Annotated in this window: 56 protein-coding genes, 1 tRNA gene and 2 rRNA genes (2 of these 59 only partly in view); 33 read left to right on the top strand and 26 right to left on the bottom strand. The window is 65.2% G+C overall.

Features of this window, described 5'->3' with window-relative positions:
• From ACP156_RS24470 to ACP156_RS24460, 3 genes are all read right to left on the bottom strand, one after another.
• On the bottom strand, positions 1-1254 hold the 5' portion of the coding sequence (locus tag ACP156_RS24470) for a hypothetical protein (protein ID WP_425053974.1). 477 nt of this gene lie to the left of the window's left edge; only the first 1254 of its 1731 coding nucleotides appear in the window; the start codon lies at positions 1252-1254; its stop codon lies off the left edge, out of view.
• Positions 1255-1440: 186 nt separating this feature from the next.
• On the bottom strand, positions 1441-1893 hold the full coding sequence (locus tag ACP156_RS24465) for a GtrA family protein (RefSeq protein ID WP_425053973.1): 453 nt from the start codon (positions 1891-1893) through the stop codon (positions 1441-1443).
• Positions 1894-1994: 101 nt separating this feature from the next.
• The gene (locus tag ACP156_RS24460; protein WP_425053972.1) at positions 1995-4292 is read right to left on the bottom strand and encodes a DNA topoisomerase IV subunit A; all 2298 of its coding nucleotides are present in this window, start codon (positions 4290-4292) and stop codon (positions 1995-1997) included.
• Between the two features lie 220 nt (positions 4293-4512).
• On the opposite strand from ACP156_RS24460, the gene ACP156_RS24455 reads away from it, so the two are divergent.
• The 7 genes from ACP156_RS24455 (at position 4513) to ACP156_RS24425 (ending at position 9882) form a co-directional block, all read left to right on the top strand.
• Complete coding sequence (locus ACP156_RS24455) at positions 4513-5346, top strand: SH3 domain-containing protein (RefSeq protein ID WP_425053971.1); 834 nt, start codon at positions 4513-4515, stop codon at positions 5344-5346.
• 160 nt (positions 5347-5506) lie between these two features.
• Complete coding sequence (locus tag ACP156_RS24450) at positions 5507-6283, top strand: SH3 domain-containing protein (protein WP_425053970.1); 777 nt, start codon at positions 5507-5509, stop codon at positions 6281-6283.
• Between the two features lie 59 nt (positions 6284-6342).
• The gene (locus tag ACP156_RS24445; RefSeq protein ID WP_425053969.1) at positions 6343-7176 is read left to right on the top strand and encodes an SDR family NAD(P)-dependent oxidoreductase; all 834 of its coding nucleotides are present in this window, start codon (positions 6343-6345) and stop codon (positions 7174-7176) included.
• A gap of 81 nt (positions 7177-7257) precedes the next feature.
• Positions 7258-7467: a twin transmembrane helix small protein gene (locus ACP156_RS24440; protein ID WP_425053968.1), complete on the top strand. Its 210-nt coding sequence runs from the start codon at positions 7258-7260 to the stop codon at positions 7465-7467.
• Positions 7467-8039 (top strand): cob(I)yrinic acid a,c-diamide adenosyltransferase, encoded by a 573-nt coding sequence (locus ACP156_RS24435; RefSeq protein ID WP_425053967.1) that lies wholly within the window; start codon positions 7467-7469, stop codon positions 8037-8039. Before ACP156_RS24440 ends, ACP156_RS24435 begins: the two co-directional genes overlap by 1 nt.
• Before the next feature lie 155 nt (positions 8040-8194).
• Entirely contained in the window at positions 8195-8956 is a 762-nt protein-coding gene (locus ACP156_RS24430; protein ID WP_425053966.1) for an electron transfer flavoprotein subunit beta/FixA family protein, read from the top strand.
• On the top strand, positions 8956-9882 hold the full coding sequence (locus ACP156_RS24425; RefSeq protein ID WP_425053965.1) for an electron transfer flavoprotein subunit alpha/FixB family protein: 927 nt from the start codon (positions 8956-8958) through the stop codon (positions 9880-9882). The genes ACP156_RS24430 and ACP156_RS24425 overlap by 1 nt, the downstream gene beginning before the upstream one ends.
• A gap of 415 nt (positions 9883-10297) precedes the next feature.
• Here the strand turns inward: ACP156_RS24425 and idi are convergent, their stop codons facing one another.
• Positions 10298-10825, bottom strand: coding sequence for an isopentenyl-diphosphate Delta-isomerase (gene idi / locus ACP156_RS24420; RefSeq protein ID WP_425053964.1), 528 nt, complete (start codon positions 10823-10825; stop codon positions 10298-10300).
• Between the two features lie 168 nt (positions 10826-10993).
• Between idi and ACP156_RS24415 the strand changes: the two genes are divergently transcribed.
• On the top strand, positions 10994-11452 hold the full coding sequence (locus tag ACP156_RS24415; protein WP_425053963.1) for a c-type cytochrome: 459 nt from the start codon (positions 10994-10996) through the stop codon (positions 11450-11452).
• Positions 11453-11464: 12 nt separating this feature from the next.
• Here ACP156_RS24415 and ACP156_RS24410 read toward each other — a convergent pair whose 3' ends face one another.
• Entirely contained in the window at positions 11465-12307 is an 843-nt protein-coding gene (locus ACP156_RS24410) for a DUF6473 family protein (protein ID WP_425053962.1), read from the bottom strand.
• Positions 12308-12483: 176 nt separating this feature from the next.
• Between ACP156_RS24410 and ACP156_RS24405 the strand changes: the two genes are divergently transcribed.
• Complete coding sequence (locus tag ACP156_RS24405; protein ID WP_425053961.1) at positions 12484-13359, top strand: 3-hydroxybutyryl-CoA dehydrogenase; 876 nt, start codon at positions 12484-12486, stop codon at positions 13357-13359.
• Positions 13360-13484: 125 nt separating this feature from the next.
• Here ACP156_RS24405 and ACP156_RS24400 read toward each other — a convergent pair whose 3' ends face one another.
• Entirely contained in the window at positions 13485-13808 is a 324-nt protein-coding gene (locus tag ACP156_RS24400) for a 2Fe-2S iron-sulfur cluster-binding protein (protein ID WP_425053960.1), read from the bottom strand.
• An 11-nt stretch (positions 13809-13819) separates the two neighbouring features.
• Positions 13820-14995, bottom strand: a complete 1176-nt coding sequence (locus ACP156_RS24395; protein ID WP_425053959.1) for a cytochrome P450 — start codon at positions 14993-14995, stop codon at positions 13820-13822.
• A 113-nt stretch (positions 14996-15108) separates the two neighbouring features.
• Between ACP156_RS24395 and ACP156_RS24390 the strand changes: the two genes are divergently transcribed.
• Positions 15109-16011, top strand: coding sequence for a LysR family transcriptional regulator (locus tag ACP156_RS24390; RefSeq protein ID WP_425053958.1), 903 nt, complete (start codon positions 15109-15111; stop codon positions 16009-16011).
• A gap of 84 nt (positions 16012-16095) precedes the next feature.
• Here ACP156_RS24390 and ACP156_RS24385 read toward each other — a convergent pair whose 3' ends face one another.
• The 7 genes from ACP156_RS24385 to ACP156_RS24355 all read right to left on the bottom strand — a co-directional run bounded on the left by ACP156_RS24385 (position 16096) and on the right by ACP156_RS24355 (position 21638).
• The gene (locus tag ACP156_RS24385) at positions 16096-17034 is read right to left on the bottom strand and encodes a lysophospholipid acyltransferase family protein (RefSeq protein ID WP_425053957.1); all 939 of its coding nucleotides are present in this window, start codon (positions 17032-17034) and stop codon (positions 16096-16098) included.
• A 27-nt stretch (positions 17035-17061) separates the two neighbouring features.
• On the bottom strand, positions 17062-17340 hold the full coding sequence (locus ACP156_RS24380; protein ID WP_425053956.1) for an HPr family phosphocarrier protein: 279 nt from the start codon (positions 17338-17340) through the stop codon (positions 17062-17064).
• Between the two features lie 16 nt (positions 17341-17356).
• Positions 17357-17743 carry a PTS sugar transporter subunit IIA gene (locus ACP156_RS24375; protein WP_425053955.1) on the bottom strand — a complete coding sequence of 129 codons (387 nt, stop codon included), beginning with the start codon at positions 17741-17743 and terminating at the stop codon, positions 17357-17359.
• A 7-nt stretch (positions 17744-17750) separates the two neighbouring features.
• Positions 17751-18662, bottom strand: a complete 912-nt coding sequence (rapZ, locus tag ACP156_RS24370) for an RNase adapter RapZ (RefSeq protein ID WP_425053954.1) — start codon at positions 18660-18662, stop codon at positions 17751-17753.
• 6 nt (positions 18663-18668) lie between these two features.
• Positions 18669-19082 (bottom strand): HPr kinase/phosphorylase, encoded by a 414-nt coding sequence (locus tag ACP156_RS24365; RefSeq protein ID WP_425053953.1) that lies wholly within the window; start codon positions 19080-19082, stop codon positions 18669-18671.
• A 112-nt stretch (positions 19083-19194) separates the two neighbouring features.
• Complete coding sequence (locus tag ACP156_RS24360) at positions 19195-20934, bottom strand: sensor histidine kinase (RefSeq protein WP_425053952.1); 1740 nt, start codon at positions 20932-20934, stop codon at positions 19195-19197.
• Between the two features lie 2 nt (positions 20935-20936).
• Complete coding sequence (locus ACP156_RS24355) at positions 20937-21638, bottom strand: response regulator transcription factor (RefSeq protein WP_425053951.1); 702 nt, start codon at positions 21636-21638, stop codon at positions 20937-20939.
• Positions 21639-22012: 374 nt separating this feature from the next.
• Here ACP156_RS24355 and ACP156_RS24350 point away from each other — a divergent pair, with 374 nt between their 5' ends.
• The 3 genes from ACP156_RS24350 (at position 22013) to ACP156_RS24340 (ending at position 24968) form a co-directional block, all read left to right on the top strand.
• Positions 22013-23611: a phosphoenolpyruvate carboxykinase gene (locus tag ACP156_RS24350; protein ID WP_425053950.1), complete on the top strand. Its 1599-nt coding sequence runs from the start codon at positions 22013-22015 to the stop codon at positions 23609-23611.
• Between the two features lie 39 nt (positions 23612-23650).
• The gene (locus tag ACP156_RS24345; protein ID WP_425053949.1) at positions 23651-24217 is read left to right on the top strand and encodes a DUF3859 domain-containing protein; all 567 of its coding nucleotides are present in this window, start codon (positions 23651-23653) and stop codon (positions 24215-24217) included.
• Between the two features lie 67 nt (positions 24218-24284).
• Positions 24285-24968, top strand: a complete 684-nt coding sequence (locus ACP156_RS24340; protein WP_425053948.1) for an RraA family protein — start codon at positions 24285-24287, stop codon at positions 24966-24968.
• 60 nt (positions 24969-25028) lie between these two features.
• Here the strand turns inward: ACP156_RS24340 and ACP156_RS24335 are convergent, their stop codons facing one another.
• The gene (locus tag ACP156_RS24335) at positions 25029-26243 is read right to left on the bottom strand and encodes an FAD-dependent monooxygenase (protein WP_425053947.1); all 1215 of its coding nucleotides are present in this window, start codon (positions 26241-26243) and stop codon (positions 25029-25031) included.
• A 199-nt stretch (positions 26244-26442) separates the two neighbouring features.
• On the opposite strand from ACP156_RS24335, the gene ACP156_RS24330 reads away from it, so the two are divergent.
• The 5 genes from ACP156_RS24330 (at position 26443) to ACP156_RS24310 (ending at position 34198) form a co-directional block, all read left to right on the top strand.
• Positions 26443-27771, top strand: a complete 1329-nt coding sequence (locus ACP156_RS24330; protein WP_425053946.1) for an amidase — start codon at positions 26443-26445, stop codon at positions 27769-27771.
• 139 nt (positions 27772-27910) lie between these two features.
• Positions 27911-29095: an aminotransferase class I/II-fold pyridoxal phosphate-dependent enzyme gene (locus ACP156_RS24325; protein WP_425053987.1), complete on the top strand. Its 1185-nt coding sequence runs from the start codon at positions 27911-27913 to the stop codon at positions 29093-29095.
• 14 nt (positions 29096-29109) lie between these two features.
• Complete coding sequence (locus ACP156_RS24320; RefSeq protein WP_425053945.1) at positions 29110-32295, top strand: DNA translocase FtsK 4TM domain-containing protein; 3186 nt, start codon at positions 29110-29112, stop codon at positions 32293-32295.
• A 160-nt stretch (positions 32296-32455) separates the two neighbouring features.
• On the top strand, positions 32456-33493 hold the full coding sequence (locus ACP156_RS24315; RefSeq protein ID WP_425053944.1) for an SH3 domain-containing protein: 1038 nt from the start codon (positions 32456-32458) through the stop codon (positions 33491-33493).
• Positions 33494-33595: 102 nt separating this feature from the next.
• Positions 33596-34198: a LolA family protein gene (locus ACP156_RS24310; RefSeq protein ID WP_425053943.1), complete on the top strand. Its 603-nt coding sequence runs from the start codon at positions 33596-33598 to the stop codon at positions 34196-34198.
• 69 nt (positions 34199-34267) lie between these two features.
• On the opposite strand, the gene ACP156_RS24305 is transcribed toward ACP156_RS24310, so the two are convergent.
• The gene (locus ACP156_RS24305; protein ID WP_425053942.1) at positions 34268-34846 is read right to left on the bottom strand and encodes a lytic transglycosylase; all 579 of its coding nucleotides are present in this window, start codon (positions 34844-34846) and stop codon (positions 34268-34270) included.
• A 230-nt stretch (positions 34847-35076) separates the two neighbouring features.
• Between ACP156_RS24305 and hspQ the strand changes: the two genes are divergently transcribed.
• The gene (hspQ, locus tag ACP156_RS24300; protein ID WP_425053941.1) at positions 35077-35403 is read left to right on the top strand and encodes a heat shock protein HspQ; all 327 of its coding nucleotides are present in this window, start codon (positions 35077-35079) and stop codon (positions 35401-35403) included.
• Between the two features lie 19 nt (positions 35404-35422).
• Here hspQ and ACP156_RS24295 read toward each other — a convergent pair whose 3' ends face one another.
• Together ACP156_RS24295 and ACP156_RS24290 are read right to left on the bottom strand one after the other, a co-directional pair.
• On the bottom strand, positions 35423-36082 hold the full coding sequence (locus ACP156_RS24295) for a pseudouridine synthase (RefSeq protein ID WP_425053940.1): 660 nt from the start codon (positions 36080-36082) through the stop codon (positions 35423-35425).
• A 51-nt stretch (positions 36083-36133) separates the two neighbouring features.
• Positions 36134-36598: a GAF domain-containing protein gene (locus tag ACP156_RS24290; protein WP_425053939.1), complete on the bottom strand. Its 465-nt coding sequence runs from the start codon at positions 36596-36598 to the stop codon at positions 36134-36136.
• 139 nt (positions 36599-36737) lie between these two features.
• On the opposite strand from ACP156_RS24290, the gene ACP156_RS24285 reads away from it, so the two are divergent.
• The 8 genes from ACP156_RS24285 (at position 36738) to ACP156_RS24250 (ending at position 43585) form a co-directional block, all read left to right on the top strand.
• Complete coding sequence (locus tag ACP156_RS24285) at positions 36738-37082, top strand: STAS domain-containing protein (RefSeq protein WP_425053986.1); 345 nt, start codon at positions 36738-36740, stop codon at positions 37080-37082.
• A 10-nt stretch (positions 37083-37092) separates the two neighbouring features.
• Positions 37093-37548 (top strand): ATP-binding protein, encoded by a 456-nt coding sequence (locus ACP156_RS24280; RefSeq protein ID WP_425053938.1) that lies wholly within the window; start codon positions 37093-37095, stop codon positions 37546-37548.
• 310 nt (positions 37549-37858) lie between these two features.
• Positions 37859-39454, top strand: coding sequence for a gamma-glutamyltransferase family protein (locus ACP156_RS24275; RefSeq protein ID WP_425053937.1), 1596 nt, complete (start codon positions 37859-37861; stop codon positions 39452-39454).
• 13 nt (positions 39455-39467) lie between these two features.
• Positions 39468-39863 (top strand): rhodanese-like domain-containing protein, encoded by a 396-nt coding sequence (locus ACP156_RS24270; RefSeq protein ID WP_425053936.1) that lies wholly within the window; start codon positions 39468-39470, stop codon positions 39861-39863.
• A 119-nt stretch (positions 39864-39982) separates the two neighbouring features.
• Complete coding sequence (locus ACP156_RS24265; protein ID WP_425053935.1) at positions 39983-41014, top strand: LacI family DNA-binding transcriptional regulator; 1032 nt, start codon at positions 39983-39985, stop codon at positions 41012-41014.
• 108 nt (positions 41015-41122) lie between these two features.
• The gene (locus ACP156_RS24260) at positions 41123-41842 is read left to right on the top strand and encodes a glycosyltransferase family 2 protein (RefSeq protein WP_425053934.1); all 720 of its coding nucleotides are present in this window, start codon (positions 41123-41125) and stop codon (positions 41840-41842) included.
• On the top strand, positions 41839-42153 hold the full coding sequence (locus ACP156_RS24255) for a lipid-A-disaccharide synthase N-terminal domain-containing protein (protein WP_425053933.1): 315 nt from the start codon (positions 41839-41841) through the stop codon (positions 42151-42153). Before ACP156_RS24260 ends, ACP156_RS24255 begins: the two co-directional genes overlap by 4 nt.
• Positions 42146-43585 carry an ArnT family glycosyltransferase gene (locus ACP156_RS24250; RefSeq protein WP_425053932.1) on the top strand — a complete coding sequence of 480 codons (1440 nt, stop codon included), beginning with the start codon at positions 42146-42148 and terminating at the stop codon, positions 43583-43585. The genes ACP156_RS24255 and ACP156_RS24250 overlap by 8 nt, the downstream gene beginning before the upstream one ends.
• 12 nt (positions 43586-43597) lie before the next feature.
• On the opposite strand, the gene ACP156_RS24245 is transcribed toward ACP156_RS24250, so the two are convergent.
• The 4 genes from ACP156_RS24245 to ACP156_RS24230 form a co-directional block, all read right to left on the bottom strand.
• A complete protein-coding gene (locus ACP156_RS24245; protein WP_425053931.1) occupies positions 43598-43996 on the bottom strand; it encodes a DUF3775 domain-containing protein in 399 nt (132 codons plus the stop codon).
• Positions 43997-44110: 114 nt separating this feature from the next.
• Positions 44111-45067, bottom strand: a complete 957-nt coding sequence (gene speB, locus ACP156_RS24240) for an agmatinase (protein WP_425053930.1) — start codon at positions 45065-45067, stop codon at positions 44111-44113.
• 411 nt (positions 45068-45478) lie between these two features.
• Positions 45479-45928, bottom strand: a complete 450-nt coding sequence (locus tag ACP156_RS24235; protein WP_425053929.1) for an NUDIX domain-containing protein — start codon at positions 45926-45928, stop codon at positions 45479-45481.
• Between the two features lie 7 nt (positions 45929-45935).
• Positions 45936-46991: a class I SAM-dependent methyltransferase gene (locus tag ACP156_RS24230; protein WP_425053928.1), complete on the bottom strand. Its 1056-nt coding sequence runs from the start codon at positions 46989-46991 to the stop codon at positions 45936-45938.
• Between the two features lie 159 nt (positions 46992-47150).
• On the opposite strand from ACP156_RS24230, the gene ACP156_RS24225 reads away from it, so the two are divergent.
• The 5 genes from ACP156_RS24225 to rfbA all read left to right on the top strand — a co-directional run bounded on the left by ACP156_RS24225 (position 47151) and on the right by rfbA (position 51863).
• Positions 47151-48404, top strand: a complete 1254-nt coding sequence (locus ACP156_RS24225; RefSeq protein WP_425053927.1) for a DNA polymerase IV — start codon at positions 47151-47153, stop codon at positions 48402-48404.
• Positions 48405-48518: 114 nt separating this feature from the next.
• Complete coding sequence (rfbC, locus tag ACP156_RS24220) at positions 48519-49094, top strand: dTDP-4-dehydrorhamnose 3,5-epimerase (protein WP_425053926.1); 576 nt, start codon at positions 48519-48521, stop codon at positions 49092-49094.
• Positions 49091-50146 carry a dTDP-glucose 4,6-dehydratase gene (gene rfbB, locus ACP156_RS24215; protein ID WP_425053925.1) on the top strand — a complete coding sequence of 352 codons (1056 nt, stop codon included), beginning with the start codon at positions 49091-49093 and terminating at the stop codon, positions 50144-50146. Before rfbC ends, rfbB begins: the two co-directional genes overlap by 4 nt.
• Positions 50143-50988 (top strand): dTDP-4-dehydrorhamnose reductase, encoded by an 846-nt coding sequence (rfbD, locus tag ACP156_RS24210; RefSeq protein ID WP_425053924.1) that lies wholly within the window; start codon positions 50143-50145, stop codon positions 50986-50988. Before rfbB ends, rfbD begins: the two co-directional genes overlap by 4 nt.
• On the top strand, positions 50985-51863 hold the full coding sequence (gene rfbA / locus ACP156_RS24205) for a glucose-1-phosphate thymidylyltransferase RfbA (protein ID WP_425053923.1): 879 nt from the start codon (positions 50985-50987) through the stop codon (positions 51861-51863). The genes rfbD and rfbA overlap by 4 nt, the downstream gene beginning before the upstream one ends.
• A gap of 105 nt (positions 51864-51968) precedes the next feature.
• On the opposite strand, the gene ACP156_RS24200 is transcribed toward rfbA, so the two are convergent.
• Together ACP156_RS24200 and ACP156_RS24195 are read right to left on the bottom strand one after the other, a co-directional pair.
• A tRNA-Met gene (locus ACP156_RS24200) sits at positions 51969-52045 on the bottom strand.
• 82 nt (positions 52046-52127) lie between these two features.
• Positions 52128-52700 (bottom strand): dTDP-4-dehydrorhamnose 3,5-epimerase family protein, encoded by a 573-nt coding sequence (locus ACP156_RS24195; protein WP_425053922.1) that lies wholly within the window; start codon positions 52698-52700, stop codon positions 52128-52130.
• Positions 52701-52748: 48 nt separating this feature from the next.
• On the opposite strand from ACP156_RS24195, the gene ACP156_RS24190 reads away from it, so the two are divergent.
• On the top strand, positions 52749-53993 hold the full coding sequence (locus ACP156_RS24190; protein ID WP_425053921.1) for a glycosyltransferase family 2 protein: 1245 nt from the start codon (positions 52749-52751) through the stop codon (positions 53991-53993).
• A gap of 139 nt (positions 53994-54132) precedes the next feature.
• On the opposite strand, the gene rrf is transcribed toward ACP156_RS24190, so the two are convergent.
• Positions 54133-54247, bottom strand: a 5S ribosomal RNA gene (gene rrf, locus ACP156_RS24185).
• A 120-nt stretch (positions 54248-54367) separates the two neighbouring features.
• Positions 54368-55651 (bottom strand): 23S ribosomal RNA (locus ACP156_RS24180) (it continues 1535 nt past the right edge of the window).

Raw genomic sequence — 55651 nt, 5'->3', positions numbered from 1 at the left:
GCCGATCTCGCCGTCCTGCGTGACGTAGACCGTCGACAGGCCCGGCCAGATCTTCGAGTAGATCACGCCGTGTTCAAGGAAGCCGTAGTGCGAGCCATAGTTCTGGTCGCGCAGCGCGCCGCTGCGGAACGCGCCGTGCTGGCGCTTGAACCCGGCTGTGAAGGCCGCGGTGACCTTGTCGGTCAGGTAGGGCGGCACCATGCCCAGCGACACAAGCGGCGCTTCCGTGGCGAAACCGTCCGGTCCCGGCATCCCGTAGGGCCGCATGTAGTGCGGCGGGCGCGGCGACCAGTCCAGACGCGGGTGGTCGGTGCCACGCGCAAAACCAAGGTCGAAGCGGTCCAGTTCGAAGGCGACGAAATAGTTGATCGCCCGGCTCTCGACACCGTCCAGCCAGTTCGCGCCGGGCACGTCGAACACCTCGGGCGCGATATAGCCCGGCGACAGCGCCGAGACATAGACGCCGGCCTGCCCCTGCACCGGGTACCACGAACCCGCGGCCATGCCGGACTCGGCGCCCTCAAGCTTGATGGTGTGATAGGCCGCCATCAAAGGGCGCGCGTCCTCGGGGTAGCGCACGTTGGCGGGGATCGGACCGGCGACCGGAGTCTCGCTTTTGCCGGTGCCAAGACCTTCGTCCAGCAGCGCGTACTTGTCCTTGTTGAAGGTCGCCTTGACCCACGTCACCAGCGCATCGCCGCCCCAGACGTGATCGCGCAGGAACTGCGAGGTCGCCTCGAGGCTGGAATAAGAGCCGCTGGTCTTCACGCGCAGGTACAGACGGTCGCCGCAAACCGGCGAGTACGGCAGGTTGGCGCGGCTTGCATCGCCCAGCATCGACGGGTTGCCCGCCCAAGGGGTGCAGCGGAAGGTTTTCACACCCTCGGTGATCAGCAGCGCCGGACCTTCGGGACCGTCTTCCAGCAACACGGCGCGGTCGTTCGGTGCCGGGTTCTCCAGGTGGAACCACGTGCGGCGGGTGTCGCCGATGCCCAGCAGGAACCAGCTGTTGATGTTCGGGTTCAGCGAGACAAGCGTCACCGGAGTGCCGTCGTCCGGCAGGGTCACGGTCTGCTCGAACCGGTAGGGCTGAATCTCGATGATATTCTTCGCTGTCTCGGCATCGTAGGCGGCGCGCAGCTGCGCCAGCCGATCCTCGATGTCCAGCGCATGCGCAGCCGACCCCGCAAGCACCGTCGCCATCGCGGGGCCCACAAGCCGGAAAAGGGCGCGGTCAAAAATGCGTTTCTTCAAGTCTCTATGCTCCTCGTTCCCGCGACTCACCCTTCCCATGGGGCCGCCGTTCCGGGGGGTGTGGCAGGTGGTAGGAAATTTTCCGCTTACGGGGAAGTCGGGTAAAGCGGACCCAGTTTAATTGTGATCGGCCAGCATGGCTTCGCCCGAAGGATTGGCAGCAGGCGTTGCGATTTGGCCACGCGCTCATCGTGCCTGCTCCGCCGCCACGGTGCCGGCTTGGGCGGGCGGCGCCGCGACAGATTCGAAGACGAACCGCTTGTCGAGCTGGAACTTGACGACATAGCCGATCGCAAGCCCGAACACCGCACCCAGCTCGCGCATCAGGTCGGTCTGCCAGATCATCCAGAACACGGTTTCCATGCCCCAGAAGATCGCCGTCGTGAATACGCCGGTCAGCGTGTAGCGGCTGAACCGCTTGCCGTGCGCCCGCGCGCCGGTCGAGGCGTCGAGGAAGATCCAGCGCTTGTCCAACAGGTACTTGACCACCAGCCCGACACCGGTGCCGACGGCGATGGCCACCAGCAAAGCCGCGCCGTCTTCACGGAACGACAACACGACGCGCTGCGCGCCAAGATTGGCGAGCGTCGCGATCACCGCGAACAACGCGTAGCGGAAGACCAGTGTGCGCAGTTTCACGTCGAATCCGGGCCTTTCTGACGTCCGTCGTCATACCCCGCACGGCGCGGGCCATTCATCGGCCCGGAGTGTCCGGGCCGAAGACGGCAAAAGCGCGGCGCTCAGGTGAAGGTATTGTCCCTCGGGAAGCCGCGCGGCGCCATACGGCCCGATCCGGCCCGCTTGCCCAGCCACTCGGTCAGGTCGCTCTCCGTCCGCGTCCGTCCCGCCGGGTCGAGCCAGCTAAGGCCCTCGGCCAGCGTGAAGGTCGTCAGGTCGGACAGTCCGCCGTCCTTGTACTTCTGCAGGCGAACACCTTTGCCGCGACCCATCTCGGGCAGTTCGTCCAGCGGGAAGACCAGCACCTTGCGGTTCTCGCCCACGCAGGCCACGTGATCGCCCGTCACCTTGCGGCAGATCTTGGCCTTCACGTCGCCCCGGACGTTCAGCACCTGCTTACCCGAACGGGTCTGCGCCACGACTTCGGACTGCGGCACGATGAAACCGTCGCCGGCGCTCGACGCGACCAGCAGCTTGCTTTCGGGGTTCAGGATGAACAGTTCGACGATCTCTGCCTCGTTCGGCAGGTCGACCATCAGGCGCACGGGTTCACCCATGCCGCGACCGCCGGGCAGGTTCGAGACGGACAGCGTATAGAACCGCCCGTTCGAGCCAAACACCAGCAGGCGGTCGGTGGTCTCGGCATGGAATATATGCCGTCCCTCGTCGCCGTCCTTGTATTTCAGCTCCTGATCCAGCGCGATGTGGCCCTTCATCGCCCGGATCCAACCCATCTTCGAGCAGACCACGGTCACCGGCTCGCGCTCGATCATCGCTTCCAGCGGGACCTCTTCGACCTCGGTGGCCTCGGCGAACTGGGTCCGCCGCGCGCCGCCCTCGGCCTTGGCGCCGAACTGGGCTTTGGTCTCGCGGATCTGGTCGGAAATGCGCGACCACTGGACGTCATCGCTTTCCAGCAGGTCCTCTAGCCCGGCGCGCTCTTCCATCAGCGCGTCGCGCTCGCGCCGCAGTTCCATCTCTTCCAGACGCCGCAACGACCGCAGGCGCATGTTCAGGATGGCGTCGGTCTGGACCTCGGACAACTCGCCCTCGCCCGGCGGCGGCGAGACATAGTCCGCCTCGGACATCGCCTTGACGAAATCGCGCGACCAGTCCTCGCGCATCAGCGCGGCCTTGGGGTCGTCGTCGTAGCGGATGATGTCGATGACGCGGTCGAGGTTCAGGAAAGCGGTGATGAAGCCTTCCAGCACTTCCAACCGGTGATCGATCTTCGCCAGCCGGTGCCGCGAGCGGCGCAGCAGAACCTCGCGACGGTGGTCGAGGAAGGCGCGCAGCACTTCCTTCAGCGAGCAGACCTTCGGCGTGCGGCCGTCGATCAGGACGTTCATGTTCAGGCTGAACCGGACCTCGAGATCGCAGTTGCGGTACAGCATGTTCATCAGCACGTCCGGGTCGACGTTCTTTGATTTCGGTTCCAGCACGACGCGCACGTCCTCGGCGCTTTCGTCACGGACGTCGCCAAGGATCGGGATCTTCTTGGTCTGGATGACCTCGGCGATCCGCTCGATCAGTTTGGACTTCTGCACCTGGTAGGGAATCTCGGTGACGACGATCTGCCACTGGCCGCGGCCCAGATCCTCGACGTGATGCTTCGCCCGCAAGCGGAACGCGCCGCGCCCGGTGCGGTAGGTCTGCATCATGCTTTCCACCGGCTCGACGATCACGCCGCCGGTCGGGAAATCGGGGCCCTTCACGTAATTCAGTAGCGTGTCGTCCCGCGCGTCCGGCGTCTTGATCAGGTGCAGACAGGCGTTGCACAGCTCGTCGATGTTGTGCGGCGGGATGTTTGTCGCCATGCCCACCGCGATGCCGCTTGCGCCGTTCGCCAGCAGGTTCGGGAAGGACGCCGGCAGAACCTCGGGCTCTTGAAGCGTGCCGTCATAATTGTCGCGGAAATCGACGGCGTCCTCGTTCAGCCCTTCCATCAGCGCTTCGGCGGCGGCCGTCAGCCGTGCCTCGGTATAACGCGAGGCCGCCGGGTTATCGCCGTCGATGTTGCCGAAGTTGCCCTGCCCGTCCACCAGCGGATAGCGAACGTTGAAGTCCTGCGCCAGACGGGCCATCGCGTCGTAGATCGCCGCGTCGCCGTGCGGGTGATAGTTGCCCATCACGTCGCCCGAGATCTTCGACGACTTGCGGAAGCGCCCATCCGGAGACAAGCGCAACTCGCGCATCGCGTACATGATGCGGCGGTGGACCGGCTTCAGACCGTCACGCGCGTCGGGCAGCGCCCGGTGCATGATGGTCGACAGCGCATAGGTCAGGTACCGCTCGCCGATCGCGCGGCGCAGGGGCTCGGCAAGGGCCGGGATATTGGGGTCGTCGGACTGATCGCTCATAGATGATGTGATACGCCTCGCGCCTCAGGGGAACAAGGCGGGATCGCCCCAAGGCCGCTGCGTGAACCGGCCGATGATGGCATCCGTGCATCATTCCGCCCCACAGCCGCGCGCCCGGGCACATTTTGCTTAGGCACGCGGCGTCCGGCTTGGTACCCGTGTGGCACGGCGAAAAGAACGCGACCAAACAAACAAGCGTCACATCGCGGGAACGGGCAGTATGAAAAGACTTCTATCGACGACGCTTGGCGTCGTGATCGTCGGCGCGATGCTATTCTTCGGAGAAGACGCGCCCGAGACCGACGCCACCACCACGGCGAACGCGCCGGAACCGGCGGACGTGCGGCCCGACCGGCTGCATACGGCGGCCGAGCTTTCGGCCCTGCTGGCCGAGATCAAGGCGCAACCGGAACCCGAGGGGCCGCGCATCCGCACGCCGCACCCGGACAGCGCCGAGCCCGTTGCCGAGGCGGTGCCGGAACCCGTCCACCCCGCCAGCCCCGACGAGATCCCGATGGCGATCGAGTCCCTGCCGCTGGGCGATATCCCCGCGGAACGCCTGCCGGTGATGGAAGCGACCTATACCACCGCGCCGAATACCAGCGTAGAGGACGCCGCGCCCGACCGTGCCACGGCCCCGACGCTCGACGTGTCCCGGGTGCCGGTACCGCGACCGGCCCCGCGCCCCACCGGCTTTGTACCGGTCGAGCCTGTCGCCACCGCGCTGGCCGGGCCCGAGGTACTTCCTCCGTCGCTTGTGGCCGCGACGCAGACGCCCCCCGCCCCCGTCACCACAACCGACGCGGAACTGGTGGCGCTGGCGCTGGCCGAAGCGCTGGACGGCGCGCGGCCAGAGCTGATGTACGTCACCGAAGACGGCGCGATCCTGCGCAGCGCGCCGCACGAGGCCGCCGAGCGCATCCTGCAACTTTATCGCGGCGACGAGACCGAGGTTCTGTTCGACATGGGCGACGGCTGGCTGCGCGTGCGCGAGATCAGCACAGGCGAGACGGGGTTCGTCCCGGCCCGCGTGCTTTCGGGCAGCCAGCAGTGACATAACCGTCAGGTCACGGGAATTCTTCGAACTGGCACATCCCTACTCGAGACAAGATGCCAGCGCGGCGTCGATGCAAATAGTGAACCTGAATAAATTTTGGAGATGCACTTCCGTGGTGTTAAGATTTCTTAACAGATAATTCACGGACCTCTTCAAAATGCGATTTCTCAACGTAATTTTGGCAATACTCGCCTTCCTCTACATCGTTGGGAAGTTGGGTCAAGGACCCGAAGCCCCATCAGAGATTTCCCACAGCAGTGGCAACTATCCCGCCGAGACCGCGCCATTTCCCATCCCCCCTGACGAAGACAAACTCGCGTCGGTCACGGGAGCGGGCAGCACGGTTTCAACCAACCCCTCCCTAGTGCCGCCCACGGGCCTTGCGGAACCGAAGCTCGACGAGTCGCCCGTCGTGACGCCAGACGTGCCGTCAAGACCGCCTTCCACGCTTAGGCTTGCACGGTTCGTCACGGGGTCCGTGGTCAACGTCCGGCAGGGACCTTCCGTCAGCACGGCAAAGATCGGAGCCCTCGTATTTGGCACAAAGACATATGTGGTCGGGAATGCGGACGGAGGCTGGGTCGAGATCGAGTTCGATGCACCCCCTTGGCGAGGCTGGATGTCGGGCACCTACCTTTCCGCTGCGTTGCCCGGAACAACGGCTACCACACCGGCTGCACCGCCAAAAAGATCCGTCGCACCTCCGAGTTCTGCGGAAGTGTCGCGTGCCAAGGCCGAGATCATTCGGCAGTCGATCAACTCGTACAGCGGCTCTTGCCCCTGTCCGTACAATACAGATCGAGCTGGACGGCGTTGTGGGGGCAGAAGCGCCTGGTCGAGACCCGGTGGCTACGCCCCGATGTGCTACGAATCCGATGTCAGCCCCGCGCGTCTCGCAACCTATTTCGCCCGTCAGCGTGGTGCGACAAACTAACGGTCCCATACTCTCACGTTGGACTTGACCATTGGTGCCGATGCAGCTGACTTGTGCGCATGGCGCAGAAATCCGTTCTTATCACCGGCTGCTCGTCCGGCATCGGCTATGACGCCGCGCATACGCTGAAGGCGCGGGGATGGCGCGTGTTCGCGTCGTGCCGCAAGCAGGACGACTGCGACCGGCTGATCGCCGAGGGGCTGGAAAGCCCGCGCATCGACTATGACGACGAGGTCTCGATCGACACCGGGCTGGACGCGGTTCTTGCCGCCACGGGCGGCACGCTGGACGCGGTGTTCAACAATGGCGCTTACGGTATTCCGGGGCTTGTCGAGGATCTGCCGACCGAAGCCCTGCGCGCCATTTTGCAGACCAACCTGATCGGATACCACCACCTGACCCGCCGCCTGATCCCGGTGATGCGGGCGCAGGGCGGCGGACGGATTGTGAACTGTTCGTCGGTCATGGGCTACACCAGCTATCCGTGGCGCGGTGCCTATGTCGCGACCAAGTGGGCGCTGGAGGGGCTGACCGACACGCTGCGGCTGGAGCTGCATGGCGAGCCGATCCACGTCGTGCTGATCGAGCCGGGGCTGATCACTACGAAGTTCGGGGCCAACGGCCGCATCCAGTTCGAGAAGTGGATCGACTGGCGGAACTCGATCCACCGGGACCGCTACGAGAAGGACCTGATGCGCAAGTGGCGCGGCGACAACCCGCAGGCGGGGCTGGAGGTGCCGGCAAGCCACGTGACGGCCAAGCTGATTCACGCGCTGGAAAGCCGCCGCCCGCACCCGCGCTACAAGATCACCAAGCTTGCGCATTTCGCGAAGTTCCTGACCCGCATCCTTCCCACCCGGGCCAGCGACTGGGTGGTGCGCCGCGCCTCCTGAGCCCCCGCGCCAATTTGCCGGTTTTGTTTCTTGGCCCGGACAGGCTACATCGCGGGCCAGACCTGACCGAAAGGACGCCAAATGTGGCAGGACCCGCTTTTCATCCTGGTCGCCATCTCGGTGCTGGTGGTGCTTGTGATCCTGATGATCGGCATCGGCAGCTTCGGCAAAGGCGGCGAGTTTCACCGCAAACACGCCAACCGGCTGATGCGCTATCGCGTCGCGGCGCAGGCCATCGCGGTGGTGGTCATTCTGATCTTCGTGGCCTTCCGCCGCATGGGAGGCAACTGATGGTCGTACTGTCCAAGATCTACACCCGCACCGGCGACGCCGGCGACACCGCGCTTGGCAACGGCGAACGCGTCGCGAAACACAGCCCGCGCGTCACCGCCTACGGCACGGTAGACGAGCTGAACGCGACGCTCGGCATGGCGCGGCTATACGCCCCCGAAGACACCGACGCTCAACTGGCCCGCATCCAGAACGACCTGTTCGACCTTGGCGCGGACCTGTGCCGCCCCGACATGGAGAAGGACGCCGAGGCCGAATACACGCCTCTGCGCGTCACCGACGGACAGGTCACCCGGCTGGAAGCGGAAATCGACGCGATGAACGCCCGGCTGGAGCCGCTGCGCAGTTTCGTCCTGCCCGGCGGCACTGCGCTGTCGGCGCATCTGCACCTGTGCCGCACCGTCGCGCGCCGCGCCGAACGGCATACGGTCGACCTTGCCACCGGCGAGAAGGTGAACCCGGCGGCGGTGAAATATCTCAACCGCCTGTCCGACTGGTTCTTCGTCGCCGCCCGGATCGCCAACGACGACGGCCGCGCGGACGTTCTGTGGAAGCCCGGCGAAAACCGCTGATTAGCGCTACCATCCCAAATGGCGGGAAACGCGGCGTTGAATGGCGTAAACGCGTCGATTTTGCCCTGTTCTCCGCGCGCCTTACCGGCTAACACTCACCGGGAATTCGCTCCCCCGGCCGACGCAAGGGGCGCAACCAACCTAGGGAGACACGCATGAAGGTCCTCGTACCGGTCAAGCGGGTTATCGACTACAACGTGAAGGTCCGCGTGAAGGCGGATGGCACGGGCGTCGATCTCGCCAACGTCAAGATGTCCATGAACCCGTTCGACGAGATTGCCGTCGAAGAGGCGATCCGCCTGAAAGAGAAGGGCGCCGCCGAAGAAGTGGTGGCCGTCTCGATCGGCGTGAAGCAGGCGCAGGAAACGCTGCGCACCGCGCTGGCGATGGGCGCCGACCGGGCGATCCTCGTGGTCGCCGCCGACGACGTGCACCAGGACATCGAGCCGCTGGCCGTCGCGAAGATCCTGAAGGGCATCGTCGACGAAGAGCAGCCGGGCCTCGTGCTCTGCGGCAAGCAGGCGATCGACAACGACATGAACGCCACCGGCCAGATGCTGTCGGCGCTGCTGGGCTGGTCGCAGGCCACCTTCGCGTCCGAAGTGAACATCGACGGCGACCACGCCAACGTGACCCGCGAGGTCGACGGCGGCCTGCAGACGATCAAGGTGAAGATGCCCGCCATCGTCACGGTCGACCTGCGCCTGAACGAGCCGCGCTATGCCTCGCTGCCGAACATCATGAAAGCGAAGAAGAAGCCGCTGGATGAGAAGACCCCCGCCGACTACGGCGTGGACGTCTCGCCGCGCCTCGAGATCGTGAAGACCGAAGAGCCGCCGGCGCGTAAAGCGGGCGAGATGGTCGGCTCGGTGGACGAGCTGATCGCGAAACTGAAAGACGAAGCGGGGGTCCTGTAATGGCTGTTCTTCTTTTGGGTGAAGTGAACGGCGGCGAGCTGTCGCTGGACGCCACCGCGAAGGCCGTGACCGCCGCGAAGGCGCTGGGTGACGTGACCGTGCTGTGCGCCGGTGCGTCCGCCGCCGCCGCCGGTGAAGCCGCCGCGAAGATCGACGGCGTGGCGAAGGTGCTGGTTGCCGAAGACGCCTCGCTGGGTCATCGCCTTGCGGAAACCACCGCCGCGCTGATCGTGTCGCTGGCGGGCGACTACGACCACATCGTCGCGCCGGCCACCACCGACGCGAAGAACGTGATGCCGCGCGTCGCGGCGCTCTTGGACGTGATGATCCTGTCGGACGTCTCGGGTGTCGTGGACGCCGATACCTTCGAGCGCCCGATCTACGCGGGCAACGCTGTGCAGACGGTGAAGTCGTCCGACCCGAAAAAGGTGATCACCATCCGGACCTCGACCTTCGACGCCGCCGGCGAACAGGGCGCGGCTCCGGTCGAGACCGTGGGCGCCGCCGAGAACCCCGGCCTGTCGGAATGGGTCGAGGACAAGGTGGCCGAAAGCGACCGCCCCGAACTGACCTCGGCCGGCATCGTCGTGTCGGGCGGCCGTGGCGTCGGCTCGGAAGAGGACTTCAAGATCATCGAGGCGCTGGCGGACAAGCTGGGCGCGGCTGTCGGCGCGTCCCGCGCTGCGGTCGACTCGGGCTACGCCCCGAACGACTGGCAGGTGGGTCAGACCGGCAAGGTCGTCGCCCCCGAGCTATACATCGCGGTCGGCATCTCCGGCGCGATCCAGCACCTTGCGGGGATGAAGGACTCGAAGGTCATCGTCGCGATCAACAAGGACGAGGAGGCGCCGATCTTCCAGGTCGCGGATTACGGACTGGTCGCGGACCTGTTCACCGCCGTGCCGGAACTGACCGAGAAGCTTTGATCGGGATGGGGGCGTCAGACCCATCACATGGATAGGCCCGCCCCTGTGGCGGGCCTTTTCTTTTGGGGGAAGGTGGATGAAATCCCGGGCAAATGCTTCGCTGGTGTGGGGGAGATGGGGTGGAACCCCATCCTACGCCGGATGCATTGCACCCCGTCGAACGGAGACGCGACGCCCACTTTGATTGTTTGGGATTGGGGAAGCTGGGTGAAATCCCGGGCAATTGCTTCGCTGGTGTTGGGAGATGGGGTGGAACCCCATCCTACGAGGGATGGATTGCACCCCATCGAAAGGAGACGCGACGCCCACGTAGGATGGGGTTACACCCCATCCCACAAAAGGCGGTTTCGCACCCCACCGCACGGACACCCAAAGGCCACGTACGATGGGGTTACACCCCATCCCCCAAAAGCCATCACCCCAAAGACTCGCCGAAAATCCGTTCGGCGTGGTCGTGAAGGTAGATCCGCAGCCACGGCGTGAAACGGTCCGGCTCTGCGTCGATCTCGCCGCGAAGCGCATCCAGCGTCGTCCAGCGCACCTCTGCCACCTCTTCCGGGTTCGGCACCACCCGCAGGTCGGCCCCGGCGGCGCAGACGAACACCTGCACCACTTCGTCCTCGACCATGCCGTTGCCCACATCGGCGCGATAGCGCACCTCGCCCCGGTGGACCGGCGCCAACCCCTCGATGCCAAGCTCCTGCCGCAGGCGCCGCACCGCGCAGTCGGCGTCGTCCTCGCCCCATAACGGGTGGGTGCAGCAGGTGTTCGCCCAAAGCCCCGGCGTGTGGTACTTCGCCAGCGCCCGCCGTTGCAGCAGGACACGGTCGCCATCCAGCACGAAGACGGACACCGCCTTGTGCCGCAGCCCCTCGCGGTGCGCCGCCAGCTTGTCCACCGCCACCAATTCGCCGTTCACCCAGGCCGGGATCATGTCCTGCATCGGGGCGCCAGATACGCCATGCCGCGCCGCACCGCCAGCCGCCCCGGTCACTTCGCCGCACGGGACGCCCTTGATCTTGCAGCGGATACGCGGAATCGTCCGCTTCGCGCGACAGCCAAGTTCACGGGCCCGAACGGGCCCCCGAAGGATGCGAAAAGCGAGGACATCATGAAACGCCTAGCCAATTCCCTTCTGGCCGCCAGCCTTCTGGCCGCCCCCGCCACCGCGCAGGATTTGTCGGACGAGGCCGCCTATGCCGCCGACAGCTTCGGCCAGTGCGCCACCTGCCATGTCATCGCCGACGACTCGGGCGAGGTCATGTACGGCAAGCGCGGCAAGGTCGGACCCAACCTGCATTGCGTCATCGGCCGCACCGCCGGTACCTACGACGGCTTCCGCTATGGCAAGTCGATGGAGGAAGCTGGCGAGGCCGGGCTGGTCTGGGACGCCGAGAACCTCGTCACCTATCTGCAGGACCCCAAGGCCTATCTTGCCGAATTCCTCGACGACCCGCGCGCGCGATCGAAAATGACCTTCAAGGTGCGGGCCGACAAGGGCGAGGGTAAATCCGAGGAAGAGGTCGCCGCCGCCTTCGCAGCGCTGCTGGCGGAAACCTGCGCCAACTGACGGCACACCCCGTCACAGCATCGACTGCAGCACCGGCGCCAACGCTCTGGCGGCGCGCCGGTGCACCACCGGGCCCAGCATTTCCTCGGCCGCGGCGCGTTCCCCCTCCGAGAAATGCATCTCGTCCATGCCACTGCGCCGTTCCGGTGCCGAGGCCACGACCTCGACCACCTTCGTGACCTTTCCCTCCAGCGACATCAGCATCGGACGGTCGATAAACAGCGGATCGCCGCAGGCCAGTTCGTGCTGCCCGAAGTTGCGGTCGTCCTCTTCCAGCGGCGGATGATCCGACAGCCACAACAGGACCACCGGCCGTTCGATCTGAGACAGCAGCATCCGCATCCGCGCCAGCCACGCCTCTTTCAGCTCGCTCCGCAGCATCGCGAACTTCTCAGGAGAAATGTCCTTCAGCGATTGCAGCATGTGCCGGGTAAAGCTGAATTCGGTGAAATCCACCTCTGGATAGATCTTGTGCAACAGCGACGACGCCCGCAGGAACCGGTCGTTGCGGCGCGGATGCACGGCATAAAACCGGTTCGACATGTTCTGCGCGCCCATAACCTGCATCACCGCGACCCGCGCCTTGTTGCAGATCTCCAGCAGCGTCTTGTCGTTGAAATAGGCGTCGATCCCGGCGTTGATGCAGCCAAGGTTCACGCCCCTGATCCCGGCCTCCACCTCGACCAGCGCCGGGAACGGCGTGTCGATGAATTTGCCGTAGGTTTCCGTTCCGCCGAGATAGGCGACGAAATCGCCCTCCAGCCGCCGGCGCGGCCCGCGGAACAGCTGTTTCGAGGCGCCGTACCGGCACGGGAAATAGTCGAGAGCCGGTCGTTCGAGATTCGCGTAGTTCATTCCACCCACACTTCTGAAAGTGATCCACCCGCGACCGGATTCGCACAAACTCGTTGCCAACCGCCTAAACCGTGCATTTGTCTCGAATTGCCGCTGCGCGCTGCCGGGCTTTCACCCTTGCACCGCCGCGAAGGCGGCGCATATGGTCCCGGCGACAACCCGAAGGAGCGGCGAGCATGGAAATCAAGCGGATCGGCGTGATCGGCGCAGGCCAGATGGGCAACGGCATCGCCCACGTAATGGCGCTCGCGGGCTATGAGGTCGTGTTGAACGACATCAGCGAAGAGGCGCTTTCCGCCGCCGTGTCGCTGGTGTCGAAGAACCTCGACCGGCAAGTCTCCAAGGACCGCATCAGCGAAGACGAGAAACAGGCGGCGATGAACCGCATCTCGACCACGCTGAAGCTGCCCGAACTCGGCGCCACCGACCTTGTGATCGAGGCCGCGACCGAGCGCGAGACGGTCAAGCAGGCGATCTTCGAAGACCTCGTGCCGCATCTTCAGCCGCATACGATCCTGACCTCGAACACCTCGTCGATCTCGATCACCCGGCTCGCCAGCCGCACCGACCGGCCCGAAAAGTTCATGGGCTTCCACTTCATGAACCCGGTCCCGGTGATGCAACTGGTCGAACTGATCCGCGGCATCGCCACCAACGAGGAAACCTACAAGGCCTGCCTTGGCGTGGTCGAGAGCCTTGGTAAATCCGCCGCCTCCGCCGAGGACTTCCCCGCCTTCATCGTGAACCGCATCCTGATCCCGATGATCAACGAAGCGGTCTATACCCTTTACGAGGGCGTCGGCTCGGTGAAGTCGATCGATACCTCGATGAAGCTGGGCGCCAACCACCCGATGGGCCCGCTGGAATTGGCCGATTTCATCGGTCTCGACACCTGCCTCGCGATCATGAACGTGTTGCACGACGGGCTGGCGGACACCAAGTACCGCCCCTGCCCCCTGCTGGTGAAATATGTCGAGGCCGGCTGGCTTGGCCGCAAGACGCAGCGCGGCTTCTACGACTACCGCGGCGAAACGCCGGTCCCCACGCGCTGACACGCAAAAGCCCCGACCGAAGGCGGCCGGGGCTTCTTCTCTTTCAAAATACCTCGGGCCCAAATACCTCGGGCCCAAATACCTCGGGGAGGCCGCAGGCCGGGGGCAGAGCCCCCTGCGCCCGGTCAGACCTGCGCTTCGGGCAGATGCACCACCATGCCGTTCAGCGCCGGCTTGACCGCGATCTGGCAGCACAGGCGGCTGGACGGCTTCACCTCGCAGGCGGCGAAATCCAGCATCTCGGCCTCTTCCTCGCCCGCGCCGCCCACCTCGGGCAGGAACGCGTCGTCGACATAGCCGTGGCACGTGGCGCAGGCGAGCGAGCCGCCGCATTCGCCCCGGATACCCTCGACGTCGTTGTCCCGCGCGATCTGCATCAGTGTCGCGCCCTCGGCGGCCTGCACCGTGGTGCGCTTGCCGCAGGCTTCCACGAAAGTCACTTCGATCATCGTACCCTCCCTCAGTTCAGCCGCACCGGCAGGTTCAGCGGCCCGCGGAACCCGAAGCCCTTCCAGACCACGTCCTGCGGCGTCACCAGTTCCATGTTCGGGAACCGTTCGAAGATCAGCGGCAGCATGATCTTGCCCAGCATCATCCGCGCCAGGTGTGTCCCAAGGCAGTGATGCGGCCCGCTGCCGAAGCTCTGGTGCGGCGTGCGCTTGCGGAACACATCGAACCGTTCGCCGTTCTCGAACAGCGTCTCGTCGCGGTTGGCGCTGGCCTGTACGGTCATCACCACGTCGCCCTTCGGAATGTCGAAGCCGCGGATCTGCGTGTCTTCCATCACAAGGCGCGAACTGACCTGGATCGGCGCGACCCAGCGGACGCCTTCCTCGAACGCCAGCCCCCAGTCGCCGCTTTCCTTCAGCGCCTCAAGCTGGTCCGGGTTGGTCAGCAGGCCGTACAGGATCGTCAGCAGCGCATCGCGCGGCTCGTTGATCCCGCCGCCGATGGCGATCTTGATGTTGGCCACCACCTGGCTCATGTCGATCGGGTTCTCGGCGTTCAGCATCACCGACAGCGCCGACTGGTCCGGCTCGCCGCGCGCGATGGGCGCCTGCCGGTTGATCTCGGCAACGATCTGATCATGAGCAAGATCGGACCGCTCGAACAGTTTCGGATCCCAGCCGAAATTGCCGGCGCCGTCGATCAGCGCCTGGCTCCAGAACTGCATGTCGTCGTCCGACGCGCCCGGGATGCCAAGGATCACGGCAAGGATGCGCGCCGACAACGGACCGGCCAGCGCCGGGAACAGGTCGACAACCTCGTCGCGCGGCAGACGGTCAAGGTACTCGTTGGCCAGCTTTTCGTAGGCCGGCCCCCAAAGTCCCTTCAGGTTCTTCGGGCTGAACGTCGGCGTCATCGCCATCCGCTCGGCTTTGTGGTCCGCGCCATCCTTCCGCATCAGCGTATGGGCGTGGAACGCGCGCTCCATCGGGGTGTTCGGGTCGTTCGAGCTGAATAGATCCGGGTTGTCCTTCACCGCCCGCGCATCCTCGGCACGGGTCAGCAGGGTGCGTCCGACCGACTCCACCCGCAACACGGGGGTCTCGGCGCGCATCTTCCGGTAAACCGGGTACGGATTCTCCGTCAGCTCGGAAATGGTGATGGTGTCGTCATATGGCGCAAGTGCCATGGCTGCCCTCCTCCTTGGCGCTCTGGCTGTGTCGGACGAAATAGCTTTGGAACGGACCACATGACAATCCGATGTATTTGATTTATGACATCGGAAAAATTGATGTTAACGTCATGTCAGACCCTTACACGATCGACTTCGCCGCACTTCGGACGCTGCGGCTGGTTCACGAGAAAGGCAGTTTCACCGCTGCCGCCGAAGTGCTGGGCACCAACCAGTCCGCCGTCAGCTACACAATCGACAAGCTGCGCCGCGCTCTGGGGGATCCGCTTTTCGTGCGGCAGGGCGGTGGCATCGCGGCCACCGATCGCTGCACCGCGATCATTGGCTCGACCGTCCGCCTGCTCGACGAGTTCGAGACACTGGCCGCGCCGCCCGAGTTCGACCCGGCCCGCGCCCGGCAGACCGTCACCATCGCCTGCAACTACTACGAACGCGTCCTGATCGCGCCCTTCGTCCTGCGCCGTCTGCGCACCGAAGCGCCGGGCATCCGGGTCGAACTGATCAACTCGTCGGCGCAGGGGCGGTTGCAACTGAAACGCGCCGAGGCGGATATCCTGATCGGCCCCCTTCGCCCCGAGGAAGAAGGCTTCTACTGCCGTAACCTGCTGGACGATCGCTACGCCTGCATCGCCGACCCGGCGAACCCGCTGGCCGACGCCCCGCTGACGCTGGATGCCTATGCCAATGCCCGGCACGCGGTGGTCACCTACGGCGGCACGTGGAAATCGGGCTACCTGCAAGAACTCGAAGCGCAGCGGATCGACCTGAACCCCGTCCTGCGCCTGCCCAGCCCGGCAGGGATCGAGACAATCGTCGCGGGGACCGACATCGTATCGACGATCCCCCGCAGGCTCGCGGCGACCATGGGGGCCTCTGTCCGCATCCTCGACTGCCCCTGCCCCGCTCCGTTCGAGATCGACCTCGTCTGGACCACCCGCACCCACGCCTCTCCGATGCATGTCTGGCTGCGAGACCTCATCGCGCGCGAGGTGCGGCGCATCCATCCGGACTGACGCCGGGCTTCTTTGGTCTGAAAATATCCCGGGGGAGTCGCGCGGCACGCGCGGCGGGGGCAGAGCCCCCCGCGACCGCTGCCCTCAGGCGCGGCCCTTCAGGGACAGCACGTGGTCGCGAAGCCAGGCCATGTAGGCGCGCGGGTCCTTCATCGGCTCGTCCCACTCGTCCGGCGTGATCGGCCGCCCGATCACCGGCGCCTGCGGTTTCTTGCAGGCAGCGACAATCTCGTGCAGCAGCAGGCCCTGCCGCATCGCCGGAGACACCTGGTTGGCGATCTGGTAGGCGCGCGAGTTCGAGCCGGGGAAGTAGATCGGAAGTATGGTCGCGCCAGAGCGGCGGATCATCTTCGCGGTGAAGACGTTCCACTCGGACTCGACAGCCGGGCCGAACATCGTCTCGGAATGCGCCACGACGCCCGACGGGAACAGCGCGATCGCGCCTCCGTCGTTCAGATGGTCCATCGCAGCCGCGCGCATCTCGATGCCCTTGCGCTGCGCCTCGTCCTCGTGCGGGAACGGCACCGAGATCAGGAAGCTCGCCGCCATTTCGTCGATGCCGGTCAGGAAGGCGCGCACCAGCACCTTGTAGTCCTGCCGCTTGCGGCTGAGCAGATGCGCGATCACCATGCCGTCCACCAGCCCGTGCGGGTGGTTCGCCACCACGACCAGCGGACCCGTGGCCGGGATACGGTCGATCTGTTCCTGCGGGGTGTCCAGCCGGATCCGCATCACGTCCAGGGCGACGCCCCAGAAGTCGCGCCGGTCATGCGGCCCGCGACGCTGGAATTCGCGCAGCATGCGGATGATGGTGATCTTGCCGGTAAACCACTCCAGCGCGCGGATCGTGAAGCCCTTCAGCGGGCTGTCGAACGTGTTCGCATAGGTCAGGCGGCGGCGGTCATAGGCCTGTCCCGCCGGAACGCCGGTCGGCTGGCTGCCAGACGACTCTGCGCCGCGCGCGGCGATCCTGTCACGCCGCGCCTGCATCAACTGCTGCCTCTGGGGAGTGGTGTCTGACAAGCCAAACTCTCTCCTCGCGGGACCGGGCTACATCTCTTCGCCGAACCGGTCGGCCACAAGCGCCTCCAGCGCGTCGGCAAGCTTGTCAGCCTCCGGTCCGCTGGTTTCGACCTCAATAGAGGTTCCTTTGGAAGCTGCCAACATCAAAAGGCCCATGATGCTGTCGCCCGTGGCGCTCTGACCGTCCTTGGCGACGGTCGCCGTGGCGTCATGTTCCTCGACCACCTCGACCAGCTTGGCCGAGGCCCGGGCATGCAGGCCCTTTTCGTTGACGATCAACAGGGTACGTTTGACGGCATTGCTCATGACGGGAAAGGCTATGTCACGCTACGTCGTAGCTGTCGATATATTTCCGACCCGCCTGCAAGGCGCCGCTCACCGCGTCGCCCAGCGCCATGTGCCGGGACTTCGCCAGTTTGATCAGCATGGGCAGGTTGGCGCCGTAGATGATCTTGCGATCCTGCGGCGTGCAGGCCCGCAGGCTGAGGTTGCTGGGCGAGCCGCCGAACATGTCGGTGACGACCACGACCCCGTCGCCCGCATCCACGCTGTCGGCGGCGGCGCAGATTTCGGTCTGCTTCACACCCCGGTCGTGATCCGGCTCGATAGAGATCGCACGAATCCCGTTCTGCCGTCCGACCACATGCTCGACGGCGCTTAGGTATTCCCGGGCTAGGCCGCCATGGGCGACGATGACGATGCCGATCAAGGTACGCTTACCCCACGGATGACGGGGGCGCCGCACGCGCCGTCCGCTCCAGTTCCCTGTGCCTTTTAGAAACCTGCCACCCCTGCATTGCAAGGGTATTTGCCAGCTTTTCCGCAAGGGTAACCGACCTGTGTTGCCCTCCGGTACAGCCAAAACCGATGGACAGGTGCGACTTGCCCTCGTCACGGTACGCGGGCAGCAACATTTCAATCAATCCGGTCACACGTTCAAGAAATTCGGGGAACAGCGGGTCCCCCTCGACATAGGTCGCGACGGCGTCGTCGCGGCCATCCATCGCACGCAGCGACGGCTCCCAGTGCGGGTTGCGCAGGAAGCGGCAGTCGAACACCGTATCGACGCCGCGCGGCAGCCCGCGCTTGTAGGAGAAACTTTGGACCGAGACGGCCAGCCGGGCATTCGGGTCGGTGTCGAACTGCGCCTGAAGTTCGTCACGCAGATCGTGGACCGTCAGTTCCGAAGTGTCGATCAGCGTGTCGGCCTGCGCCAGCAGCGGCTGCAACAGCGCCGCCTCGCGCTCGATCCCCAGAAGCGGCGCTTCGGCGGGGGCCAGCGGATGGCGGCGGCGGGTCTCGGAATAGCGGCGCAGCAGCACCTCTGTGCTGCAATCCAGGTACAGCAGTTCGACGGTCGGCCCGGTGTCGGACCCGCGCTGCCGCACAAGATCAAGGATCGTCTCGACGCTGAAATCGCGGTTGCGGACATCGAGGCCCAGCGCCATCGGCCGCCCCAAAGGCGGGCCGTCCAGCAGCCGCGGCAGCAGCCGCAGCGGCATGTTGTCGATCACCTCGTAGCCGATATCCTCTAGCACGTTGATCGCCGTAGATCGGCCAGCCCCGGACGGACCGGTGACAAGCACCAGCCGCATCGTCTGCGAAGCGTCTGCACGGTCGAGGGACATCAAAACTCACATCTCGGCGGGTCCAGATTCAAGATACTGCAAGATCGCTGCGGCGAAATGAAGGCTCTCCACCTTGTGAAGGAGCGGTACCGTTGCGTCGCAGGCGCTCCAATGGCGCGGCTCGGGCATGCGCGCGGTCTCGGTACTGTCCATGTCGACGGCAAGCACGATCCGACAGGGCGGTGCAGGGTCGGCGTTGAGAATGCCGATGCCCCGCGCTTCGATCCCGCCGCGGATCGTGTCGGGGGCCGAGGCCTCCAGCCAGCCGCCCCGGTCCGTCAGGACGGTCCGGTCGTCCGACACCAGCCCGGCGCCGTAGGCCATGAGTTGCAGCGCAAGACCCGACTTGCCCGACCCGGACGCGCCAAGGATCAGAACACCGCGCCCACCCAGCGCGACGCAACTGGCGTGGACGATCACAGCGGGCGCAGGCAGCTTCTTCCGGTCGAAGCTGCCTTGCGAAATCTGTTGGAAGGTTCCGCGACCTCGGGAAAGTCCGCAACGCCCTGCCTTTCGCGACAGGCCCTCACGATCAGACGGGCAGGCCGACCACGAAACGGGCGCCCAGCGGGTCCGAGGTCACGTCGGCGTCGGTTGGGCGGATGTTCTCTGCCCAGATCACGCCGGAATGCGCCTCGACGATCTGCTTGGAAATCGCCAGCCCGAGGCCGGAGTTATTGCCGAACTGGCCGGCGGGCCGTTCCGAGTAGAAGCGGTTGAAGATCTTCGTCAGCGCCTCTTCCGGGATGCCCGGGCCGGTATCCTCGACCACGACCAGCACGCGGTTGTCGCGGCGGCGCACCCAGACGCGGATCGCGTCGCCGTCCTCGCAGAACGACACGGCGTTCGAGATCAGGTTGACGAACACCTGCGCCAGCCGCGCCTCGAGACCCTGGATCTCGATCGAGTCGGCCGGCATGTCGGTGATGAACTCGATCCCCTTCTCGCGCGCCTCGTTGCCAAGGTAGTCGGAGAGGTTCCGCAGCATCGCCAGCAGGTCGAAGGATTCCTCGTCCTCTTTCACCAGTTCGCTGTCCAGCCGAGACGCGTTCGAGATGTCGCTGACCAGACGGTCCAGCCGGCGGACGTCGTGTTCGATCACCTCAAGCAGCCGTTCGCGCTGATCATCGCGCTTGGCGACGCGCAGGGTGCCGATGGCGGACCGCAGCGAGGCAAGCGGGTTCTTGATCTCGTGCGCGACGTCCGCCGCGAACTGTTCGTTCGCGTCGATCCGTTCGTACAGCGCGCTGACCATACCGCGCAGCGCCGCCGACAGCCGCCCGATCTCATCCGGGCGGCCCGACAGGTCGGGGATGCGGATGCGCGCGGGGCTGCGGCGCTTGGAATTCTTGTCGCGCCCGATTTCCGCCGCGGCGGCAAGATCGGACAGCGGGTTGGCGATGGTCGAGGCCAGCACAAGGCTCAGGCCGATCGACACGAGGATGGCGATGACGAACATCTGCAGCACGCGCTCGCGCTCTGCCAGAACCAGTTGGTCGATCTCGCCCGCGGCGCTGGTCAGAGCCACGGCGCCGACCGCCACGCCGTTCTGCATCACCGGGGTCGCGACAGAGAAGATCGTACCGCCGTCGCGATAGACCTGGCTGGAAACCTGCGTCTCGCCGCCAGCGGCGTCGGCGGCCATCGTGCGCAACGCTTCCTGGATGTCGGCGGCGGAAACGCCGTCGTCCTGCGCGTTGAACAGGCCCGACAAAACATCCCACGCACGGTTCAGGGAATCCGAAAGGACCGTCGATTCCTCGCGGTCCAGCGCGGGCATTCCGTCCAGTTGCGGCCGGTCCACGCCGCCGGATTCCTGCAACAGGCTGCCATCGGGATCGAAGACGTAAACCTCGATCCCCGGCTGCAGTCGCAACCCGTCCAGCAGCGGGCCCAGCGCCGCGCCGTCCAGCCCCGCGGCGGACTCTGCCGCGTTGCCGGCGATTGCGGCTTCAAGAACGTTGGCCACCAGATGCGCTTCGGCCACCAGCGTGCTTTCACGCTGAAGCACGATATTCTCGCGCACCGGGTTCAGCCAAAGCACGCCCGCGACCAGCATCAGCATGGCCAGCAGGTTGAACGTGATGATCTTCCGCGCCAGCGGCGACCGGTTGATCGAGATAAAGCTCCGCTTGCTGCGACGCTCTTTCACGTCGGCGCTGACCTCGGATTCCGGACGTTCCCAGTCCTCGCCGAGGACCAGGTTATCCATCTCCGCGTCACGCGCCGCGGGCTTGGACCCTCGCACGTCGATGTCAGACGTGGCGTTCATGCTTATTCTTCGTTGTAACGATACCCGATGCCGTAAAGCGTCTCGATCGCCGAGAAATCAGAGTCGACCGTCCGCATCTTCTTGCGCAGCCGCTTGATGTGGCTGTCGATGGTCCGGTCGTCGACATAGACCTGATCGTCATAGGCGACATCCATCAGCTGGTCGCGCGACTTCACGAAGCCGGGCCGCTGGGCCAGCGCCTGCAGCAGCAGGAATTCGGTCACGGTCAGCGATACGTCCTGACCCTTCCAGGTCACCGCATGGCGCAGCGGATCCATCGAAAGCTCGCCGCGGACCATGACCTTGTTGGCTTCGGTATCGCCCTTCTCGCCCGAGTCGATCGCTTCCTGCCGGCGCAGCAGCGCACGGATGCGTTCGACCAGCAGGCGCTGGCTGAAGGGCTTCTTGACGTAATCGTCAGCGCCCATGCGAAGGCCCAGCACCTCGTCGATCTCGTCGTCCTTCGAGGTCAGGAAGATAACGGGCATCGAAGTCTTCTGGCGAACCCGCTGCAGAAGGTCCATGCCGTCCATGCGGGGCATCTTGATGTCAAACACGGCCATGTCGGGAAGCCGCTTGTTGAAAGCTTCCAGAGCCGCCTGACCGTCATTGTAAGTTTCGACCTCGAAGCCTTCGGCCTCGAGAGTCATGGATACCGACGTCAGGATATTCCTGTCGTCGTCCACCAAAGCAATCCGCGACATGAGGTTTTCCTCTACTGCTCTATTTATACCTGCATTTTTTGGGCATAGTCACTACGCAACCCCGCCAAATCAACCGTTATGTGCGAATCATCGCCCCATCGCGCCCCATTCAGGCACGAAATTCCGCAAGCAATTGCTAATATGTCTCACTCCACGGCACGATTTTGCGTACGTGGAAAGATGGTTTCCGCCGCGCGAAGGATGATTGCGCTAACCCGTCTTTGGTTGCGCTAACTGTGCGCTTGCGTCCTGTTCACGCACAAAACCGACATGCTATAGGCCAAACGCACGGCGCCATTTCCGGGGCCGGCCGGCGCAGTCCCGCGCCTCACGTTCAGCCAGACGCCGCCCGCGCGGCGAGGGAGACAGACCGCATGGAAACCGGACGGGTCAATCCTAACCAGACACTCGAGCACCAGGGCATCACCGGGCTCGGCCATGTGTATTACAACCTCATCGAGGCTTCGCTTGTGCAGAAGGCGCTCGAGCGCGGCGAGGGCGACTTGGGCAATGGCGGCACGCTGCTGGTCAACACCGGCAAGCACACCGGGCGCTCGCCCAAGGACAAATTCGTCGTCCGCACCCCGTCGGTCGAGGATTCGATCTGGTGGGACAACAACACGCCGATGGACGCGGACGCCTTCGATCGCCTGCATGCCGACATGCTGGAACACATGAAGGGCCGCGACTACTTCGTGCAGGACCTGTTCGGCGGCGCCGACCCGCAGCACCGTCTGGACGTCCGGGTCATCAACGAGATGGCGTGGCACAACCTGTTCATCCGCCACCTGCTGCGCCGCCCCGGCCGCGGCGAACTGGATGAGTTCACCCCCGAATTCACCATCATCAACTGCCCCAGCTTCACCGCCGACCCCGAAAAGCACGGCTGCCGCTCGGGCACCGTCATCGCGCTGAACTTCGACAAGAAGCTGATCCTGATCGGTGGCACCGAATACGCGGGCGAGAACAAGAAATCCGTCTTCACGCTGCTGAACTACATCCTGCCGGGCAAGGGCGTCATGGCGATGCACTGTTCGGCGAACCATGCGCCGAACAACCCGGTCGACACCGCCGTGTTCTTCGGCCTGTCCGGCACCGGCAAGACCACGCTGTCCGCCGACCCGAACCGCGTGTTGATCGGTGACGACGAGCACGGCTGGTCCGAGCGCGGCACCTTCAACTTCGAAGGCGGCTGCTATGCCAAGACGATCAACCTGTCGGCCGAGGCAGAGCCCGAAATCTACGCCACGTGCTCGATGTTCGGCACCGTGATCGAGAACATGGTCCACGATCCGCAGACGCTGGAACTGGACTTCGACGACGACTCGCTGACCGCGAACATGCGCTGTGCCTACCCGCTCGAGGCCATCTCGAACGCCTCGGCCACCGCGCTTGGCGGGCATCCGAAGAACATCATTATGCTGACCTGCGACGCGTTCGGCGTCCTGCCGCCGATCGCGCGGCTGTCGCCGGCGCAGGCCGAGTACCACTTCCTGTCGGGCTTCACCTCGAAGGTCGCGGGCACCGAGAAGGGCGTGACCGAACCCGAACCCACGTTCTCGACCTGCTTCGGCGCGCCGTTCATGCCGCGCCGCCCCGAGGTCTATGGCGCGCTCCTGCGCGAGAAGATCGCCAAGCACGGCGCGACCTGCTGGCTGGTGAACACCGGCTGGACCGGTGGCGCCTATGGCACCGGCTCGCGCATGCCGATCAAGGCCACCCGCGCGCTGCTGACCGCGGCGCTCGACGGGTCGCTGGCCGACAGCACCTTCCGCAAGGACCCGAACTTCGGCTTCGACGTGCCGGTTTCGGTGCCCGGCGTGGCCGCGATCCTGCTGGATCCGCGCCGCACCTGGGATGACGGCGCGGCCTATGACGCACAGGCGCAGAAGCTGGTCGGCATGTTCGCCGACAACTTCGCCCAGTACGAGGCGCATATCCACGAGGACGTGAAGGCCGTCGCCATCGGCTGACGCTTTCCACGCAGGCAAAGCGGGTCTAGGGTGCGCCCCATGAAACGCTCTGCCCGCATAGCATCGCAGGGAGCCCGCCGGATTGCCGGCTGGCTCCTTTTCGTCTGCGCCGTCACTTGGTCGACCGGGGCCGCCACCGCAGGGGCGCAAACTCCCGGCGCGGCCGAATTCACCGCCGGATACTTCTGCGCGCGCGAACCGGTCGATATCGGCGTGGCCGAGGGCACCGTGTCCGGCACCGTCTCGTTCGTCGAGGGTCTGCCGCCCTTCCTCGGCCCCGGACCGATGGTTCCCGGCCAGAAGGACGTGGGCTTCGGCGTTCACGTGCGCGCGCTGCCCGAGTTCGCCGGTCCGGTGGAAATCACCATCGAACACCCGCCGATGGGGCCGGACGGTGTGACCACGCAGACGTGGTACACCGATATCTCGGGGCTCGAGGCGCAATACTACGGCTACACCTTCGACTACGAATACGAGATCCTGAAAGGCCATTGGCGCATGACCGCCCGGACCGAGGCGGGCACCGTCTATTCCATCGGGTTCGAGGTGGTCGACCCGGCGCTGCTGCCGCCCGTCACCTGCGGCTACGCGATCCCCCTGTCCTGAACAGATTACACGGCGCATGGACCTTCCCTGCCGTTTCGGCTTTGGTGCCGGGCAGGGAGGATCATCCATGATCGAAGAACCGCCATTGCTTACGATCCGGCGCCCCACGCGCCGGCCCACCGCAGCCCAGATCGCAGCGTTTCAGGGCGTGCCGTCCAGTTTCGTCGTCGACGCGATGTACGGTGACGGTGCGCTGCCGCCGACCATCCGCGCGCTTGACCCCGAGGGAGCCGTCGCCGGCCCCGCGCTGACGGTCGAGGCCGGCCCCGCCGACATCCTCGCCGTGCTCGCCGCCCTGCCCGAAATCCGCGACGGCGATGTCGTGGTGTCGGATTTCGGTGGCCACCAGGGTTGCGCCGCCGCCGGCGACCGCGCCTGCGCCTTCATGAAGAACAGCGGCGCCGCGGGCTTTATCACCGATGGTCCGATGCGCGACGTTGCGGGCATCAAGGCAGTCGGCATGCCGGTGTGGTGCACCGGCCTCACGCCCGGCTCGCCCTTCGCCAAGGGTCCGGGGCGCGTCGGCTTCCCGATCACGCTGGGCGGCCGCCCGATTGATACCGGGGACATGGTGGTCGCCGACCGCGATGGCATCGCGGTGGTGCCGTTCGACCGGATCGACGAGGTCATCGCGATGCTGGAGAAGGTCACCGAACTGGAGACCAGCCTTGACGCCGAGTTGCAGAAGGGACTGAAAGTGCCAGAGAACATCCTCGAGCTTCTGGCAAGCGATCAGGTCAAATACGTCTGATCTTCTTCGGTCCGAAAATATCCCGGGGGGAGGCCGCAGGCCGGGGGGCAGCGCCCCCCGCTACAACGCCAGCCCGCGCAGCAGACGCGGCAGCTCCCCGGTGACCCCGGCCGCCTCGCGCATCAGCGTCCGGCGCAGCCCCGGCAGGCCATTCACCAGCCCCAGACCGATGTCGCGCCCCAGCCGCAAAAGCGGATTGTCGTTCGAGAACAGTCGGTTGATCCCATCGGTGGCCAGCGCCAGCGTTGCCACGTCGAACCGCCGCCACTGCTCGTAGCGTTCCAGTACGTCCAGCCCGCCGATATCCTCGCCGCGCCGATGCGCGTCCACCAGCACCTCGGCCAGCGCGCCCACATCCTTCAGGCCGGCGTTCAGACCCTGCCCCGCCAGAGGATGCACCCTGTGCGCGGCGTCGCCGATCAGCGCCACCCGGGGCGCGGCGAAGCGATGCGCGATGGACAGCGGCACCGGGTAGGCGAACCGATTGCCTTCCAGCCGGATCTGCCCAAGAAAATCGCCCACGCGCGGCCGCAGCAGCGCAAGATAACCCGAGTCGTCCAGCTCCGAGATCCGGCGGGCGGCATCCTCGGCCTCGGTCCACACGATGGACGAGCGGTTGCCGGGCAGCGGCAGGATCGCAAGCGGCCCCGGGGGCATGAAGAACTGGTGCGCCTTGCCGTGGTGCGGAAGATCGTGCGCGATGGCACAGGCGAAAGAGGTCTGGCCGTACGACCATTCCATTCGCCCGATCCCCGCACGCTTCGCGGTCTGCGAGGCGACACCGTCCGCGCCCACCAGCATCGTCGCCTCCAGCACGCGCCCGTCCGACAGCGCAACGGTCACGCCGCCGGGCCCGACCTCATGCCCGGTGACATCGACGCCGGTGATCTGTGTAATGCCCTCTTCCGCGTCCATCGCCTGTTGGAAGGCGATGCGCAGGTACCGGTCCTCAAGCATCCATCCGACCGGGTAGTCCTCGACTTCCGCGCCGTCGAACAGCAGCGCCATCGGCGACGCGCCCTCGCCCGCTCGACCGTCGCTGACCACCACCTTCTCGATCGGCTGGGCCTGCGCTTGGACCGCGTTCCAGACGCCCACCGCATGCAGCAGCCTGGCCGAGGCATGCGCCAGCGCATAGCCACGACCGTCGAAATCGGGATCGGTGCGCCGCTCGGGCGCAAGGCGCTCGACCACGGTCACGGAAAGCCCGGCGCGGGCCAGTGCCAACGCCAAAGCCGGGCCGTTGAGGCCACCGCCTATGAGGATCACGTCCATGCCGCGCAATATGCGCCTGAAACGTGATTTGTCCATGCGGCAGGATGGGTTGGCCTGGCTGCGCATCACCGGGTCGCGGGCCCGCGCGGGCGCACAGTTTAACGGCAGACGCCCTTTCCCGGCGTATCCGCCGCGACTTCCCCCATTTCCTCTGCCGTCCGCAGCGACTAGCGTCGGCGCAAAACAGGAGGTGCGGATCGTGGACGACTGGTTGTGGATGACGGCGGCGGATCTCGGGCGCGGGATCGCGGACGGAAAGATCGACCCCGTTGCGCTGACCGAGACCTACCTGCAGGCCATCGACGCGCATGCCGATGCCGACCGGATCTATGCCCGCACCACTGCCGACCGCGCCCGGACCGAGGCGCAAGCCGCCGCCCAGCGCGCCGCGTCGGGCCGCAGGCTGTCACCGCTGGATGGCGTCCCGATCTCGTGGAAGGACCTGTTCGACAGCGCCGGCACCGCGACCGAGGCGGGCAGCAAGCTGCTGGAAGGCCGGGTTCCGGATCGCGACGCGACCGTCCTGAAAAACGCGGCGGCCGCCGGGCTGGTCTGTCTTGGCAAGACGCATCTGTCGGAACTCGCCTTCTCCGGCCTCGGCCTGAACCCGATGACGGCGACGCCGCCCTGCGTGAACGACGCGGGCGCGGTGCCCGGCGGGTCGTCTTCTGGCGCGGCGGCGTCGGTGGCCTTCGGGCTGGCCGCTGCGGGCATCGGCTCGGACACTGGCGGATCGGTGCGGATTCCCGCGGCCTGGAACGACCTTGTGGGTCTCAAGACCACGCACGGTCGCCTGTCGCTGACCGGTGCCGTGCCGCTTTGCGACCGGTTCGACACCGTCGGCCCCCTGTGCCGCTCGGTCGAGGACGCGGCGCTGCTGACCGCGATCATGGAGGGTGCGAAGGCCCCCGACCTGCGCGGAACGACACTGGACGGCGCGCGCCTGATGATCCTGACGACCGGTGCGATGGACTGCCTGCGGGACGCCCCGCGCGAGGGTTTCGAAAGCGCCGTCAAACGGTTGCAGGACGCCGGCACGACGGTCGACACGGTGGACCTGCCCTTCGTGAACGACATGCTGGCCCTGTCGCCGCTGCTTTACGCGCCCGAGGCCTATGGCATCTGGAAGGACGTGATCGAAGCCGCGCCCGACAAGATGTTCCAGCCGATCCTGGAACGCTTCCGGGGCGGCTCTGCCGTCAGCGCGGCGGATTTCGTCGCGGCGTGGCGCAAGCTGGACGGCTACCGCCAGATGTGGGCCGAGGCGACCGCCCGATACGACGCCGTCGTGATCCCAACCGCCCCCAATCTGCCGCCCGATGCGGACCGCCTTGTGCGCGACGAAGACTATTACGTGACCGAGAACCTGCTGACGCTGCGCAATACCCGGATCGGCAACCTGCTGGGCAACTGCTCGCTGACGCTGCCGACCGGCTTACCCTCGACCGGCATCCTGTTCATCGCACCGCCGATGGCCGAGGAAAGACTGTTGCGGCTGGGTCGTGCCGCAGAGGCAACATTGTCCTAGGCGCTGGCCTAAAAGACACAATTTTGTCGCTCAAGGTCTGAAAAACCTTTCGTTTTCTGGACCGGACAGGGTTTGCCCGGTACGCTGATCGGCAAACGGGGCGCCAATGACCCCGGACCCTGAGGCATATAGCGAACCGATGACGTTCCCAGAGCGGTTTTCGAACCTGCCAGAATACGCGTTTCCGCGTCTGCGGACGCTGCTGGACGATTACGCGCCCGGCGGCGATCCCATTCTGATGTCCTTGGGCGAACCCAAACACGCGTTTCCGGACTGGATCGGCCAGATCATCGCCGACAGCATCGGTGAACTTGGCCGCTATCCTCCGAACGACGGCACCCCCGAGCTTCTGAACGTGATCTCGGGCTGGATCGGTCGCCGCTATGGCGTGCCGGTGGCGCTGGACAAGCAGATCATGGTGCTGAACGGCACCCGCGAAGGGCTGTTCGGCGCCTGCATGGCACTGTGCCCCGAGAAAACGCGCAGCGGCAAGCAGCCGGTCGTGCTGGTGCCCAACCCGTTCTATCAGGTCTACGCCGTGGCGGCGCTGGCCGTGGGGGCAGAGCCGGTCTACGTGCCGGCCACCCGCGAGACCGGGTTCCTGCCGGATTACGAAAGCCTGCCCGCCGAGATCCTCGACCGGACCGAGATCGCCTATCTTTGCTCGCCCTCGAACCCGCAGGGCGTGGTGGCCGACCGAGGCTATTGGGCGCGCCTGATCGAACTGGCCGAGAAGCACGATTTCCAGATTTTCGCGGACGAGTGCTATTCCGAGATCTACCGTGGTGACGCGCCGGTCGGTGCGCTTCAGGTCGCCTACGAGATGGGCGCTGCGCCCGAGCGGGTCGTGATCTTCCATTCGCTCAGCAAGCGGTCGAACCTTCCGGGCCTGCGCTCGGGCTTCGTCGCGGGCGGGCCGGAAAGCATCGCCCGGATCAAGAAGCTGCGCGCCTATGCGGGCGCGCCGCTGCCGCTGCCGTTGCAGCGAGCCGCCGAACGGATCTGGGCCGACGAGGTCCATGTCGAGGCGAACCGCGCGCTGTATCAGGACAAGTACCAGATCGCCGACGAGATCTTCGGCGGCGTTCAGGACTACATGCCGCCGCGCGCCGGGTTCTTCCTGTGGCTGCCGGTTCAGGACGGCGAGGAAGCGGCATTGAAACTTTGGACCGAAACCGGGGTGCGGGTTCTGCCCGGCGCCTATCTCGGACGCGACACCGGCGCGGGAAATCCGGGAGCAGGATACATTCGGGTCGCGATGGTGGCCCCGATCGAAGACATGCAACGCGGCCTCATGATGCTGCGCGACTGCATTTACGGGTAAGGACGAGGTAACCGATGGCTTCCTATCAGGTCAGACAGCGAGAGCGCCTTTTCGACAGCAAGACGCAGGCGATTATCGAACGCCGCGGCAAGGAACTGCTGGGCGTCGCGCTTCTGATACTCGGTTTGCTTTCGGCGATGATCCTTGGATCCTACGTGCCCGACGATCCCTCGTGGCTGTCAGCCACCGACCAACCCGCGCAGAACCTGCTGGGCCGGTTCGGGGCTTCCATCGCCTCGCCGCTGTTCATCATCGTGGGCTTCGGCGCATGGGGCTTCCCGCTGGTATTCGGCGCATGGGGTCTCCGCTTTGTGCTGCACAAGGGGTCTGACCGCGCGATTGGCCGCGTGATCTTCGCCCCGATCGCCATCGCGGTTGCCTCGGTCTACGCGTCGACCCACGTTCCCAGCTCGGTCTGGACCCATTCCTTCGGCCTTGGCGGTCTGTTCGGCGATACCGTGCTGGGTGCGGTGCTGGGTGTCGTGCCCGTTGGCGCCGCCTTCGGACTGAAGTTCCTTGCGCTGCTGTTCGCGGCAGGCACCGTCGCCATGGCGCTGTTCGTACTCGGCTTCACCGTGCCGGAACTGCGCGCCACCGCGCGGTTCATGGGCTATGGCGTCGTCCTTGCCTATGCCAGCCTGATGACCCTTGCCGGTCGCGGCGCGTCGGGGGCGCTGAACGGCGCCGTCCGTGGCGCTTCGGCGATGAAAGCCGCCCGCGCCGAACGGTCCGAGCGCCGCCGCCTTGCCGCCGAAGAGGCCGCCGCCGAGGAAGCCGCCTTTGCCGCCGAGATCGAGATCGCGCCGCGCATGACCCGCAGCGCACCGCTGGTCGCCCGCCGCCCGGTCGATGAACACTTCGAGATCGAAGCGCCCGAACCGGACGACTACGACGAACCGGACATGCTGATCGCAGAGCCGGCGCCGCAGCCCGAGCCCAAAGGCGGCCTGCGCATCCGCCTGCCCGGCCTGATGAAGCGCGCCGAGCCGGAGCCCGAGCCGGAACTGGTCGAACCGCAGCCGCTGGACTTCGACGACGCCGACGGCCCCACCGAGGACCGCATCAAGTCGAAGATCGCCGACGTGATCCGCACCCGTGTCCGTCATGTGCCGGGGCTGGGCTCGTCTGCCCGCGCCGAGCCGTCGCTGACCCGTGGCCGGGGCCATGGCCCGCGCCCGATGCTGCTGAACAACCCCAACATGCTGCCGCCAGAGCCGCCGGTGACCGCCGCGCAGATGCAGGAACCGCCGCTGCGCGCGCCCGGCATGTCCGCCGTGTCCGCCGCCGTGGCCCAGCGCCAGGCGATGCACAACGCCGCCACGCAGGCCGGCGTCCGTACCGGTCCGGTCCACGCCGCAGCGCCCGAGGCGCCCGCCCGTGCCTCGGCACCGCAGCCCGTAGCCGAGTACCGGATCGAGGCCGAGCCCGCAGGCACCTTCGACGCGCCGGAGTTCCATCCGCATCGCGAGCCGGTGGCCTATGACGCGCAGGGTCACGCCGAGCCCGCGCCCGAGGTCATCCGCCGTGGCGAGGCCGCGCCGGCCTCTGCCGCGACGATGCCCGCCGCCTCCCCTGCCCCGGGTCCGGACCCGCGCGGCATGGTCCAGCACACGCACCGCAAGACCGCCCCGTCGCGTCAGGCGCAGGCCGAAGCCCAGCCGGCGCTGCAATTCGACGATCCGGCCGACGACTATCAGAACCCGCCGCTGTCGCTGCTTTCCAGCCCGGTAGAGGTGGAACGCCACCATCTCAGCGACGAGGCGCTGGAGATGAACGCGCGGATGCTGGAAACCGTGCTGGACGACTATGGCGTGAAGGGCGAGATCGTCTCGGTCCGTCCCGGCCCCGTGGTCACCATGTACGAACTGGAACCGGCGCCCGGCCTCAAGGCCAGCCGCGTGATCGGCCTTGCCGACGACATCGCCCGCTCGATGTCGGCCTTGTCCGCCCGCGTCTCGACAGTGCCCGGCCGGTCCGTCATCGGCATCGAACTTCCCAACGCGAACCGCGAGAAGGTCGTGCTGCGCGAGATCCTCGCCACCCGCGACTTCGGCGACGGCAACCAGCGCCTGCCGCTGGCGCTTGGCAAGGACATCGGCGGCGACCCGGTTGTCGCGAACCTCGCCAAGATGCCTCACCTGCTGATCGCCGGGACCACGGGCTCTGGTAAGTCGGTCGCGATCAACACCATGATCCTGTCGCTGCTGTACAAGCTGACACCGGAAGAGTGCCGCCTGATCATGATCGACCCGAAGATGCTGGAACTGTCGGTTTACGACGGCATCCCGCACCTGCTGTCCCCTGTGGTCACCGACCCCAAGAAGGCCGTCGTCGCGCTGAAATGGGTCGTGGGCGAGATGGAAGAGCGCTATCGCAAGATGTCCAAGATGGGCGTCCGCAACATCGAGGGCTTCAATGGCCGCGTCGCCGACGCGCTGAGCCGCAACGAGATGTTCAGCCGCACCGTCCAGACCGGGTTTGACGACGAGACCGGCGACCCGATCTTCGAGACCGAGGAATTCCGTCCGGTCAAACTGCCCTATATCGTCGTCATCGTCGACGAGATGGCCGACCTGATGATGGTCGCGGGCAAGGAGATCGAAGCCTGCATCCAGCGCCTTGCGCAGATGGCGCGGGCCTCGGGCATCCACCTGATCATGGCAACGCAGCGCCCGTCGGTGGACGTCATCACCGGCACGATCAAGGCGAACTTCCCCACCCGGATTTCGTTCCAGGTGACCTCGAAGGTCGACAGCCGCACGATCCTCGGGGAACAGGGCGCCGAGCAGCTGCTGGGCATGGGCGACATGCTGTACATGGCGGGCGGCGCCAAGATCACCCGCGTCCACGGACCCTTCGTCTCGGACGAAGAGGTCGAGGAAATCGTGAACTACCTCAAGGCCTACGGCCCGCCGGACTATGTCGGCGGCGTGGTCGAAGGGCCGGACGACGACAAGGAAAGCGACATCGACCTGGTGCTTGGCCTTGGCGGCAACACCGGCGGCGAGGACGCGCTGTACGATCAGGCCGTCGCCATCGTGATCAAGGACCGCAAGTGCTCGACCTCGTACATCCAGCGCAAGCTGGCCATCGGCTACAACAAGGCCGCGCGGCTGGTCGAGCAGATGGAAGAAGAGGGCGTGGTCAGCACCGCGAACCACGTCGGCAAGCGCGAGATCCTGGTGCCCGAACAGCACTGACGCCAGCCGCCGCGACGGCGGGCGGCCCACAACATCGGCAAACCCTCTCACACGCTCCGCACCTCGCGGGGCGTGTGCCGCATTGACTGTCCGGTTCGCGTTATTAACCTGAAGTCAGTTTTCGGCCTGACGTGGGACAGGCAATGCCGAGGGGGCGAAAATGATCTGGTCCAGAACCCTTCTTGCTGCCGTTGTGCTTGCCGTGGCGGGCCTGCCTGCCACCGCGCAGGATCTCACCCTTGGCGCCAGAGTGCCTGACGGGGCCGACATCACCACGATCAGCGAAGCCGTCACCGGCGACGAGACCGCCGAATTCCGGTTCAACGCCGAGGTCGGGCAAACGGTGCGGGTCACCCTGACCTCGGACAATCCGTCCACCTACTTCAACCTTTACGCGCCCGGGCGTGGTCCCGGCGACGAGGCGCTGGCCGTGGGCGAGTTCACCAGTCCGCCGAACGACTGGTCGCGCACCCTGACGCAAACAGGCGAATACACCGTGACGGTCTACCTGTACCGCGCCGCCGCGCGGCAGGGCGAAACCTCTAACTTCACGCTGAATATCTCGGTCGACAATGCGGCCAACGAAGTGCTTGCCGGCGACTTCGCGGACTCGCTGGGGGGCGGCCCCGATGTATTTGCCGTGTCCGTCTCTCCGGGCGGTTCGCTGAACCTGCGCGCCAGCCCCACGTCCTCGTCGGCGGTGCTGGCCGGGCTTCCCAACGGTCAGGGTCTGCGCAACCTCGGGTGCCGGATGGTGGACGGCGGGCGCTGGTGCAATGTCCTGACGCTGACCGATCCGGAAATCGAAGGCTGGGTCTCTGGCGATTACGTGGTCGAGGCGGACGCGTCGTCGATGCCGCTGCCGATGTCCGCCCCCGCGGGCGCGCCCGAGGACACCCGTGTCGATGTCGCGGCGGGCTCGCCCGGTGCGGAACTGCTGGGGCTTCTCGCGCCCGGCGACTCGCGCCGCTATGTGCTGCAAGCGTACAGCGGCCAGACGCTGAACATCCGCGTGGTCCCCGAGGGGCCGCCGATCACCTACCGGATCATCAACCCCGACAGCACCGTGTTGCAGGATCGGCTCTCCAGCATCCGCGACTACGCGGCAGAGCTGACACAGTCCGGCGACCACATCGTCGAGATCACGAACCGGACCGACGCCGATGTGACCTATTCGGTCGTCTTCGCGGTCGAGTAGCAAGGGCATCCGCCCCCTATCCCCCGGGCCGCGCTTGGCGAATCTCCGCAACGTGAAATGTCGACAGGTGCAAACCCGCGCCGACATGCTTAAATGCGCGGCATGAAACTCTTTCGCCTCCTCCTTCTGCCGCTGCTTCTGGCGGCATCGGTTCAGCAAGCCTCTGCGGACGCGCTGAACCTGAACCAGATCTCGGCCTACCTGAACTCGATCACCGATGCGTCGGGCCGGTTCACCCAGATCAATGACGACGGCTCTATCGCGACGGGCACGATCTACATCCGCCGCCCCGGGCGGATCCGGTTCGAGTACGATCCGCCGAACGACGCACTGGTCATCGCCGGCGGCGGGCAGGTCGCGATCTTCGACAACAAGTCGAACCAGCCGCCCGAACAGTACCCGCTGCGCCGCACGCCGCTTAGCATCATTCTGGAGCGGAACGTGAACCTTGGCCGCGCCAACATGGTGACCGCGTTCGAATACGACGGGACCTCGACCATGATCGTGGCGCAGGACCCGGAGAACCCCGAGTACGGCAACATCCGTCTGAAGTTCACCGGCCCGCCGATCGAACTGCGCCAGTGGATCATCACCAGCGGCGACGGTACCCGCACCACGGTCACGCTGAACGATCTGGACACCGAGCAAAGCCCGCGCGTTGGTCTGTTCAACATTCCCGACGAGATCCGAAAGCGCGGTCTTTGATCGCGCCCTTCCCCGAACGCGAAACGCCGCCCCGTCGAGGGCGGCGTTTTTCATTCCGGAACCTGCGAACTAGCGGCAGCTGCGCAGCTGGATCTCGTACATGATCGCGCGTTCCTGCACGCTGTCCGCATAGCGCATCAGCCACGGCTTCGCCTTGAAGCTTCCCCGCGCATAACCCGCCTGCCCTTCGTGATAGGCAAGGTACTGGTTGCGGGCGTCGCGTTTGGAAATGCCCAGCCGCCGCTCGGTATTGGTCATGTACCAGCCGATGAAGTCGGTGGCGTCGCGGATATCGTCCCGCTTGGCGTTCCGGCGCCCTTCGGCGGCAAGGTATTCATCCCAGGTGCCGTCCAGCGCCTGACTGTAGCCGTAGGCCGAACTGAGCCGGCCCATCGGGATCACGCCCAGCGCGAACTTAAGCGGCGTGCGCGCGTCGCCCTCGAACTTCGACTCGTGGTAGATCGTCGACATCTGGACGTGCACAGGCACGTTCCATTTGCGCTCCGCCCGGCGGAACGCACGTTTGAAGTCCGGACGCTCTGCGAGAATCGCGCAAGCGTTGTCCAGATTTCGCGGCGGTTCGACACTGCCGCCGCCGCAGGACGCGACGAACGCCAGCAGTATCAATGCGCGAAGGGTCCTGCCCATATGCCCCTCTTGTGTTCTTTTGCCTATGGAGACTAAAGTAAAAGTCACGCGTACGAAACGGAATTTTGTTTTCGACCCCTTCACGAATCCGTCCGTGTCGTGGCGATTGCGCAGGTCGACGAAACCACTGTCGGACCTGACCTTACAGACTGTTTCCCCGAATTTACGGGCGGTTGCATGGACGCAGGCGCTCGACTCCGGTAAGAATCTGGCGAAACGGGGGCAAAATTATGTTCAAATCGCGCGCCAAGTATTCTCTGGGCCAGGTCGTACGTCACAAGAAGCACCCCTTTCGGGGCGTCGTGTTCGATGTGGACGCCATGTTTTCCAACACCGAAGAGTGGTACCGTGCGATCCCCGAGGACAGCCGTCCGTCGAAAGAGCAGCCCTTTTATCACCTGCTGGCCGAGAATGAGAACAGCTACTACGTGGCCTACGTCTCGGAGCAGAACCTTGTCGCCGATTACTCCGGCGAACCTGTCGACCATCCCGACCTGCCGGACCTGTTCGGCGATTTCGAGGACGGTCACTATCCGCTGCAGGTGCAGCTGAACTGATCCTGCGGGATCGCCCCTCTCAGAACGGAACGGACGCCTTGAAGGTCACGCCGACCCCGCCGTCGGGATGGCGCAGACGCAGGCTTTCGGAATGCAGCATCAGCCGCGGGAAGTCGCGTGCGGGGCCTTCCGCATAGAACGGGTCGCCCAGGATCGCGTGGCCCAGCGCCTTCATGTGAACCCGCAACTGGTGGCTTCGCCCCGTCTTGGGCATCAGGCGCACTCGCGTTGTCTCGGCGCCATTCACATCTTCGAACCGCATCACCCGCCAGTCGGTATGAGCGGGCTTGCCGTTCTCGTGATCGACCATCTGCAACGGGCGGTTCGGCCAGTCCACGATCAGCGGCAGGTCCACGGTGCCTTTCGCGGGCTCCAGCCGGCCCCAGACGCGGGCGACGTAGGTTTTCTTGGTCTGCCGTTTCTCGAACTGCAGCCCCAGATGCCGCTGGGCCGAGGGCGTCAGCGCGAAGATCATCACGCCGGACGTGTCGCGGTCCAGCCGATGCACCAGCAGGGCCTCGGGAAACGCGTCCTGCACCCGGCTTAGCAGGCAGTCGGAAAGGTGCTCGCCCTTGCCCGGAACCGACAACAGGCCAGAGGGCTTGTCGACCACGAGGATCTCGTGATCGGCGTGGATCACCTCTAGCGGAGTGTCGGGCGGGTTGTAGACATCGGACATGACCGGCGGCCTAGCGCTGCGCAGACAAGGACGCAAGCCGCCAGCGGCGGCTCAGGCGACGCCCGGCCGCGCAAAGACCGACACAAGGATCTTCGCCAGTTCCGCTGCATCCGTATCGTCGAACGCATCGGGCCGGTCGCTGTCTATGTCGAGCACCGCGATGATATCGCCGCCCGCGTCGCGCACCGGCAGCACAATTTCCGACCGGGTGGACGAGGCGCAGGCGATGTGGCCGGGGAAGGCATCGACGTCAGGCACCAATTGGGTTTCACCGGTGCGCGCGGCGGCGCCGCAGACCCCTTTCGCGAAGGGGATGACAAGACAGCCGTGACCACCCTGATAGGGACCGATCTTCAGAATCTCTGGCGCGGTGACGCGGTAAAAGCCTGTCCAGTCGAACCGCTCGTCCGAGTGGTGAAGCTCGCAGGCCACCGTGGCCATCAGGGCGACGGCGTCGGTTTCGCCTTCCGTCAGCGCGCCGATGGTCTTCGTGATGGCGGGATAGTCGATGCGCATGGCGGGCTCCGTGTCCGGTTCCGGTTGGGTCTGTGCTGCGCCGTAGATATTTGCGGCGCAGCGCAGCGTCCAGAGCCGCGCTCACCAGATGGTAACCATTGCGCCCTAACCTGCCCGACACACGGCGATGGAGGGACCGATGCAGCTGGAAGCCGAGGACCGGGACGGTGTCCGGATCGTGCGCGCGATGGAACCGCGGCTTGATGCGGTGATCGCGGTGCAGTTCAAGGATGCGTTTCGCGATCTGACCGCCGACGCGCCACCCCGGGTCGTTCTGGACCTTGCTGCGGTGGAATTCCTCGATTCCTCCGGCCTTGGCGCCATCGTCGCCGGGATGAAGCATCTTGCTCCCGACCGACGGCTGGAACTCGCCTCGCTTGGCCCCATCGTCTCCAAGGTGTTCAGCCTGACCCGAATGGATACCGTGTTTCCCATCCATGCCGATGTGGCGCAGGCGCTGGCAGCGCCGGCCGATGCCCCCTGAAACGTCGTCAGTGCAGGACGGCGCCGGCGAAACGGGGACATGCCCACGACCACCGTGGCACCTGACGCCGACGCTGGCCGAGGTACGCCAAGCGCTTGCGGGGATCGTGGCGGAATGGCGGACGCGCGACATACCACCGGATCTGATCACTCGGGCCGAGCTTGTTTTGGCAGAGGTGCTGAACAACGTGGTCGAACATGCCATGCGGAATGTCCCCGACGGTCGTATCACCGTCGACTGGAAGCTGGACAGCGGACGTCTTGTGCTGTGCGTCACGGATGACGGGCGACCCATGCCGGATGCCAACTTGCCATCCGGACGCCTTCCCGAAGCCTCCGGGACTGCCGCCGACACCCCCGAAGGCGGTTACGGCTGGTTCCTGATCCGGCATCTTGTCGACGCGCTGACCTACCAGCGGCATGGCGGGACGAACCGCGTGTCCATCACGCTTGCGCCTCGCCCCTGACCCCGTGGTCCGGCCCCCCGTCAATCGTTGGCGGGTCGTAAACTATTGCGGCGCGGGCGAGGCAACCGTGCCGGATACGCCGCGAAATGACCTTGCGTCAGTCACACCGCAGCCCGCAACGGGCGGGATAACGGGATTGTAGCTGAATGGCTAAGCCCGGCAGGGTGCATATTATAGCCCCCACCCAATGTGCCCTGTCGGGACCGTTCAGCCCCTGCCCGCTATCCGGGCGATTTTCCCCGCCTTTTCCGGTTCCAGACCCGCGCGCGACGCAGTAGGCTTTGCCGAAAACCCGGAAAGGCCCTCCTGCATGAACCAACCGCGCTCGTTTCAGGCGCCCGGCCGCTCGCCCGTCTTCGCGGCGAATGGCATGTGCGCCACCTCGCATCCGCTGGCCGCAAAGGTGGCGGTCAACATGCTTGAACAGGGCGGCAACGCGGTCGACGCCGCCATCGCCGGTGCGGTCCTTCTGGGCATCTGCGAGCCGCAGATGACCGGCATCGGCGGCGATTGCTTCGCGCTGATCAAGCCGGCGGGGGACGAGCGGATCGTCGCGCTGAACGGGTCGGGCCGCGCGCCCTTTGGTCTGGACGCGGCAGAGATGCGCGACCGGGGGCTGACCGCGATCCCGACCACGGGGGTCGAGGCGGTGACCATCCCGGGCGCCATCGATGCCTTCTGCAAGCTTAGCGACGACTACGGCATCAAGGGTCTGGACGAGGTGCTGGCCCCCACGATCCGCTATGCCGAGGAGGGCGTTCCCGTCGCACCCCGCGTTGCGCGGGACTGGGACGAATCGGCGGGGCTGCTGCAAGGACGCGCGCGCGACTTCTATCTGTGCCGCGACGGCCGCGCGCCGGTGCCCGGCACCGTTTTCCGCCACCCGCAGCAAGCCGAAGTCCTGCGCCGCATCGCGGCCGAAGGACGCGCCGGGTTCTACGCCGGGGAAGTGGCCGAGGACATGGTCGCATCGCTGAACGCGCTTGGCGGCACACACACGCTGGACGATTTCGCCGGAACCGCCTGCCTTTGGGGCGACCCGCTGTCGACCGACTATCGCGGCACCGATCTGGTCGAGCATCCGCCAAACGGTCAGGGGGCCACGGCCCTGCTGCTTGCGAATATCCTGTCGCACTTCGATCTTGCCGCGTTGGACCCGTTCGGCGCGGAACGCGCGCATATCGAGACCGAGGCGACCAAGCTGGCCTATGACGCCCGCGCCCGGTTCATGGCCGATGCCGACCACATGACCCGGCTTGCGCATATGCTGGACCCGGCCACCGCCAAGGCGCTTGCCGCGCTGATCGACCCGGCCCGCGCGATGCCCACGCCCGCGGCGCTGTCCGAGGCGGTGCATCGGGATACGATCTACATCACGGTTATCGACCGCGACCGCATGGCGGTCTCGCTGATTTACTCGGTGTTCCACAGCTTCGGCTCCGGCCTTGCCAGCGACAAGTTCGGCATCCTGTTCCAGAACCGGGGCGCCGGCTTTACGCTGGAGGAAGGCCACCCGAACGAGGCGGCAGGCGGCAAGCGTCCGATGCACACGATCATTCCCGGCATGTTGCGCCGCGACGGCAAATTGCACATGACCTTCGGCGTGATGGGCGGCCAGTACCAGTCTTGCGGCCATGGCCGGTTCCTGACCAACGTGACCGACTACGGCATGGACCCGCAGGCCGCCATCGACGGCCCGCGCCTGTTCCCCGAACCGGGCGGCCCGCTGACCATCGAGGCCGGTTATTCCGACGCGGTGAAACAGGACCTTTCGGACCGTGGCCACAAGCTGCAGCCCGTGCCCGTAGGCATAGGCGGCGCGCAGGCGATCCGCATCGACCACGACACCGGCATCCTCGAAGGGGGTTCGGACCCCCGCAAGGACGGCTGCGCGTTGGGCTACTGAGGAGAAGACCGCCATGCCGATCCGCCCCGTGAAAGAGCTTGTCGCCGAGGCGAAGGCCCGCATCACGACGCTGTCACCCGAAGAAGCGAAGGCGCAAGCCGACTCTGGCGACGCACTGCTTGTCGACATCCGGGACGTGCGCGAGTTGAAACGCGAGGGGCGCGTGCCGGGCGCCTTCCACGCGCCGCGCGGCATGCTGGAATTCTGGATCGACCCGACTTCGCCCTATCACAAACCTGAACTGGCGGGAGACCGGACGCTGATCCTGTTCTGCGCCAGCGCGTGGCGGTCGGCGCTGTCGGCGGATGCGCTGCAAAACTTCGGAATGACCAACGTCGCCGAAATCGGCGGCGGCTTCTCGGCATGGCGCGACGCCGGCCTGCCAGTGGAGACACCCGAAGGCAGCTGAGATGCGGCAGATGGGCGCCACATCGCCCAAACCGCCGGGGCGTGATGGTGCGACTGCTTGCGCATGTTTACGAATTGGCGCTTACTTTCCCCAGACGCGCAGTCGATGGAGGATAAAGAGTGGCCAGTGACGATCTCGAGAATGGCAATCGTCCCCTGACCTTGCGCGATGTGTCCGAGGCTTCGGGCGTCAGCGAAATGACGGTCAGCCGGGTGCTGCGCAACCGCGGCGACGTCTCTGCCGCGACACGCGAAAAGGTTCTCGAAGCGGCGCGCGAGCTTGGGTACGTCCCCAACAAGATCGCCGGCGCGCTTGCCTCGCAGCGGGTGAACCTTGTCGCCGTGATCGTGCCGTCGCTGAAAAACCTCGTCTTCCCCGAAGTGCTGTCCGGCATTTCCGAAGTGCTGGACGAAACCCATTTCCAGCCGGTGTTCGGCGTCACCAACTACAAGCCCGAACGCGAAGAGAAGGTGCTGTACGAGATGCTGTCGTGGCGTCCGTCCGGGGTGATCATCGCGGGGCTCGAGCATTCCGACGCCAGCCGCGCGATGCTGAAATCCGCGGGCATCCCGATTGTCGAGATCATGGACACCGACGGCGAACCGATCGACGCGATGGTCGGTATCTCGCACCGTCGCGCCGGCCGCGAGATGGCGCAGGCCATCGTCAAGCAAGGCTATCGCAAGATCGGCTTCCTTGGGACCAAGATGCCGCTGGACCACCGCGCCCGGAAACGGTTCGAGGGGTTCACGCAGGCGCTTGCCAAGGAAGGGATCGAGATCCACGACCGCGAGTTCTACGAAGGCGGCTCTGCCCTGCTGAAGGGCCGCGAGATGACCGAAACGATCCTCAAGCGGTCGCCCGATCTCGAGTTTCTGTATTATTCGAACGACATGATCGCCGCCGGTGGCTTGATGTACTGTCTCGACAACAACATCGACGTCCCCGGTCGGGTCGGGCTGGCCGGGTTCAACGGTGTCGAGCTTCTGGACGGCTTGCCGGTCAAGCTGGCCACCATGGACGCCTGCCGCGCCGAAATCGGGCGTGAAGCGGCCCGGATCATCGCCCAGCGCGCCAGCGGCGAAGAGGGTGGCGGCGAGAAGGTTGTGCTGACCCCGACGATCGAACTGGGCGCGACGCTCAAGCGCTGACCCGCGCGGCGCCCCGCGCACGCTTGGCCTGCGCGGTGGACAATCCGGCGTCCGGCCTGTTAATGCCGCGCGACAGACGCGCGGGTCACAGTGGTTTTGGGGCGTATCATGCCGGCGGTTTCGGTCGTCATTCCCATGAAGAACGAAGAGGGCAACATCGGCCCTCTGGTCGAGGGTATCTCGGCCGCGTGCTCCGTGCTGCCCGACTACGAGATCATCGTGGTCGACGACGGCTCGACCGACGCCACCGCAACCCGCGCGAAGGAACTGATGGCAGACCACCCGGTCCGTCTTCTGCAGCACGCGACATCGGGCGGTCAAAGCGCGGCGGTGCATTCCGGTGTGCTGGCCGCGCGCGCGCCCATTGTCTGCACGCTGGACGGCGACGGCCAGAACCCGCCCGAGGAACTGGCGAAGCTGTGGGTGCCGTTGATGGAGGACGTGTCCGTCGGGCTGGTCGCCGGGCAGCGCGTCAAGCGGCAGGACACGTGGTCCAAGCGGCTGGCGTCGAGGCTGGCGAACGGCATCCGCCGCTGGGCGCTGAAGGACGGGACCCGCGACACCGGCTGCGGCCTGAAGGGGTTCCGGCGCGAAGCCTTCCTACGGCTGCCCTACTTCGATCACATGCACCGCTACCTTCCCGCGCTGTTCGCGCGCGACGGCTGGGGCATCCGGCTGGTTGACGTCGCGCACCGGGAAAGGCAATCGGGCAGTTCGAACTATAACAACCTTCAGCGCGCGCTTGTCGGGATCTACGACCTGATCGGGGTCGCGTGGCTGATCCGCCGCCGCAAGAAGGCCGCACCGCAAGAGGCAACGCGCCCATGAACGACACGATGCAGACTTTGTTCAACTGGCTGCACGTCGACACCCTGACCGAGTTCTGGTGGGTGGTCTTCGGGCTGGCCGGGCAGTTGCTGTTCACCTGCCGGTTCCTTGTCCAGTGGATCGCATCGGAACGCGAACGCCGCTCGGTCATTCCGATCGCCTTCTGGTATTTCTCGCTGGGCGGCGGGCTGGTCCTGTTCACCTATGCGCTGTACCGCGCCGACCCGGTCTTCGTGCTGGGACAGTCGCTTGGCGTGGTGATCTATGCCCGAAACCTGTGGCTGATCCATGCGGAGAAGCGCGGTGTCTGATACCCGCCGATGGCTGATCCCCGCAGCCGCGGGCGTCTTGGCCATCACCTTCGTCCGCGTCGTCCTGCTTGCCCTGAACGGCACCGACCTCTTCGTCGACGAGGCGCAGTACTGGCTGTGGGGTCAGGAGATGGCGCTTGGATACTACTCCAAGCCGCCCCTGATCGGCTGGGTGATCGGGCTTTTCACCGTCTTCTCGGATGCGACCTTCTGGGTCCGCCTGCCGGCGCCGCTGTTCCACGGCGCGACGGCGCTGATCCTTGGGGCCATCGCCGATCGGCTGTTCGGAACGCGGGCCGCCATCTTCACGGCGCTGGCCTACGTAACGCTGCCGATGGTCGCGCTGGCGAGCCTGCTGATCTCGACCGATACGATCATGTTCCCGTTCCTTGCCGGATCGCTGGCGATGTACCTGAAGGTGCTCGACACGCAGGACCGCAAGGCCGCGGCGTTGACGGGTCTTTTGCTGGGCCTCGCGTTCCTTGGGAAATACGCCGCGATCTACTATCCGATCTGTGCGGTGCTGGCGGCGTTCTTCTTTCACGAGGCGCGGCCCACGCGCCGCAACGTCGGCATCATCCTTGGTGTCTTCGTTCTGACGATCTCGCCCAACCTGCTGTGGAACCTGCTGAACGGCTTTTCCACCGTGTCGCACACGCTGGACAATGCCGACTGGGTCCGCGACCCCGGCAGCCGCGCCAGCCTGAATTTCGGCGGGCTGGTCGAGTTCTTCCTGTCGCAGTTCATCGTGTTCGGGCCGGTTCTGTTCGCCGCGCTGCTGATCATCGCCGCCCGCGCCCGCAAGCGGTCGCCGGTGGTGCAGTTCCTGCTGATCTTCGCGCTGCCGATCCTTGCCATCGTCTGCGTGCAGGCCCTACTAAGCCGCGCCTATGCGAACTGGGCGGCGGCGACCTATATCGCCGGCCTGCTGGTCGCGGTGCCGTGGCTTCTGCGCCGTCACCGGGCGTGGCTGATCACGTCCTTCGCGATCAACGGCTTCTTCTGCGTGCTGCTGCCCATCGCCAGCGTGATGCCCGCAAGCTTTACCTGGAACGGCGAGCAGCTTCTGTCACGCTATCTTGGCCGCGCCGAGATGAGCGAAACGATCATCGACATCGCAGGCGACCTTGGCGTGGGCGCCATCGTGGCGTCGAACCGCGATATCCTCGCCGACCTGTTCTATACCGGGCGCGACGCAGGCATCCGCATGTACGCGGTTCCGCCAGAGGGCCGCGCGCCGCATCACTACGCGCTGAAGTATCCGTACCGCGCCGACGGCGGCGACGTGCTGCTGGTGCTGCCGCAGGGGTCAGAGCCGCCCTGCCCGGCAGAGGCGATGAACCTTGCCGAAATGGCCCCCACGGACGGCGCATATCGCGACCATCCGCAAGAGCTGTTCCTGTTGCCGGGGCTGTGTATCGCGACGCCCTGAGGCGATGCGGGATTACAGGAAGTCTTCCTCGACTTCGGACACGTCGACATCCAGCTTTTCCAGCCCGGATTCGAGGTAGTCGGGCAGCATCGGGATGCCCAGCAGGTAGGTCGAGGTCGGGCCGGTGCGTTCGCTGACGGCAGTCTGCACCGCTTCGTCCCATTCCTCGGCCTCGAAGGTCTCGCGTCCGATCCACATGATCGCCACAAGCTCTGCCTGCTGGTCCTCGGGCAGGTTCTCGATGAACTCGCGCAGCTCGGTTTCGGTGGCGTCACCGCGGCGCATTTCGAGGATCGAGTCGGAATCGATCGAGTCGCCGGGGCTGTCCCAGCGACCGACTTTCGCGTCCAGCTCGCGGGCACGGAAGATAACGTGCGCGACGCGGCGTGCGGAAATCTGCATCTCGGCCATTGTTTCGGCTCCTTTCTTCGGTCCAACACTCTCGCGAGCGTGGGGTTGAGACCATGATCTGGCGCAAAAGGTGGCTTGTCCATCCCCGATTGCAGCGCACGAATTCGTGTGCGGTCAGTCGCGCCCGACCATGGCGCATAACATCTCGAACATGATCGACACACCAAGGAACGCCGTTCCGCCCGAAGCGTCGAAGGGCGGCGAGACCTCGACAAGGTCGGCGCCCGCGATATCGACGCCTGCCAGTTCCCGCGCGACGCAAAGCGCTTGGAACGAGTTCGGCCCGCCAACCTCGGGCGTGCCCGTGCCCGGTGCGAAAGCCGGATCGACGAAGTCGATGTCATAGCTGACGTAAGTCGGCTTGTCGCCGGCCACGTCGCGCGCCTCGGCCATCACGTCGGGAATGCCGCGCGCGAAAAATTCCTCGATCTCGACAATGCGCACCCCGTTGGCACGGGCGAAGTCCTTGTCCTCGGTGTCGTAGGCGCTGCCACGGATCCCGATCTGGATCACCCGTTTCGGGTCCAGCAATCCTTCTTCCACCGCACGGCGGAAGGGCGTGCCGTGGGTGTACATCTGGCCCCCGAAATACGAATGGAAAAAGTCCGTATGACTGTCGAAGTGGATCATCCCAAGCGGGGCGTCCTTTGCCAGGGCGCGCAGGATCGGCAGGCTGGACAGGTGGTCGCCGCCTGCCGTCAACGGACGGATGCCCGCGTCTGTCACCTGGTCGTAGAACGCGGTGATCCGCGTCATGCTGTCCTGAATATCCGCGGGGTTCGGCCCGACATCGCCAAGGTCGGCGCAGTTCACGGCCTCGAACGGTCGGACGCTCGTCGCCCCATTTTCGGCCCGGATCATCGTCGACGCATCGCGCAACTGGCGCGGACCGTGACGCGGACCGGGGCGGTTCGTCGTTCCGCTGTCCCACGGAACCCCGATCACGCCGATGTCCACCTCGCCGAACCGGTCATGGCCGGGCGGAACCACAGGCAGCCGCATGAAGCTGGGCACGCCGGCAAAACGGGGCAGGTCAAAGCCCGACACGGGGTGAAAGAAGGGGTCGCTCATCAAGGGCTCCTGTCGTCTGTCGGCGTCAGCCTAGCACCTGCCCCCACACCCGCAACGCAACCGACCGGAATGCGTTTCCGCGCGTCGAAAATTTTTTCCATCTTTTTTGAAACTTCCTGCGAAACCCTTCGTGGCTGTGGATATCCCGGTTCGGAAACGGCCGGACAAGTAACGAGTAAGTTGTTGTACAGGGTCATCGCGCGTTGCCGCATTCATCCCGTGTTCCGGCTTGTATGCGTCGGAACCAGAATGGCATCGGACCCGGTGTGTGTTGGTAATTTCGGGCATCTTCCGGCCTCTCGGTCCCGGTAGACAGTCTCCCATAGGCCCGAAAGGTTCCCCTTTGATGGGGACCGGGGGTTTCGCGTCCACCAGTCCCCATCCCGGTGGCGCGGAACCCCTATTTTTTGCCTAGCCGCGTTCCGCCCGTCCGGTCAGAAAATCCCTGAGCCGCCGCTGCAGATGCGGGATCGCGTCAGGACGCGACAGGAACTCTGCCACGCCGAACCACCGTAACGCCTGCCCTTCGTCCCCAAGGCGCGCGGACGCCATCACGTCCGCCGGCACCTCGGCCACAAGAAACCAGCGCCGGGGACCCTTCAGATCGTTGGCGTTGGGATAAAGCCGCTTCCAGACGATCCACGCAGGGTCAAGCCGCAGGCCGGTTTCCTCGAGGGTCTCTCTCAACGCGCAGTCTTCGGCGGTCTCGTCCCCTTCGCGCCCGCCGCCGGGCAGATCCCACAGGCCGGGAAAGGGGATGTCCGGGCGATTGTCGCGCATCAAGGACAGCACAACGCCGTCGCACATCACGGCAAGCTTGGCGCCGTCGAAGTCCTGCGCGTTGTCCTCGCCCGCGACCATGGCGCGCCTACAGCCCCAGACCGTCGAGGTGGTCGAACATGATCTCGCCGATTTCCAGCGTGTCCAGCGGCTGCGCCTTGGGGAATTCGCTTCCCGCACGGTCGGCGATGATCAGCGACGTGCCACGATAGCGGGCGACCGTCACGATCCGCTCGAATGCGCCGGTTGCGGCCAGCGCCTCGGACAACGGGCCGTGAAAGCCGATCATATAGCCCGGCCCGGCCGAGGCTTCGTAGCCCGACACGATCAGACGTTGCCCCGTTGCAGCAACCAGCCCGTCGATCAGCGCGGCGAAGGCATTCGGGTCGCGTTGATGGATCAGCACGTCAAGGCAAAGGACGATGTCGCGCGGGCCATGCCGTTCGGGATCGACCATTCCAACCTCGAACGACCACTCTGGCCGCAACGCCCGCGCCCGGTCCAGCGCGGTTTCGGCAAGGTCGAGGCCAAGATAGCCGTTCAGGGACAGTGCATGCACCACCTCGAGGTCGCCGCAGCCGACGTCCAGAATGCTTTCCGCGTCCTCGATCCCCGCAAGCTTCAGGCAGCGCCGCTTGACCGTGACGTAGATCCCGCGAGACCCCTTGCCGCTGCCCAGTTCCGGGTTCACGGCATAGCGATAGGACCAGAACAACCGGTTCTCGAACTCGGACCGGAAGGCGCGGTTCATGACGCGCGCCTCGGGCCGCAAGGCTTCATCGACGTGGCGCAGATCCAGAAGGCCGACCGCGTTGATCCGGCCCCGGATATCGAGATAGCCGCCCACGTCGCCGGGCGGCGTGCCTGGGTCGGACAGCCAAGCGGTCAGCGCCGTCTCCGGATAGTCGACCGCCGCACCCGGTCGCAGCAGCGCACCGGCAGGCACGGCCCCGGTCGCGGCCGGGCCGCCCACAACCGCGACACCCGGCAGGGCGGTGCGGAACCCCTCCCACACGCTGCCGGGCTCGCCCTGCACGGCGATTTCGACCTCGGCATCCGGCGCGAAGGCCAGAAGCGCCTGCGCCGACCGGAAGGCGAAGAAGGCATCGACGGGTGTGTCGAATGCAACGACCTGAATGCGCACGGGAATTCTCCAGCCGGGTTCAACCGGGCGCATACTGCCCCCCCGCCCTGCCCGCGTGCAACCCTTGGCGCGCGGGAAGGGCGATCCCCTCTCCCGTCCGGATCGCGGCCACGCTATTCTGGGCACCGAACCCGCCTTGTGCCCAATCGGACAGCACGCATGCCCGCCCTTTGCCGAGATTGCCTGACCCGTTTCGAGACCGGCCCCCGCTGCCCGTCTTGCAGGTCGCCGCGTATCGTGTCGCACCCGGAACTATGGGATCTGTCCATCGCGCATATGGACTGCGACGCCTTTTATGCCTCGGTCGAAAAGCGCGACAATCCCGAGCTTCGCGACAAGCCGGTGATCATCGGTGGCGGACGGCGGGGCGTCGTGTCCACCGCCTGCTACATCGCGCGGATCAAGGGCGTTCGGTCCGCGATGCCCATGTTTCAGGCGCTGAAGCTGTGCCCCGAGGCCGTCGTGGTGAAGGGCAGGATGGAGAAATACGTCGAGGTCTCGAAACAGGTGCGCGAGATGATGGAGGAGCTGACGCCCTCTATCGAGCCACTGTCGCTGGACGAGGCGTTTCTGGATCTGACCGGCACCGCGCGCCTGCACCACGCGCCCCCGGCTGTGCTGCTGGCGCGGCTGACGAAGCGTATGAAGACCGAACTGGGGATTACCGGTTCCATCGGCCTCTCGCACAACAAGTTTCTCGCCAAGGTCGCGTCCGATCTCGACAAGCCGCACGGCTTCGCGGTGATCGGCAAGGCAGAGACGCAGGACTTCCTTGACCCCCGGCCGGTAAAGCTGATCTGGGGCGTCGGAGCTGCCGCCGGCAGCAGTCTCGAAGCGGCGGGAATCCGGACCTTCGCGGACCTGAAACGGTGGGACAAGGATCAGCTTGTCGCGCGGTTCGGGTCGATGGGCGAACGGCTGTACCACCTTGCCCGTGGCGAGGATCACCGGCGGGTCACGCGCAACGCGCCGGTCAAGTCGATCTCGAACGAGACGACTTTCCACGAGGATACCTCGGACCCCGACGTGCTGGACGGTCATATCTGGCGGCTTTCCGAGAAGGTGTCGGACCGCGCCAAGGCGAAGGGCAAGGCGGGCCGCGTGGTGACGCTGAAGCTGAAGCGCGCGAACCACCGCATCCTGACGCGGCAATCGCAACTGACCGATCCGACGCAGATCGCCGACCGGATCTATCGCACCGCACGTGACCTGTTCGACCACGTCGGCGATCAGGGCCCGTATCGCCTGCTTGGGGTCGGGATCTCGCACCTGTCGGGCGACGAGACCGCCGACCGCTCTGGCGACCTGCTGGACCCGCAGGCGGGCCGCCGCGCCGACGCCGAGCGCGCGACCGACGCGATCCGGCAACGGTTTGGCCCCGATGCGATCGTCAAGGGCCGGTCGCTGCGTTAAGGCCCTTTGATTGCCACAGTATTTCCCCGGATGCGTGATGGACCGTTCCGTGTTCATCCCCTAGGGTTCGCGCTGGGGAGAGCCGGTACCGACAACACGTGGATTTCAGGGTTTATGGCCGAATTTCAGACGACATCATTGGACGGCGTTTACATCATCACGCCGCGCCGGTTCGGCGATCATCGCGGGTTCTTCAGTGAAAGCTACAGCGAACGGGTCTTCTCCGACGCAGGCATCGACATCCGTTTCGTGCAGGACAATCACTCTCTGTCCGGCACCACCGGCACCGTCCGCGGCCTGCATTTCCAGTCGCCGCCCCACGCGCAGGCCAAGCTTGTCCGGTGCGGGCGCGGCCGCATCTTCGACGTCGCCGTCGACATCCGCCGGGGCAGCCCGACCTACGGCCAGTGGACCGGCGCCGAGCTAAGCTTTGAGAACGGCAAACAGCTTCTGGTGCCCGAAGGCTTCCTGCACGGGTTCATGACGCTCGAGCCGGATTGCGAGATCGTCTACAAGTGCTCGGATTTCTACGCGCCGGAATGTGACGGCGCGGTGCGCTGGAACGATCCCGACATCGGTATCGCGTGGCCCGACACCGGCGTCGAGCCTGTGCTGTCCGACAAGGACGCCAAGGCACAGTCACTCGCTGACTTCGACACGCCGTTCACCTACACGGAGCAAGGCTCGTGAAACTTCTCGTCACCGGCGGCGCCGGGTTCATCGGCTCTGCCGTCATCCGGCTTGCCGTCGCGCGCGGCCATCAGGTCGTCAACGTCGACGCGCTGACCTATGCCGCCTGCCTCGACAACGTCGCGGATGCCGCGACCGATCCGGGCTACGCCTTCGAGCAGGTCGACATCCGCAACCGCGCCGAGCTGGACCGGGTGTTCGCCGAGCACAAGCCCGATGCGGTCATGCACCTTGCCGCCGAAAGCCACGTGGACCGCTCGATCGACGGCCCTTCGGACTTTATCGAGACGAACATCACCGGCACGTTCAACATGCTGGAAGCCGCCCGCGCCTATTGGCAGGACGCCGGCAAGCCCGACGATTTCCGGTTTCACCATATCTCGACCGACGAAGTGTTCGGCAGCCTGCCCGCCGACCCGTCGGTGCAGTTCACCGAGACCACGCCCTACGACCCGCGCAGTCCCTATTCCGCATCGAAGGCCGCATCCGACCATCTTGTGCGCGCCTGGCACGAGACCTACGGCCTGCCGGTTGTCCTGACCAACTGCTCCAACAATTACGGGCCGTACCATTTCCCCGAAAAGCTGATCCCGGTGATCATCCTGAATGCTCTGGCCGGGAAACCGCTGCCCATCTATGGCGACGGGTCCAACGTACGGGACTGGCTGTTCGTCGAGGATCACGCCGACGCGCTGCTGCTGGTGGTGCAGAAGGGCGAGATCGGGCGCAGCTACAACATCGGCGGCGAGAATGAACGGTCGAACCTGGAACTGGTCAAGACACTCTGCGGTATTCTCGACCGGCTGCAGCCGAAGGACGGCGGAAGCTATGCCGACCAGATCACCTTTGTCACCGACCGCCCCGGCCATGACGCGCGCTATGCCATCGACCCGACCCGCATCCGCGAGGAGCTGGGCTGGCGGCCCTCTGTGACCATTGAGGAAGGGCTGGAGAAAACCGTGCGCTGGTTCCTCGACAACGAGGCGTGGTGGCGCAAGCTGCAGTCGCGCCACGGTGTCGGCCAGCGGCTGGGTACCGGGGGCGCGGCATGATCCTTGTCTTCGGACAGTCCGGCCAGGTCGCCCGCGAACTCGCCCGCCGCGCTTCCGATGCACGGTTCGTTGGCCGCAGCGAGGCGGACCTGTCGCGTCCGCAGGACCTGAAGGCGATCATCGACCTAGCCGAGCCTTCGGCGGTGATCAACGCCGCGGCCTATACCGCCGTCGACAAGGCCGAGGAAGAACGAGATCTTGCGATGACCATCAACGGCGAAGCGCCGACCGAGATGGCCGCCGCCTGCGCTGCGCGTGGCATTCCGTTCGTGCATATGTCGACCGACTATGTCTTTCCGGGCGACGGTGACGCCCCGACACCGCCCGACGCGGCCACCGGCCCGATCAATGCCTACGGCCAGTCCAAGCTGGCTGGCGAACTGGGCATTCGCGCTGTGAACGGGCCGCACGTGATCCTGCGGACGTCGTGGGTGGTCTCGTCCCACGGCGCGAACTTCGTGAAGTCGATGCTGCGGCTGTCCGAGACACGCGACAAGCTGACCATCGTCGCCGACCAGATCGGCGGACCGACCCCTGCCGGACCGCTCGCCGCCGCCTGCCTTGCCGCCGTCGACGCCCTGAAAGCCGACCCGTCCGTTTCGGGCACCTATCATTTCGCCGGCGCGCCCGACGTCAGCTGGGCGGATTTCGCCCGCGAGATCTTCCGGCAGGCCGGTCGTGACGTAGTGGTCGAGGACATCCCCACCAGCGCCTATCCGACCCCGGCCAAACGCCCGCACAATTCGCGGCTGGATTGCAGCTCGTTGAGCCGGCTCGGGGTCGAACGCCCGGACTGGAAGGCGGAGCTGACTGACATACTGAAGGAATTGGAGAACGCATGACCGCGCGCAAAGGCATCATCCTCGCCGGCGGCTCCGGCACACGGCTTTACCCGCTGACCATGGCCGTTTCGAAGCAGCTCATGCCGATCTACGACAAGCCCATGATCTACTATCCGCTGACGGCGCTTATGCTGACCGGTATCCGCGAGATCGCGATCATCACCACGCCGCAGGATCAGCCCCAGTTCAAACGCCTGCTGGGCGACGGCAGCCAGTGGGGCCTGACGCTGGAGTATATCGAACAGCCCTCGCCCGACGGGCTGGCGCAGGCTTACCTGCTGGCCGAGGATTTTCTGGACGGCGCGCCGTCGGTCATGGTGCTGGGCGACAACATCTTTTTCGGCCACGGCCTGCCCGAGATCCTGCTGCGCGCCGCCGCGCGCGAAAAGGGCGGCACAGTCTTCGGCTATCACGTCGCCGATCCCGAACGCTATGGCGTGGTGGACTTCGCTCCCGACGGCACGGTGCGCGAGATCATCGAAAAGCCCGAGGTGCCGCCGTCGAACTATGCCGTCACCGGCCTGTACTTCCTTGATGGCGAAGCGCCCGAGCGGGCCAAGACGATCAAGCCCTCGGCCCGTGGCGAACTAGAGATCGTGTCCCTGCTCGAGACCTACCTCAAGGACGGCTCGCTGCTGGTCGAGAAGATGGGCCGGGGCTACGCCTGGCTGGATACCGGCACCCACGGCTCGCTGCTGGACGCGGGCAACTTCGTTCGGACGCTGTCTGTGCGGCAGGGGATGCAATCGGGCTGTCCGGAAGAGATCGCTTATCTCGCCGGCTGGATCGATCGCGCGCAACTGAAGAAGCACGCCGAGACGTTCCGCAAGACCGACTACGGCGCCTATCTCGCGCGGCTGGCCGAGGGCCAGTGACGCGTTCAGATCAGGACGGCTGCGCCCGTTTGCGTTCCTGATACCCACAAAAGCAAAGCCCGCCGAAGTGGCGGGCTTGAAAGACTGTGCGTCTCTGCTTGGTTTTGGTTGCGGGAGTAGGATTTGAACCTACGACCTTCAGGTTATGAGCCTGACGAGCTACCGGGCTGCTCCATCCCGCGCCAAGTCCGGGTGTAATATGCCTATGCGCGGGTGACTGCAAGGGCTTCTGCCCGTTTTTTCGACGAAAAATTCTTAATTCTTTCAATGGCCTGACAAATAGCTTTCAAAGTCCGGCAACATCCGGTCCGACTCGGACAACAGCGGGTCCGTGCAGGGCCACTCGATTCCAAGCGAGGGGTCATTCCAGCGAAACCCCCTGCGGACCGAGGCGTCGAATTCCTTCGAAACATCGTTCAGATAGTCGGTCTCGGTCAGCGTATAGAAGGCATTGCAAAGCCCCCGCGAAATCAAAAGCCGTTCGCGCTGCCCCGGCGCGTCGCCCAGCATAAAGCTCTCGTGCTGCCGGAATGTCGGGCTGTCGGGGCGCGGGTCGACCACGACACAAAGGGCAGTGCCCCGGGGGATGTAGATCAGCTTGTCCCACGGCTCGGACCGGAAGCCGCGCAGCGTATTGGCCTGCGACCGAGAGTGGTTGCTTTGGGCAAAGCTATAGGCACGGCCAAGGATTTCCTCGACAGCGCTGGTGCGGTAGGTCTCGGCGAAGAAGCCTCGGCTGTCCTCGATCGGCTCGGGCTGCAGCCGCCAGACGCCGTGGATCCGCGCAGGCTGAACATGGAAGCCCACACGCGGCTGGTGTCTGGCCCTAGTGGTCATGTCTGGCTCCCTCGCTTAATGAGTTCAACAAGTCACGGGAGCAACGCCATGGCAAGAACGCTCATCATCTGCCCGACCCACGATCACGCGGATACGCTGCTTGCCGCCATCCCTGCGGCCCTCGCGCAGCGCGAGAAGGACTGGGAACTGGTTGTGATCGGCGATGGCGCACCGCCCCGAACGGCCGAGATCGTCGAAGGCTTCATGCGCCGCGACAAGCGCATCCGGTACATCGAGCATCCGAAGGGTGCCCACTTCGGTGAAGCCTACCGCGACCCGGTCATCCGCGAGTCAGATTCGGAATTCGTCTGCCACATGGGAGACGACGATATCTGGTCTAACCGTCATCTTGAGACGATGCAGCGGATGCTGGCCGACGCCGACTGGGCCATGGCATCGGAACTCACGATCCGGCCCAATGGCAGGGCCGTCTGGCGGTTCGCAAACCAAAGTGGCGACATGGCGGCAAAGCTTGCGTCCGGCTCGCCCGCCACCATGGTCGCTGGCGGCCTGAACAACGTAGCCGTGCGGCGCAGCGCCTACCTTTCGCTTCCGTCCGGCTGGACGCCAGCGAAAGAGGGCCATCCATCGGACAAGACGATGTGGCTGAAATACCTTCGCAATCCGCAAATCCGGCGGGCCAGCAGCGCCTACGCGACCTATCTCAAACTGACCGGAACAGGAGAGCGACGTGCGATGACGCCCCTCGCCCGCCTGACCGAACTTCAGCCCTTCTTGGCGAAGGTGAATGCCCCCGGCTACATGGACCGTGTCCGCGCATCCGCTCAAATCGGGTTCAACTGCGCGCGTGCCCTGTTCGCGTATGAGGGTGCGACGGAAGCTGACACCTTTGACGGTGGGATGGCCGCAATCGGGCTTCAGCCCTCTGCAACCGATGCTCGTGTCTCCATTGCCGTCGCGGGCGCGCCGATGCGCCTTCCGGTGACGACGATGCAACTTGAGCAACTGGAAACCTGCTGGGCCCTCGCACGCTGTTTGAAACAGGGCCTTCCTTTTTCCGACCGGGTCCGCGAACTCGTCCTTGCGAACGACCGCATTGCTACCGGAGTTTTCACCGAGCTCGCCCGCCAGGACACAGAACTGGCACTAAGTGGCGTGGATCGGGTGGAGGAACTTGGACTGGCCAAACTGGCGTGCCGTCTGAGGCTTCGGCTTCTGTTGACGGCCGGCCAGCTGAACGAGGCACGTGCCATCCTCGACACCGCCCGCAGCAAATGGGCGGAAGCGAAGTGGGTTACGAAGTTCACGCGTGAGCTTGAAGGTATGGAATAAAGGCTGGCGGCTCTCTTCTGACCGAGTGTTCATAGGCCGGACACCTTCAATGCAAGAGATGCCCCCATAACGCGAAAGCGCGCCTTATTCGGCGCGCTTTGTGTGTATTTGTATCGTATTGAGATTGGGTTTTTTCTAGGTTTGGCGGTGACCTACTCTCCCACGTCTTAAGACGCAGTACCATCGGCGCTTCGGCGCTTAACGGTCGAGTTCGGAATGGGATCGCGTGTTTCGCTCGTGCTATGACCACCAAACCAAGGAAAAACCCTGCTCGCATTTTTGTTGCGAGCTACACATCAGGATCCAAGCCAAGGACTTTATCCTTTGGCGTATGCTTTTGATCAGTATTGACGTTGGTCTGTCTACTACTGGATCAAATCAAGCCTATCGGGCCATTAGTACCGGTCAACTGAACGTGTCGCCACGCTTACATCTCCGGCCTATCGACGTGGTGGTCTTCCACGGCCCTCAGGGATACCTTGTTTTGAGGGGGGCTTCCCGCTTAGATGCCTTCAGCGGTTATCCTTTCCGATCATAGCTACCCAGCACTGCCATTGGCATGACAACTGGTCCACCAGTGGATCGTTCACCCCGGTCCTCTCGTACTAGGGGCAACTCCTCTCAAGTATCCTACACCCACGGCAGATAGGGACCGAACTGTCTCACGACGTTCTAAACCCAGCTCACGTACCTCTTTAAACGGCGAACAGCCGTACCCTTGGGACCTGCTCCAGCCCCAGGATGAGATGAGCCGACATCGAGGTGCCAAACGGTGCCGTCGATATGGACTCTTGGGCACCATCAGCCTGTTATCCCCGGCGTACCTTTTATCCGTTGAGCGATGGCCCTTCCACTCGGGACCACCGGATCACTATGGCCGTCTTTCGACTCTGCTCGACTTGTCAGTCTCGCAGTCAGGCTGGCTTCTGCCATTGCACTCAACGAGCGATTTCCGACCGCTCTGAGCCAACCTTCGCGCGCCTCCGTTACTCTTTGGGAGGCGACCGCCCCAGTCAAACTACCCGCCACACAGGGTCCCGGAACCGGATAACGGTCCGCGGTTAGACATCAAGCAGAACAAGGGTGGTATCTCAAGGATGGCTCCACAGAGACTGGCGTCCCTGCTTCGAAGCCTACCACCTATCCTGCACATGTTGTGCCTGATGCCAGTGTGAAGCTGTAGTAAAGGTGCACGGGGTCTTTCCGTCTAACCGCGGGAAGCCTGCATCTTGACAGGCAATTCAATTTCGCTGAGTCGATGTTGGAGACAGCGGGGAAGTCGTTACGCCATTCGTGCAGGTCGGAACTTACCCGACAAGGAATTTCGCTACCTTAGGACCGTTATAGTTACGGCCGCCGTTTACCTGGGCTTCAATTCGGAGCTTGCACTCCTCCTTTTAACCTTCAGGCACCGGGCAGGCGTCAGACCCTATACGTCGTCTTGCGACTTCGCAGAGCCCTGTGTTTTTAGTAAACAGTCGCCACCCCCTGGTTTGTGCCCCCGACCCTCTTGAGCCGGGCCTCCTTCTCGCGAACTTACGGAGGTATTTTGCCGAGTTCCTTCAACATCGTTCTCTCAAGCGCCTTGGTATTCTCTACCAGTCCACCTGTGTCGGTTTAGGGTACGGTCTGATGGAGGGCTATTTCCAGGAACTGTC

It is taken from the genome of Psychromarinibacter sp. S121 (genome assembly GCF_049801035.1).
Classification (GTDB): Bacteria; Pseudomonadota; Alphaproteobacteria; order Rhodobacterales; family Rhodobacteraceae; genus Psychromarinibacter.
This window is presented reverse-complemented; position numbering and strand designations above follow the sequence as displayed.

Coding starts and splice junctions, on each gene's coding strand:
- ACP156_RS24255 (WP_425053933.1), top strand. CDS start 41,839: ATGAACGACACGATGCAGACTTTGTTCAACTGGCTGCACGTCGACACC.
- ACP156_RS24345 (WP_425053949.1), top strand. CDS start 23,651: ATGAAACGCTCTGCCCGCATAGCATCGCAGGGAGCCCGCCGGATTGCC.
- ACP156_RS24400 (WP_425053960.1), bottom strand. CDS start 13,808: ATGATCGAAGTGACTTTCGTGGAAGCCTGCGGCAAGCGCACCACGGTG.
- ACP156_RS24355 (WP_425053951.1), bottom strand. CDS start 21,638: ATGTCGCGGATTGCTTTGGTGGACGACGACAGGAATATCCTGACGTCG.
- speB (WP_425053930.1), bottom strand. CDS start 45,067: ATGAGCGACCCCTTCTTTCACCCCGTGTCGGGCTTTGACCTGCCCCGT.
- ACP156_RS24335 (WP_425053947.1), bottom strand. CDS start 26,243: ATGGACGTGATCCTCATAGGCGGTGGCCTCAACGGCCCGGCTTTGGCG.
- ACP156_RS24435 (WP_425053967.1), top strand. CDS start 7,467: ATGGTCGTACTGTCCAAGATCTACACCCGCACCGGCGACGCCGGCGAC.
- ACP156_RS24190 (WP_425053921.1), top strand. CDS start 52,749: ATGGCAAGAACGCTCATCATCTGCCCGACCCACGATCACGCGGATACG.
- ACP156_RS24430 (WP_425053966.1), top strand. CDS start 8,195: ATGAAGGTCCTCGTACCGGTCAAGCGGGTTATCGACTACAACGTGAAG.
- ACP156_RS24245 (WP_425053931.1), bottom strand. CDS start 43,996: ATGGCCGAGATGCAGATTTCCGCACGCCGCGTCGCGCACGTTATCTTC.
- ACP156_RS24260 (WP_425053934.1), top strand. CDS start 41,123: ATGCCGGCGGTTTCGGTCGTCATTCCCATGAAGAACGAAGAGGGCAAC.
- ACP156_RS24410 (WP_425053962.1), bottom strand. CDS start 12,307: ATGAACTACGCGAATCTCGAACGACCGGCTCTCGACTATTTCCCGTGC.
- ACP156_RS24380 (WP_425053956.1), bottom strand. CDS start 17,340: ATGAGCAATGCCGTCAAACGTACCCTGTTGATCGTCAACGAAAAGGGC.
- rfbA (WP_425053923.1), top strand. CDS start 50,985: ATGACCGCGCGCAAAGGCATCATCCTCGCCGGCGGCTCCGGCACACGG.
- ACP156_RS24275 (WP_425053937.1), top strand. CDS start 37,859: ATGAACCAACCGCGCTCGTTTCAGGCGCCCGGCCGCTCGCCCGTCTTC.
- ACP156_RS24445 (WP_425053969.1), top strand. CDS start 6,343: ATGGCGCAGAAATCCGTTCTTATCACCGGCTGCTCGTCCGGCATCGGC.
- ACP156_RS24305 (WP_425053942.1), bottom strand. CDS start 34,846: ATGGGCAGGACCCTTCGCGCATTGATACTGCTGGCGTTCGTCGCGTCC.
- ACP156_RS24395 (WP_425053959.1), bottom strand. CDS start 14,995: ATGGCACTTGCGCCATATGACGACACCATCACCATTTCCGAGCTGACG.
- ACP156_RS24440 (WP_425053968.1), top strand. CDS start 7,258: ATGTGGCAGGACCCGCTTTTCATCCTGGTCGCCATCTCGGTGCTGGTG.
- idi (WP_425053964.1), bottom strand. CDS start 10,825: ATGCAGGACATGATCCCGGCCTGGGTGAACGGCGAATTGGTGGCGGTG.
- ACP156_RS24320 (WP_425053945.1), top strand. CDS start 29,110: ATGGCTTCCTATCAGGTCAGACAGCGAGAGCGCCTTTTCGACAGCAAG.
- ACP156_RS24360 (WP_425053952.1), bottom strand. CDS start 20,934: ATGAACGCCACGTCTGACATCGACGTGCGAGGGTCCAAGCCCGCGGCG.
- hspQ (WP_425053941.1), top strand. CDS start 35,077: ATGTTCAAATCGCGCGCCAAGTATTCTCTGGGCCAGGTCGTACGTCAC.
- ACP156_RS24425 (WP_425053965.1), top strand. CDS start 8,956: ATGGCTGTTCTTCTTTTGGGTGAAGTGAACGGCGGCGAGCTGTCGCTG.
- ACP156_RS24405 (WP_425053961.1), top strand. CDS start 12,484: ATGGAAATCAAGCGGATCGGCGTGATCGGCGCAGGCCAGATGGGCAAC.
- ACP156_RS24295 (WP_425053940.1), bottom strand. CDS start 36,082: ATGTCCGATGTCTACAACCCGCCCGACACTCCGCTAGAGGTGATCCAC.
- ACP156_RS24235 (WP_425053929.1), bottom strand. CDS start 45,928: ATGGTCGCGGGCGAGGACAACGCGCAGGACTTCGACGGCGCCAAGCTT.
- ACP156_RS24455 (WP_425053971.1), top strand. CDS start 4,513: ATGAAAAGACTTCTATCGACGACGCTTGGCGTCGTGATCGTCGGCGCG.
- ACP156_RS24340 (WP_425053948.1), top strand. CDS start 24,285: ATGATCGAAGAACCGCCATTGCTTACGATCCGGCGCCCCACGCGCCGG.
- ACP156_RS24290 (WP_425053939.1), bottom strand. CDS start 36,598: ATGCGCATCGACTATCCCGCCATCACGAAGACCATCGGCGCGCTGACG.
- ACP156_RS24390 (WP_425053958.1), top strand. CDS start 15,109: ATGTCAGACCCTTACACGATCGACTTCGCCGCACTTCGGACGCTGCGG.
- ACP156_RS24225 (WP_425053927.1), top strand. CDS start 47,151: ATGCCCGCCCTTTGCCGAGATTGCCTGACCCGTTTCGAGACCGGCCCC.
- rfbD (WP_425053924.1), top strand. CDS start 50,143: ATGATCCTTGTCTTCGGACAGTCCGGCCAGGTCGCCCGCGAACTCGCC.
- ACP156_RS24325 (WP_425053987.1), top strand. CDS start 27,911: ATGACGTTCCCAGAGCGGTTTTCGAACCTGCCAGAATACGCGTTTCCG.
- ACP156_RS24350 (WP_425053950.1), top strand. CDS start 22,013: ATGGAAACCGGACGGGTCAATCCTAACCAGACACTCGAGCACCAGGGC.
- rapZ (WP_425053954.1), bottom strand. CDS start 18,662: ATGTCCCTCGACCGTGCAGACGCTTCGCAGACGATGCGGCTGGTGCTT.
- ACP156_RS24310 (WP_425053943.1), top strand. CDS start 33,596: ATGAAACTCTTTCGCCTCCTCCTTCTGCCGCTGCTTCTGGCGGCATCG.
- ACP156_RS24460 (WP_425053972.1), bottom strand. CDS start 4,292: ATGAGCGATCAGTCCGACGACCCCAATATCCCGGCCCTTGCCGAGCCC.
- ACP156_RS24285 (WP_425053986.1), top strand. CDS start 36,738: ATGCAGCTGGAAGCCGAGGACCGGGACGGTGTCCGGATCGTGCGCGCG.
- ACP156_RS24195 (WP_425053922.1), bottom strand. CDS start 52,700: ATGACCACTAGGGCCAGACACCAGCCGCGTGTGGGCTTCCATGTTCAG.
- ACP156_RS24415 (WP_425053963.1), top strand. CDS start 10,994: ATGAAACGCCTAGCCAATTCCCTTCTGGCCGCCAGCCTTCTGGCCGCC.
- ACP156_RS24450 (WP_425053970.1), top strand. CDS start 5,507: ATGCGATTTCTCAACGTAATTTTGGCAATACTCGCCTTCCTCTACATC.
- ACP156_RS24315 (WP_425053944.1), top strand. CDS start 32,456: ATGATCTGGTCCAGAACCCTTCTTGCTGCCGTTGTGCTTGCCGTGGCG.
- ACP156_RS24270 (WP_425053936.1), top strand. CDS start 39,468: ATGCCGATCCGCCCCGTGAAAGAGCTTGTCGCCGAGGCGAAGGCCCGC.
- rfbC (WP_425053926.1), top strand. CDS start 48,519: ATGGCCGAATTTCAGACGACATCATTGGACGGCGTTTACATCATCACG.